Genomic DNA, 55,363 nt, shown 5'->3' with positions numbered 1-55,363 from the left:
TCGCCCGCGAGGGCGCGATCCCCGCCGGGCTGCCCTGGCAGGAGCCCGACGAGGAGTTCGGCGCCACCGGCCGCACCGACCTGCACCGCACCATCGATACCGAGGGCCGCACCGGCGACCGCCGCGAGGACTTCGACGAGGTGTACGGGGACTGGGAGGCGCTGCGCGAGTCCGCCGCCCCCGGCATGGTCCCGTCCAGGATCGACGCGGACGTGCGGGCCGCGCTCGGGCAGGCCGCCGACGACCCGACGAAGCTCACCGACGAACAGGCACTCGTCCTGTTCCACGCCGAGGGCGAGGCGCTGGACGAACTGTGCCGGATCGCGGACACCCTGCGCCGCGACGTGGTCGGCGACGACATCACGTACATCGTCACCAGGAACATCAACTTCACCAACGTCTGCTACACCGGCTGCCGCTTCTGCGCCTTCGCCCAGCGGCGCACCGACGCCGACGCGTACAGCCTCTCCCTGGACCAGGTCGCCGACCGGGCCGCGCAGGCGTGGGACGTCGGCGCGGTCGAGGTCTGCATGCAGGGCGGCATCCACCCGGACCTGCCCGGCACCGCCTACTTCGACATCGCGCGGGCGGTGAAGGAACGCGTGCCCGGCATGCACGTGCACGCCTTCTCGCCCATGGAGGTCGTCAACGGCGCCACCCGCACCGGCCTGTCCATCCGCGACTGGCTGACCGCCGCGAAGGAGGCCGGGCTCGACTCGATCCCCGGCACGGCGGCCGAGATCCTGGACGACGAGGTCCGCTGGGTCCTCACCAAGGGCAAGCTGCCGACGGCGACCTGGCTGGAGGTCATCCGGACCGCCCACGAGGTGGGCCTGCGCTCCTCGTCCACGATGATGTACGGGCACGTCGACCAGCCCCGGCACTGGCTCGGCCACCTGCGGACCCTGGCCCGGCTCCAGCAGGAGACCGGCGGCTTCACGGAGTTCGTCACGCTCCCGTTCATCCACACCAACGCCCCGATCTACCTGGCGGGCATCGCCCGGCCCGGCCCGACCGACCGCGACAACCGGGCCGTCACCGCCATGGCCCGGCTGCTGCTCCACCCGCACATCACCAACATCCAGACCAGCTGGGTCAAGCTCGGTACGCAGGGCGCGGCCGAGATGCTGCGCTCGGGCGCCAACGACCTGGGCGGCACGCTGATGGAGGAGACCATCTCCCGCATGGCCGGGTCGAGTTACGGCTCGTACCGGTCGGTCCGGGACCTCGTCGCCATCGCCGAACTGGCCGGCCGCCCGGCGAAGCCGCGCACGACGCTGTACGGGGAGGTCCCGCAGGAACGGCAGCGGGCGGCGGAGGCGTCCGACGGGCACCTTCCGGAGCTGCTGCCGCTGCTGCCGGACTGAGCCCGGCCCCGGCGGGTCCGGGCGGGGGTTCCTCAGCCGGGGGAGCCCGGGTTCCCGAGGTCGGCGGCGAGAGCGGCGAGGGCCTGCTTGCTCCTGCCCCAGTCGACCAGCTGGCCGGGAATCTCCGCCTTCGCCCGGACGGCCGAGGCGTGGCCGCCGCTCCGGGTGACGGTCACCGTGAGCACTCCGCCGAAGGTCCTGGCGTCGGACGGGATGTCGGCGGTCAGCGTGCAGCCGTCCTCGTGCTGCTCCACCGAGCGGATGCCCTGGCCGTGCAGGGCCAGGGAACACAGCACGGCGACGAGCGCCCGGCCCACCGGCTGCTCAAGCTCCGCCTCGTACGACTTGCCGGTGCGGAAACGGAGCTTCCGGCCCAGCCCGCGGCCGTGCTCGGCGCCCCTGAGCATCGGCCGGCCCACGAGCGGGACCGCCGAGGCGGCCCGGGACAGGAACTCCTCGGCGCTCATCGGCAGTCGGGTCCGGGACGCGCTCGCGGTGATCGCGTCCCGGACGGCGGGGACCCGGACGAGCACCTCGTAGCGGTGCTCGTCGGGCCAGCCGTCCCCCGGTCCGGTTGCGCCGGTGTCCGGTTCCATCGGTGTCGGCATCGGTGTGGTCGCCTCGCCCTCGTGCCGGAGACATGGTCGGGTGGTCAAGCACTGTTCCGACCGGATACCCGGCGATGCCGGAACCATGACCGTACCGCCGAAGGAAACCGGACCGGGGGCGGCGTTCAGGCGGTGACGGGCCGGACGGGGGGTGCGTGCAGCCGTCCGGTACGGGCGAGCGCGGCGACCGCGGCCGCGCACGCGGCCCCGGTCACGGCGAGCGCGGCCCACACGAGCCAGGGCGCGTGGGCGCGGGTGGCGTCCCAGAGCGCACCGAGGGCGAGGTTGCCGAGGGTGACGCCGAGGCCGGAAACGGTGTTGTAGAAACCGTAGTGGGTGGCGACCAGCCGGTTCCCGGACAGGGCGACGACGGTGTCCATCTCGAAGGGGTAGACCACCGCCCCGGCGGCGGCGAGCACGGCCACGGACACGGCGAGGGCCGTGAGGGAGCCGATCGCGGACCGGGCGGGGGCGAGGGCCAGGGGCACGAACGCCGCACCCATCGCGGCGAGTCCGACGGCCAGCGCCCGGTGGGGCGTGAAGCGCCGCCCGGCCCAGCCGGTCAGCCGCAGCTGTCCGGCCACCGCCACCGCGGCCGAGATGACGAACAGTCCGCTCGTCGCCTTCGTGCCGTCCGCGCCGAGAGCGGCGTCGGCGGCCAGCGGCAGCACCAGGTAGATCTGGAAGGTCAGCACGTAGGAGCCGATCATCGCCGCGGAGAACAGCAGGAACGGCCGGTTGGCGGCGACCTGCCGCCACTGGCTCCACACGGTCGGCGCGCCCCCGTCCCCGGCCGCCGCCCGGTGGGGGCCGGTGGCGCGGCGGTCGGGGAGCGCACGGGCCTGGAGCACGCTGAGGGCGGCGAAGACGACGGCGGCCGCGGTGCACACGGCGCGGAAGTCGGCGGCCAGCAGCGCGAGTCCGACCAGCGGCCCGAGGAGCATGCCCGCCTGGTAGTGGACGTTGAACAGGGCGAACGCGTCCACCCGGCGGTCGCCCGCCTCGGCGGCGAGGTAGGCGCGCACGGCCGGGTTGAACAGGGCCCCGGCGAACCCGGTCGCCGCCGACGCCACGATCAGGGCGGGGAGGCCGTCGACCCGGCCCAGGAGGGCGAACCCGCCGGTGCGCAGGACGCACCCGGCCAGGATCGGGGTCTTGTAGCCGAGGCGGTCGGCGATGGTGCCGCCGATGAGGAACATGCCCTGCTGGGAGAGGTTGCGCACGCCGAGGACCAGGCCGACCGCCCACGCCGCCATCCCCAGCCCCTCCGAGAGGTGGGCGGCGAGGTAGGGCATGAGCATGTAGAAGGCCAGGTTGATGGCGAACTGGTTCACCATCAGCAGGCGCGCGGCCGGGCCGAAGGAACGGGTCTGGGCCAGGATCTTCCTCATCGGGCCGCTCCCGCCGGGCTCAGGTCCTCCCGGCCGGTGGCGCCGGGGCGGGTCCGGGCCACGGCCCGGCAGCGGCTCCAGCGCGTGACCACCGTCCGGGCGGGGTCGGTGATCTCGTCCGGGTCGTCGGGCGGCTCGTGGCCGAGGAGCTGGTGGGCGCGGCAGTAGTCGTCGTCGAAGACGGTGGAGACGTAGCGGTGCGGGCCGTCGGGGAAGACGGCGGCGATGCGCTGTTCGGCGGGGGAGGTACGGGCGAGCCAGCGGGCGACCAGGGCGACCGCGCCGACGCTCCAGCCCCCGGTGGCGTACCAGGTGCGGGCCAGGGCGCGGGCGGCCCAGACGGCCTCGGGGGCGGCGACCCAGTGGACCTCGTCGAACAGGTCGTGGGCGACGTTGCGCGGGTGGATGGACGAGCCCAGTCCGCGCATCAGCCGGGGCCCGGCGGGCTGGCCGAAGATGGTCGAGGCGCAGGTGTCCACGGCGACCACCCGCAGCGCGGGGAAGAAGGTGCGCAGCACGCGGCCGATGCCCGCGGAGTGACCGCCGGTGCCGACCGCGACGACCAGGGTGTCGATCCGGCCGAGCTGGGCGACCAGTTCGTGCGCGAGGGGCCGGTAGGCGGCCGCGTTGTCGGGGTTGTGGTACTGGTCGGGGCACCACGCTCCCGGGCAGTGGGCGAGCAGCTCGGCCACCTTCTCGCGGCGGGCCTGCTGCCAGCCCCCTTCCGGGTGCGGCGTGGTGACCGTGTGGACCTCGACGCCGTAGGCGCGCAGCAACCCGGCGACCTGGGGCTCCATCCCGGGGTCGGTGACCAGCGAGACGGGATGGCCGTAGGTGATGCCGGCCAGGGCCAGGCCGAGGCCGAGGGTGCCGGAGGTGGACTCGACAATCCGGGCGCCGGGCGGCAGCACCCCGCGTTCCCGGGCGGCGGCCACCATGTACAGGGCGGTGCGGTCCTTGATGCCGCCCGGGTTGTGGCCCTCCAGCTTGGCCCAGAAGCCGCGCCCGGCGGAGGCGAACGGCTCGCCCACCCACAGCACGGGCGTGTCGCCCACCAGGGCGGACGGATGGGCGGCCGCCCGCGCCGAGGCGGCGAGCAGCCGGGCGGGGGAGACGGGGGAGGGGGAGGAGACGGGGGAAGCGGGTGCGGGGTCGAGGACGTGGTTCGGTGCGTGAGGGTTCATCGTGACGGTTCTCCCACCGCCGACGGCGGCCAACGGCCGCAGCGGCACGGCGAGAAGCCGGTGCGGTACGGCGGACGGCCGGAGCGGCGGTGTACGGGTGAGGGGGACATGGCACGGTGCGCCGCCGTCCCGGCACCCGAGGCGGACGCCTCGCGCACCGGCGCGACGGGCCCGGTCAGTTCCGCCAGACCTGCAACGCCGCCCGCCGCCCGCAGCCGGGCCGGGGCACCTCGTCCGCCCGGACCGGCGGGGCGCGCCCCGCGGCCACGAACACCACCGCCCCGACGCACAGCGGTTCCTGCTGGGGTGTCAGCTCCTTGTCCCAGCCCGGCTGCGCCCACGTCGGCTCGTCGAGCCCGGCGCACGGCTGAGGGCCGCGATGCTCCCCGCCGCAGGGGCCCGGTACGTCGGGGGCGTGCGAGGCGTGCGCGGGGGCGTCCGTCACGGCGAGGAGGTCGGTCCGGCCGGAGCCGGCGACCAGCGGGCCGTGGGCGCAGGCCACCACGTGGATCAGCGCGACGAGCACCAGGGCGAGCCACGGCCACCGGGCCGCGGCCCGACGTGACCCGGGCTCCGCGCTGATCCTCACTCACGTAACGTATCCGCACCGCTACATAAAGTTCCTGTCGGTGGTGCGTCGCGTCGTGCCGTGCCGCTCCTGGCGCGGCGCTCAGTTGTCGAACCAGACGACGAGGCGGACGTTGTCGGGGCCGTGGCGCCTGGCGAGGGTGCGCATCACCGTCCACACGTCGCCCCACTGGCCGTCGGGCACCGCCTGGCGCCGGCTGAGGCGTGCGATGCGGAAGAGCCGGTCGCCGTCGAGCCATTCGGTGCCCTCGGGCCAGTGCTCGCCCGCCCACATGGCGGTCCGCACATCGGTCCCGATGAGTTCGGCCAGGCGCTCCGACGAGGTGCCGCAGCCCTTCCAGACCCACTGGCCGTCGGGCCCGCGACGGTACTCGAACGCCGAGGGGTGCGGCTCCAGCCCCGCCGGCTCGTCCCAGTCCACCGCGTCCAGCTCCGCCCAGCTGATCCACGACGGGCTGTGGTAGCCGGCGCCCTCGTCCGCGAAGGCCCGGGCGACCGCCCGCGAGGCGTCGCCGGGGAACCCCCGCCCCGCCGCCAGCGGTTCGAACGAACCGTCCCGCACCCCGAAGAGACAGCCGAAGGAGAAGTAGTTCCGGCCCGTGAAGAAATGGTCCAGGTCTCCGACGGGGTGCCAGCGGACATCGGGTCCGTCGTCGTCGGGCTCGGAGGTGTCGTAGCAGTCGTCCCTGACCTCGATGTAGCCGTGGATGTCCGTTCCCATGGCGGGAATCCTGGCGGAGGGGCCCGTGCGCCGCGAACGAATTCGGGGCGGGGCACGCCGTTCCGGAGGCCCGGTTACGCCGTTCCGGGGCCGTCCGGGGGCAGGAAGTCGCCCTCGTACGGGACTCCGGTGAGTGCGGCGTCGACCCGCTCCCGGATGTAGCCGCCGGTCATCGGGCAGTCGAGGGCCCGGTCGGTGCGGCAGCGGAGCATGTGGTCGAGGACCGCCACCGCGCGGTTCAGCTTCTCGATCCGCCGGAGCATCGCGTCCCGCTGCCCGGCGATGAGCGCGAGGCGGTCCGTGGCCCTCTCGCTGCCGACGACGGCACCCGTCTCCGCGAGCGTCAGCATCCCGTCGTCGTGCCAGAGCTGGACGTAGGCGAGCCGGGCGAGGTCCTCGCGGCTGTAGTACCGGACGCGGCCCCGGCGCGCGCTGTGCCGGACGAGCCCGCGCTCCTCGTAGAACCTCAGGGTGGGGACGGTGAGCCCGAACGCGGCGGCGACCTCGCCGATCGAGTACAGGTCCTCCATCGGACACCTTCCGCCGCCCCGGCCGCACTTGCGCTCAAGCTTACTTGAGCGTGAACGCTGAAGGGGTCGTCCACCTCTGGAAGGTCCCCGTGCCCGTGCCCGTTCCCCCGCCCGCCGTCCGGACCCCCGGCGCACCCGCCCCGGCCCCGCCGCGCCCCTCCCGCGAACCGTCCGCCACCGCCTCGGCCGTGCTCCTCGTGACCGGCTTCGTCCTGCTGAGCCTGAACACCCGGGTGGCGTTCGGGCAGCTCGGCCCGCTCGCGCCCGTGGCCGGTCTCGGGACCGGGGCCGTCACCCTGCTCGGCCTGCTGCCGCCGCTCTGCATGGGGGCCTTCGCCCCGTTCGTCCCGCTGGTGCGGCGGCGGCTCGGCGAGGAGCGCGGCCTGTTCGCGGCGAGCGCCCTGCTGCTCGCCGGGGCGGTCGTGCGCATGCTGGGAATGCCCGGCCTCCTCGTCGGCACGGCACTGGTCGGTGTGGCCACGGCCGTGGTGAACGTACTGATACCGGTGTTCGTGCGCAGCCGGTTCGCCCCGCGCCGGGTCGGCGTCATGATGGGCGTCCACGCCCTGTCGATGGGGGCCGGTTCGGCGCTCGTCGCGGCGCTGATGGTGCCGGTGTGGCGGGCGGGCGGGCACGCGTGGGAGCCCGCCATCGGCGTCGCCGTGATCCCCGCCGCCCTCGCGGCCCTCGGCATCGCCCCCCAACTGCGGTACGGGAAAAGGGGCGTGGAGCCGGAACGGAGCCGGGGGCGGGACCGGGTACGCGTACTCGGCAGTGGCGACAGGGGTCTCGCCTGGAGCCTGATCGCCTTCTTCGGCCTGCAGACCCTGCTCTTCTACACCACCCTCGCCTGGCTGCCCGCGATCCTCGTGGCCTCCGGGGTCGCCGAGGGGACGGCCGGGACGATGCAGTCGCTGTTCATCGTCGGCGTCGCGGTCGGCGGCTTCCTCACACCGGTCCTGGCCGCGGCCCGCACCGACCAGCGCCCCCACCTCCTCGCGGTGCTCCTGGTCTGCGCGTCCGGGTACGCGGGCCTGCTCGTCGCGCCCGCGGCCGCCCCCGCGCTCTGGTCGTTCGTGCTCGGCGCGGGCCTCGGCGGCGGTCAGGCGGTGGCCGGGGTCCTGTACGTGAAACGGGGCCGGGACCACGACCACGTCGCCGCGCTGTCCACGGCGGCGCAGACGGGCGGCTACCTGCTCGCCGCCGCCGGGCCGGTCGCCGCGGCCGCGCTGCACACCGCCACGGGCGGCTGGACCGTGCCCCTGCTCGTCCTCACGGGCGTGCTGCTGCCGAGCGCCGCTGCGAGCCTGCGCGCGGGCCACGACCGGCCGGCGCGGAACTGACCCGGCCCGCGCGTCCGGTCCGTGACCGGGCGGAAGTGGCCGCTGGCAGACTGGGGGCATGTCCCCGACCGGTCCGCGCCGTCTGTCCCTCCAGGAGATCGTCGACGGGCACCGACGTGCCGCCTTCGTCGGCCGGGAGGACGAACTCGCCCTGTTCCGCGCCAACTTCGAGGTACCCCCGGAGGACCCGCGGCACCGCTTCGTGTTCCACGTCAGGGGGAACGCGGGGGTCGGCAAGACGTCCCTCGTACGCGAATGGGAGCGGGCCGCCCGGGAGTCGGGCGCGCTGACCGCGTGGGTCGACGACGCGGCCGAGTCGATACCCGAGGTACTGGCCTCGGTGGCCGCGCAGTTCGCCGGACAGGGGCACCCGCTCAAGGCGCTGGACCGGCTGCTCACCACGTACCGGCGGCAGCTCCACGAGGCGGCCGCCGCCCCCGCCGACGGAGAGCCCTCCCCGGGCGCCCTGGCCGCCTCGCAGGCCGGGCTGATGGTGGCCGGGACGATCCCCGTGCTGGGGGCACTGGCCGGCGGCCTCGACCCGGCGACGGTGGCCCGGGGCGCGGGCGGGCTGCGCGCGGTCTTCGGCGGGCGGGCCCGGCAGGAGGAGGAGGCGAGGCTGTCGGCGGAACCGGTACAGGTCCTCACCCCCGTGTTCGTCGCCGAACTGGAGCGGGTCGCGGACACCGTCCCCTGGGTGACGCTGTTCCTGGACACCTACGAGCGCACCGCCCCGGTGCTCGACGGCTGGCTGACCGACCTGCTCACCCCGCACCGCCACGGGAACCTCCCCGCGAACCTCGTCCTCACCCTCGCCGGGCAGCGCCGCCTCGATCCCGTGCGCTGGTCCGGGTACGGCCGGCTGCTGGCGGACGTGCCGCTGGCCCCGTTCACCGAGCGGGAGTCGCGCCGGCTCCTCACCGGCAGGGGGGTGCTGGACGAAACCGTCGTGCGGGAGGTGCTGCGGCTCTCCGGCGGGCTGCCGGTCCTGGTGTCCACGCTCGCCACGAACCCGGGCGCGTTCGAGGACGCGAACGCGACGGCCGTCGAACGGTTCCTCGCGGCGGAGGGCGACCCCGGGCGGCGCGCGGCGGCCCTGGCGTGCGCCCTGCCCCGGCGGCTGGACGAGGACCTGGTCGCCGTGGCGGCACCGGACGCCGCGCCCGGCCTTCACGGCTGGCTGAACGAACTGCCGTTCGTCGCCGGGCGGTACACCGGCCGGGCCAGGTACCACGACGTGGTCCGCGCCCCGATGCTCCGGCTGGAGCGCACCGCCTCGCCCCGCCGCTGGGCCGAGGCGCACGAGCGGCTGGCCGGGGCCTTCGCCGACCGCCGGGACCGGGCGGCCGAGGGCGTGGCCCCGGACCGGCTCTGGACCGAGGAGCCCTGGCGCGAGGCGGCCCTCGACGCGCTGTACCACCGGCTCTGCGCCCACCCGCGCTCCGCGCTCCCCGACGCCCTGCGCGCCGGGATCGACGTCTGCGGGCAGGACCCGGTGGCCGCCCGGCACTGGGCGCGCACCCTCGCGGAGGCGGGCGAGGACGCCGACAGCGCCGTACTGCGCGACTGGGGGCGGGACCTGCTGACCGCGCTGACCGACCACGGGCCGCGCGTCGCCGCCGCCCTCGGACTGCTGCTGACCCGCGCCGAACTGGCCGACACCGACCGGGCGGCCGCCCTCGTGGTGCGGGCCTGGGACCACTACCGGGCCGGCGAGGCCGAGGCGGCGCTGTCCGACCACGGGCGGGCCGTCGCGATGGACCCGCGCAACGCCCGGGCGTTCCAGGGGCGGGCCGTCGTGCTGCGGGCGCTCGGCCGGTACGGGGAGGCCCTGGCCGACCTGGACCGGGCCGAGGAGATCGCGCCCGACTGGGCCCGGTCGGTGCGGGAGCGGGGCGAGACCTACCGGCGGATGGGGCGGCTGGAGGAGGCCCTGGCGGTGCTGGACCGGGCGCACGCCCTGGACCCGGCCGACGCCGTCCCGCTCGGCAGCCGGGGCCTGGTGCGGCACCGGCTCGGCCGGCACGAGGAGGCGCTCGACGACTTCGACCGGGCGATCGCCCTGCGGCCGGAGTACCGCTGGGCGCTCGTCCGCCGCGCCCGGGTCCGCTCCGTCCTGGGCGACCCGGTGGGCGCCCTCGCCGACCTGGACCGGGCCGAGGAACTGGTACCGGGACGGGCCGGAACGGCGGGGGAGCGGGGCGAGGTGTACCGGGCGACGGGGCGTCACGAGGAGGCCGTCGCCGAGTACGGCCGGGCGCTCGCCCTGGACCCGGACTACGCCTGGGCGCTGGGCAGCCGGGCGCTGGCGTACGAACAGCTGGGCCGCGTCCCGGACGCGCTGGCCGACCTGGACCGGGCGCTGGAGATCGACCCGCAGTACGCGTGGGCGCGCGAGCAGCGGAACCGGCTGACCGGCTGAACGGCCGACCGGTCGAACGCCCGGGGAGGGGCCCGGCCCGCGTCCACCGGTCAAAAACGACCTGCGGGACGTCCGTCCACATACCCACGCGTACCCGTTTGCGGTCTCCCGACTCACCGTTCCCGTTCGATTACAGTGCTGCGAAGTCGCGTCGGGCCGACGGGGAAGAGGGGCGCGGTGACCACAGGAACCACGGCTGTCTGGGGCCGGGCCGAGCAGCAGGACTTCCGCAGCCGGGTACGCGGCGCGCTGCTGTGCGGGGCGGTCGGCGACGCGCTCGGGGCCGGGGTCGGCGACCTCACGCTGGAGGAGATCCGGGCGGACCACGGCGTCGAGGCCGTCACCGACCTCGTGCCCGTGCACGGCGTGCGCGGCACCGTCACCGCCATCACCCAGCTCACCCTGTTCACCGTCGACGGTCTCATCCGGGCCCAGGTCCGCCGCGACATCGGAGCCTGGCACCCGCCCACCGACGTGCACCGCGCCCATCTGCGCTGGCTGGCCACGCAGCACGACTGGGGGCCCGACGAGCGCCGCGCGGAGGACGGCTGGCTCGCCCGGCAGGAATGGCTGTACGTCCGCCGGAACCCCGCCCGGGAATGCCTCACCGGCTTCGGCGACGCCACCATGGGCACGCTCGACCAACCCCGGAACCCCACCGCCCGGGACTCGGCGGCCCTCACCCGGTCCGCGCCGTTCGGGCTGCTCGTCGGCTGGGAGCCCGAACTCGTCCTCCAGCTCGCCGTCGAGTGCGCCGCCCAGACCCACGGCCACCCCGTCGCCCTGCTCTCCGCGGGGGCCTTCGCCGTCATGATGCACGCGCTGACCCGGGGCGAGACCCTGGACGGCGCCGTCCAGCACGCGCTGGCCCTGCTCGCCGAGAAGCCCGGCCACGAACCGGTCTCCGAGGCGCTGAAGCAGGCCCTCGGCACCGTGCGCCAGGGCATTCCGGGCCCGGCCCTGATCGAGTCGCTGGGCGACACGGACTCGGCCGAGGAGGTGCTCGCCGTCGCCGTGTACTGCGCGCTGGTCAGCGAGGACGTACGGCACGGGCTGCGGCTGGCCGTCAACCACGGCGGCCCGTCCGCCGCCACCGGGGCCCTGTGCGGGGCGCTCCTGGGCGCGCTGCACGGCGAGACCGCGCTGCCGCCCGCCTGGCTCGTCGAACTGGAGGGCCGGGCCACCCTGCTGGAGCTCGCCGACGACTTCGCCATGGAGATGACCCAGGGCCCGGCCCTGCACAACCCCTCCGCCGCCGCCCCCGGCTGGCTGGCCCGCTACCCGCGCGGCTGAGGCCCGTACGGGAGGCGGGGACGGGGAGAGGGACCGGGGTGCGGACGTGGATGCCGCCGCGGCCGCACCCCTCCTCCCTAGCGCATCACTTCACCTGCGTTGACCAGCAGGGACTGTCCGGTGATCGCCCGCGCCCGGTCCGACGCCAGGAACACGGCGGCCTCCGCCACATCGCCGTCCGTGGCCGGTTCGGGCAGGGCCATGCGCTCGGTGAGCCCGCTCAGCACCTCGGCCTCGCTCATTCCCCCGGCGCGCGCCGTGGACCGTACGTACGCCTGCACCGGCGGGCCCCACATCCAGCCCGGCAGCACCGTGTTGACCCGGATGCGGTGCGGGCCGAACTCCCGCGCCATGGAGTACATCGCCGAGGTGAGCGCCCCCTTCGACGCCGCGTACGCCGCCTGCCGCACCCGGGACGGCGCGGCCACCGAGGACTGCGTACCGATGATCACCACCGAGCCGCCCCGCTCCTTGAGGCCGGGCAGACAGGCGCGGGTCATCCGCAGCGTGCCGAGCAGATTGACGTCGAGCACCGACCGCCAGGCGTCGAGGTCGGCGTCCTCGACCCCGCCGAAATGGCGGTCCAGGGCGGCGACGTGTACCACCGCGTCGAGCCGCCCGAACCGTTCCAGCGCCAGCGCGGCGAGCGCTCCGCACTGCGCCTCGTCCGTGATGTCGGTGGCCAGATGGGCGGTGTGCCGGCCCCCGGGGTCGATCCGCGCGGCCGACCCGGCGAGCTGCGCGGCGGTGCGCGCGCCGAGCACCGCGTCCCCGCCCTCCCGCACGACCGCCGCGGCGACCCGGTGCCCGAGCCCGGGCCCCACACCGGACACGACGACGGTCTTCCCCGCGAGCGACATCGACGGCCTCCGGACAGTGGTGGTTCCGCACCCTGGCAGTTTTTCTGACGGTGCGTCAGAGTAGGGCGTCGTGGCCGAGTACGGAAGGGGAACGGCATGAGCGACGAGACGCGGAGCGCCGTCTACGGCGAACTGGCCGCGCTGGGGCCGTACGGGGTCCGCCCCGGCCACGCGCTGATCACCCTGGTCGAACCGCACCCGGGCCACGAGCGCGCGTACAACCGCTGGTACGAGGACGACCACTACTACGCGGGCGCGATGGCGATGCCCTGGATGTTCGCCGGGCGCCGCTGGGTGGCCACCCGTGAACTGCGGGAACTGCGCTATCCGGAACGGTCCGCGGTCGCGGAGCCGGTCGGGGCCGGCTGCTACCTGTCCACGTACTGGGTGACGGAGGGGCGCTACGACGACCACATGAGGTGGACCGTCGGCATCAACAAGCGGCTCGACCGGGACGACCGCGTCCACCGGGACCGCACCCATGTGTTCACCTCGTTCCAGCACCACGAGGCGACGGTCTACCGGGACGGCGCCGAGGGGCCCCGGGACTTCCACGCCCTGGACCACCCCTACCGCGGGCTGGTCCTCGAAGTGATCGACGCCGAAGGCCCCGGGCAGCGGGCCGAGTTGCTCGAATGGCTGCGCTCGCGGCATCTGCCGGAGCGGCTGGAGGGCTCCCCGGCGGCGATGGTGACCGTCTTCCGCCCGACACCGCTGCCCGGCGACCGGATGGCCTACGTGAAGCAGGTGGAGGGCGTCGACACCCGGCTGACCCTGCTGTGGTTCCTCCAGGAGGAGCCGGGGGAGTGCTGGGCCGGGCACTTCACGGGGCTCGACACGATCGTCGCGGAATCCGGCCGGGGGCGGGTGGAGCTGGTGGCGCCGTTCATCCCGACGGTGCCGGGAACCGATCTGTACGTCGACCGGCTGCGCTGAGCGACACGCACCGCAGGGCGGGTGTCGAGCCCCCTCGGCCAGGACGGCGGACCAGTCGAGAGGGCTGACGACGACACCGGAAAGGCGCTGCGGTGCGAACGCGCGAATTCATCGGTCAGGCGTCGACGGCACCCTTGCCGACATCACGCACGAATGCGTTCCACGCGGCGGGTACGAATGTGATCGAAGGGCCTTCGGGGGCCTTCGAGTCGCGTACGTCAATTGCCCGCACGAGAGGGGACTTGACTTCGACGCAGGCGCCGTTGCCCCCGGAATACGAGGACTTCGTCCACTTGTCCGTAGCACCCTGACGAATGGCCATGTTCACTCCGGTTCAAAGAGTCGCGTGGATGACACCAACGGCGTTCCGCCGGTGTTCCGTTTGGCGTGATCGACGCTACTCGTCAAGCCACTTGGGCGAGGGGGGCGTTCACTCGACCGGGTGGTATGTGTTCTGCTTATCTTCCGCTACGGGTGAGCGGCGGTGTATTCTCCCGCCGCCCCTCCCGTAACATCACTTCATTTTCCGCATTACGGACTTCACGGGGCGTTCGGGCTGTCCGGAATTCATGTACCGGAGGGCCCGGCGTGTTTCTCTTCCGCTCTCTTCGGTTCTCTTCCGCACGGCTTGTTCGCGTCGGACCGTGCGGCTCGCGCTGCCGGGCCGTGCGGATCGGGTGTATGCCGACGGAGACGTGTCCCGGTCACACGCCGGGGAGTTCGGTGTACTTCTTCGCAATTTCGGTGATGAAGTGCCGGGTCTGTTCCACATTCAACGCCTGTGCGCGCAGGTGCTCGTACATGACGCTGTACCGCTGGACGTCGTTCGCCTTCTCCAGATAGAGGTCGCTGGTGACGCCCTCGATGTAGACGACGCTGGAGTCCGCGGCGTCCGGGAATTCCAGAATGGCGTACTGCCCGTTGATGCCGGGGTGTGCGCCCATCTCGAACGGCAGCACCTGCACGGTCACGTGCGGCAGCCGGGACAGCTCGACCAGTTGCTCCAGCTGCTCGATCATCACCTGCTTGCTGCCGACCAGCCGGCGCAGCGCGGACTCGTCGATCACCGCCCACAGCCGCAGCGGGTGTTCCAGGTCGGTGATCCGGTCCTGGCGGCGGGCCCGGACGCTGACGCGCTTGTCGATGTCGCTCGGCGGGGCCTCCGGCAGCGCGCCGTTGATCAGTGCCTCGGCGTAGCTCCGGGTCTGCAACAGGCCCGGGACCACCTGGGGTTCGTACACCCGCAGCGACTCCGCGTCGGTCTCCAGACCGATGTAGACGCTGTACGGGATGTCGCCGAAGGCGTGCCACCAGCCCTGCTGGCGGGAGTCCTTGGCCATCTGCATCAGCGAGTCGACGATGCGGTGGTCCGCGACCTCGTACACCCCGCAGAGATCGCGGACGTCGCGCTGGCTGATGGAACGGCGGCCGTTCTCCAGGCGGCTGATCTTCGACTGCGATACCAGCAGTCGCTCCGCCACCTCCTCGGCCGTCATGCCCTTGAGCTCGCGCAGTCGGCGCAATTCCTGGCCCAATCGGCGTCGCCTGACGGTGGGATTGACGTTGGACGGCACGGAAACGGCACCTCCGGCTATGTAGCTGTGCGTATCTACTGCTGAGCAGATTGCCACCACTTGCCCCGGCCGCGCTGGGAAATGGACACACGCGCGCGCGGGGCAGCCGATGTCTCGGCTGCCCCGCGCTCGGTGCGGCTCCCGAACCGGGTCTTGGGGACGGCGGTGCGGCGGTATTCGATTGGTGCCGTGGGTACGGCGACGCCGTGGTGCGGTGGTGCGGTGGCGTCATGTGCTGCGGTGCTGCGGTGTGCTGCGGTGCGGGCGCGCCGGCGCGGTCCTAGTGGGCCGCGGTGTGCGCCATGCTGCCGCGGCGGGACTGCGACTGCACTTGCGGTTGCAACGGGACTCCGGCCGCCTGGTTGCGGCGCGGCTGTGCGACCGCCCCGTTCTGGACGTCCATCACGGCGTGCGCCACGAGGCCGCCCATCGGGTCGTGCCTGATCAGGTCCCGGAGCCGGGAGCGCGATGAACGCCCCTCGTTCCCGGGGTACAGGTGCTTGCCGAGTCCGACCGCGTGGGCCAGCGCGGCGAGCGCCGCGGTCCGCGGGTCCGGCGGTACACCGGTGCGGATCGCACTGTCCAGCCTGGCTCTGATGTCCCGGCTGATTGCCGTGTCCGTCGCCTGGTAGCGAGTCGTCGGCAGCACTCCGCACATCTGGCCCGCCACGGCATGCACCATGCCGCACCGCTCCAGATGAGCGAGGTAGATCTGACGCAGCCCCAGTCGGGGCCCGCCGATCCAGTGGACCGCCCGAACCGGGCTGCCGCGTCGGCGCAGCAGTTCCAGTGCGGAGTCCAGAGTCGGATCTCCTGTCGGCCGTGGCATCACCACGGCGATACGATCCCCGTCAGGGGCTATCCGTCCTGCCAGAGCCAGCTCCACTAGCTGAGCCCCGGCGAGGCCGAGGTCGAGCGACTGCGGCTGCGCTGTGGTACCCGTGGTCGGGTCCAGAGCGAGCAGCAGAAGCTCCTCCGGAATTGTTCTGCGGCTCCTGCCCATCCATGCCTCCCCGCGTGGATGAATGACAGGGTGACCCCTCTCACATTGGTCTGTCGAGAGTGCCTGGGTGCTTTGTATGGGAACCAGTAGGTATGTCGTTCTCGTCTTGCAGCCGGGCCGGTGGTTCACACAGGACACTGGTAGATGGTTTCGGACAGCGCGGGGGTGTCCCCCGTGCCGCATGTAGGAGGCATCGGTGGCGGGCGAGTCCCCCGACAAGTCGGAGCAGCAGAAGTCGTCGGGAACGGCTCGGAGCGAAAGCGATCCGCGGCTTGCCGTCTTCCGCGAACCGTCCGCGAAGGACGCGACCGCGGGAGGAACGGACACGGCGACGACCGTGTTCCGCGCGGGAGAGCTCGCCGGGGCCGACGACGAGGGTGAGGGCGCCGGGGGCGCCAACGGGTCCGACGGCGTCAAGGCGGACACGGCCACGGCCGTCTTCCGTACGCAGCCGGTCGAGGACGTCGAGGACGACACCGAGGAGCCCGAGGGCTCCGAGGGCCCTGAGAGCGCCGCGGACGCCGACGGGGCGGAGGATGCCGGAAAGGGCGACGGAGGCCGGGAGGGGGCCTCTGGGGCCTCTGGAGGCGTGGACGCGGACGGGGCCGGGGCCGCGGACGAGGACGGAGCCGCCGACACGGCTGCTTCCGACGCGGATGAGCCCGGTTCCGACGCCGAGGCGGCTGCTTCCGACGCCGACGCGGTGAAGGAGCCCGCGGAGGACGGTACGGCGGAGAAGGCGGCGGCGGAAACCGTCCCGGAGGCCGCCGAGGAGCCGGAGACCCCGCGTGAGGAGTCCGGGCCGAAGGACGGCGCCGAGGGGGAGCCGGCGAAGGGCGACGCCCCGAAGCCTGCCGAGACCGGGTCCGGGGCCGAGGCTGAGGCCAAGGCCGATTCGGACGCGCCGGAGGCGGACGCGGACGCCGACGGGGCCGTGAATGACGCGGATGACGTGGATGACGTGGATGCGGACGCGGCGAAGGCCGACCCGTCCGAGTCCGCCGACGCCGACGACGTGAAGACCGAGAAGGGTGAGAAGGCCGCGGCTGCTGCCGACCCCAAGCCCGACGCGGACGCCGACGCCGGATCGGACAAGGACGCCAAGGGCGCCGAGAAGGCCGACGAGGACGCCAGGAGCGCCGAGGGCGACAAGGATGGCGACGACGGCGACAAGAGCGGGATCGACCAGCCGACGGCCATCTTCAGGGCGCCCGCCGCGGCCCGGGTCGACCAGCCGACGACCGCGCTGAAGGTCATTTCGCCCGACTCGAAGCAGGCGTCGACGCCCGCTTCGGAGCCCGAGTCCTCCGCCGAGCGGACCAGCAAGTTCGTCCCCCTGCGCCGGGACGACGTACGGCCCGCGCCGGCGGCGCCGCACGGGGCCGGGGCGCCCGCCCCGGCCGCGGCGCCCCCCGCCTCGCTGAGCACCGCCGAGCGGACCACGCAGCAGCCGATGCCGCCGAAGCCGCCGCTCGACCTGCTGGCCGAGCTGACGAACACGCCTCCGCCGCCGGAGACGCCGGTCCGCACCGCCGTCCGCAGGGTCAAGATCTGGACCCCGCTGGTGCTGCTCCTGCTGATCGTCTTTGCGATCGCGCAGATGATGCGCCCGCTCCCGGACCCCGAGATCCAGATGTCGGCGAAGGACACGTACACCTTCAAGGGCGACAAGCCGTCCCTGCCGTGGCCCAACGAGGGCCAGGGCTACATGGCGGCGACCGGGCTGGGCCCGGTGGGCTCGTTCGGTGAGCAGAAGGCCGTGCCGATCGGCAGCGTGGCCAAGGCGATGACCGCGTACATCGTGCTCAAGGACCACCCGCTGAAGAAGGGCGAGAAGGGTCCCAAGATCAAGGTCGACGCCAAGGGGGAGTCGGACGGCAGGCTGGACGCCGAGGGCGAGTCGACGCTCAACACCGTCAAGGAGGGCGACACGCTCACCGAGTACGAGGCGCTCGCCGCGATCATGATCCCCTCCGCCAACAACATCGCGCGGCTGCTGGCGCGCTGGGACGCGGGCTCCGAGGAGGCGTTCGTCAAGAAGATGAACGAGACCGCCAAGGAACTCGGCATGAAGAACACCACCTACACCGATCCGTCCGGGCTCAACGCGACCACGGTCAGCTCGGCCGAGGACCAGGTGAAGCTCGGTGAGAAGCTGGTGGAGATCCCGGCGCTGATGGACATCACGAAGCTGCCGTCGTGGACCGACCCGTCGGGCAAGAACTGGCGCAACTACAACACCCTCGTGCCCTACAACGGTGCGCTCGGCATCAAGACCGGCTCCACCAGCAAGGCGGGCGGGAACCTGCTCTTCGCCGCCCACAAGATGGTCGGCGACACCGACCAGCTGATCGTCGGCGCCGTGCTGGGCCAGCACCAGCCGCCCATCATCGACACGGTCAACGCGGTCAGCAAGGAAGTGATGACCGCGACGCAGGACCTGCTGGAGAACGCCAAGGTCGTGAAGAAGGGCGACGTCGTCGGCACCGTCTCGGACGGGATGGGCGGCAGCGTTCCGGTCGTCGCGACCAAGGACGTGTCCGCCGTCGGCTGGGCCGGGCTCACCGTCCGGATAGAGCTGACCGACGACGGCAAGAAGATCCCGCACGCGGCGGCGGCCGGCACCCACGTCGGCACGCTCACCGTGGGCGAGGGGAGAAGCCAGGTCAAGGTGGCCGTCGCGTTGCAGGGCGACCTCGTGGAACCGTCGTTCGGGGCCAAGCTGACCCGCATCGGCTGATCCGGACCGGCTGCCCCTGAGCGCCCGACCGGCCCGAAACACTGTGCCCCGCGACGCAAGAAAGCGTCGCGGGGCACAGTCGTCCGGCCGCGGCCCCGCTCGGGCCCGAGCGGGGCCGACAAGGAGCTCCTGGGCTTACGGCCGCAAGGACTCACGCCCGGAGGACTCACGAGCCCCGGCCGTCACGGGCACTCGGGGGCCACGCCGTTCGACGGGCCGCCGTACGCGGAGCCGAGCCGGACCTCGCCCGCCTTCTTCACGGTCAGCCGGGTGAACTCGCCGTCCTCGGCCAGGCAGCCGTGGTCCGCCCACAGCCACGGCGAGTACGCCACCCGCACGGTCACCGAGCCGGGCTTCGGCATGTTCACCACGAGGCTGGCGCCGTCGGAGTCCACCACCGAGCCGGGCCCGCTCACCAGCGGGGTCGCGTCCTTCACCCGGTAGATCTTCCAGTTGTCGTCCTCCCACACGCGCTCCAGGTAGTCGGGCTCGCTCGACACCAGGGCGTGCTCCAGCTCGGCGGGGCCGTCCGGCTTGCCGTTGACGAGCACGACGAAGCCCACGGCCCACTGGGAGAGCCAGGCGCGGTAGGAGGCGGAGGAGAAGGTGCCCGGGGGCACGTCGGTCCCGCCGTGCCCGTCGTAGAACAGCCGCCCGCGTTCGACGTCGGCCTGCCGGTTCCAGCCGCGGGCCATGTTCACGTAGGGGGCGAGGACGGCCGCTTCCCGGTGGTCGCGGGCCGGGACCACCTCGACCCGGGTGCGTTCGCTGCCCAGCTTGCGGAGTTCGGCGACCACGCCCTCGGTCTTGACGGCGTAGTCGGGCACCTTCGTGTTGGTGACGATGTCGGCGATCGTCTTGCCGGACAGCCAGAGCAGCGAGAGGACCAGGGCGACGGCGCAGCCCACCCGTTGGCGCCGGGGCGTGAACCAGGTGAACGACAGCCGTTCCGGGGGCGCGTCCGCCTCGCCCCGCTCGCGGCCGTTGAGCAGGACGGCGAGCAGCGTCACGGGGGCCGCCAGCTCGGTGAGCCGCTCGACGTTCGTCCCGATCGGCGAGGCGATCAGGTAGCAGAGCACCACGCCGAGCGCGTACACCGCCGCCCCGAACCGCACCACCCGCCAGGCGCGCGGCGCCGTCAGCACGATCACCGCGCACAGGATCACCGGCGGCCAGATCCGGTTGAACGCCATGGGCTGCTCGCCCTCGAACGGGAACAGCAGGGTGGTCAGCGCGACCACGACGACCGGCGGCACGACGAGCGAGGCGGCCTTCCCCCACTCGCGGCACAGCAGATGAGCCGCGCCGACCACGAGCAGGAACAGCCCGGAGACGGGGCTCCCCATGGTGGAGAGCGCCGCGCAGACGACCGCGACCACCAGGCGCCGCCCGCTGACGACCGCGAGCACGGCACCCAGCGCGAAGGCCGTGCCCAGCATGAACGTCGACCGCCCCGACACCACCTGGCACCACAGCGAGAACGCCACCACGAGCGAGGGCCACAGGGGCCTGCGCAGCCCGCTGCGCTCGACGAGCGCGGCGGCCAGCCAGGACGACGCGAGCCCGGACAGCAGGGTCACGGGCACCACACCGAGAACCGCCATCACATAGGGCGAGATCACGCTGTAGTTCACGGTGTGCAGTCCGCCGTACCAGAAGAGGTTGTAGGCGGAGCCGGGGTACATCTTCGCGAACTCCGCCCAGGCCTCCTGGGCCGCGAGGTCGCCGCCGCCGGTCGCGAAGACCGCCCACCAGACTCCGTAGAGCGGCAGGACGCAGAGGGTGACCAGGAGCGGCATCGGAAGCCGCCCGAGCCGCCCCCGGCGCGCGTTCGCGGGGTCGTGTGCGCGTCGCGGGAAGGGGCGACGTGGGGACAGCTCGGCAGAGGTCACTGCGGCGTTCCGTTCCGGTCGGGTGGACGAGTTCTGTGGGGTAGACGCTAACGGCTGGGTTCCGGTGGCCGGCGGGGACTGTGAAGTCCGCGACGGCCCCGCCCGGCCGCGGCCCCGCCGGGAGCCGTTCCCGAGCCGCCCCGGGCCGTTTCCGTCGGACCACGACGGTTCGGCGGGGACCGAAGCGTTCCGGGCCTAGCGTCGGCCCATGACCGCAACGAAGCACGCCCCCGACGCCCCCGACGTACCGGATGCCCCCGACGCCCCCGACGAGGTTCCGGTGACGGACGACCGCGACCCCGCACAGGTCGTGACGGAGATGGTCGACCACGTCCTGGCCCTCGCCGCGACCTGGACCGCGTGGGACGGCCGCCCCGTTCCCGCCGACGACCGGCTCCACACCCCGCACAAGGCGATCCGCCGCGTCGCCGACCACCTGATCGACCACCTCGCGGAGATGGAGGCCCGGCTCGTCGGCGAGGAGACGCTGCCCGACCACTGGCACGCCTCGGCGATCACCACCGCGGCCGACCTCGCGCCGTTCACCGGGGCCGACCTCGACGAGGCGCGCAGCCGGCTCACCCGGCTGGCCAGGATCTGGGCGAACCGCCTGGACGCCCTGGCGCCCGGCCGGCTCGACCGGTCGCCCGGAACGGGGTGGACCTTCCGCCAACTCGCCTTCCACGTGGCGGAGTCGGTCTACTACGCGGACCGCGTGGGCGCGCTGCCGACGGCCGGCACGTCCGGTCCCGCCCCCGACGGGACGGCGGAACGGTGACGTCCGCGACGAGCGCACGCACCGGTGCGGAGGGGCACGGGGACGACGTCCCGCACCCTTGACCGGTGAAGAAGAACACGACCGGCTGCCCGGACACCGCCTCCTCGCCGGTGTCCGCGGCACGGGCCGGGGACACCGAGGCCGTGGCGGACCTGCTCCGGGCGGGCGCCGACCCCGACGCGTGCGACGGGAACGGGACCCCCGCGCTGTGCCTGGCGATCGGGGCGTACGCCGCTGACGTCGTCCGCCTGCTCGTCGAGCACGGCGCCGACCCCGCACGGACCGGCCCGGACGGGGTGGCCCCGTTGCGCAAGGCCGTCGACTCGGGCTCGCCCGCGGTGGTCGAGGCCCTCCTGCGCGACGCCGCCCACCGGCGCCGTCACCGCGAGGCCGAACTGACGGAGGCGCGGGACCTCGCCGGGCACTGGTACGGGACGGGCGTCGAGGCGGAACTACGACGCCGTACGGGTGACGGCGCCCCGCGCACCCGTACCCGGGTCGAGGACGACGGATTCACCGGGGCCGACGAGTACGCCCTGGGCGGGGCGACCGCGCGCGACGGGCACGCGGCGATCCTGACGCACCTGGAGGCGATGCTCGGCGTCCGGACCCCCTTCGGGGAACTGCTGGACCGGGCGATGGCCCACCCCGGCCGGCAGCACGTCGTCCGGACCAGCTCCACCCTGCTGCTGTCCCACCGCCGTGACCGGGAGACCTGGGACGCCGCGGTGGCCCTGTGCACCGGCCCGGACCCGGTGCACCGGCTGTTCGGCGCCGAGGTGCTGCGGCTGACCCACCTGTTCGACGAGAGCGAGGAGGACCGGTTCGCCGGCCCCGCGCTGGAACTCTTCCTCGACCGGTCGGCCCGGGAACGGGACGGCGCCGTGCTCGCCGAGGTGCTGACCGGCCTCGCCGAACACGTCGACCCGCGCGGCGACGCGGCCCTGCTGCCCCACGCCGGCCACCCCGACCGCCGCGTGCGGCATGCCGTGGCCTTCGGCTTCGACAGCGGGGTGCCGGACTTCGCCCCCGCCGTCCGGAAGGCGCTGCTGGACCTGATGGCGGACCCGGACGCGGACGTACGACAGGGCGCCTGCCGCACGGTGGCCGACGGCAGGGACCGCGCACCCGAACTCGCCGACGCCATGGCCGCCCTGCTGGACGACGTGAGCCGGCCGGTCCGGGTCGCCGCCGTCCACGGCCTCGCCCGCCACGACGACGAACGCTGCGTGGCGGGAGCCCGCCGCCTCCCGCCCGCACCGCCCGGAACCCCGTACGAGCACGACCTCGACGAGGTCTGGCGCTACGAACTGCGCCGCGACGCCCGCTGAGGCCCGGCCCGGGGCGCGGGGCGGGCGTGCAGACGGTACGCCCGCCCGATCTCGCCCAGGTACTGCCCCGGCTCGAAGCGGACCTCCTCGATCACCCCGCCGCCGGGCCCCGGGCACATGAGCCCGCTCCAGACGACCGTCCCGCCGCGCAGCCCCACCCGGACACGCAGCCCCGGGGCCCCGTCCCCGAGGTGCTCCCGGTACGCCACGTCCACGCCGCGAACGGCATCCGTCGGGTGGAGCGGACCGCCGGGTCGCAGCAGCTCCCCCGGAGGCAGCCCCCTGGCCCCGCTGTCGCTGCGCGCGATCAGGTCGAGACCGTCGACGAAGAGGTACGTGTGCACGGCGGAACACACGGGCGGCCCCGGACAGACATCGACGAACAACGAACTGATCCGCCTGCGGCCGTGACGGTGAACACGGCTCCGGTGCCTGGACCGTTCGCCCCGAAGCGCCCCCGGTGGCCTACGCGACATCGGCCCTTCGCTGCATCATGCGCCGATGGTAGTCCGGCCGATTCCCCGGCCTCGCGGGATTCCGCCCGCCCGAAGCACCCGTCCGAGTCCCCACCTCGCTGACCCACCTCGCTGACCCACCTCGCCGTTTCGCCGTCAGGGGCCGGGGAGCTCCTCGATCCGTTCGCGGTTGAGCAGGTACAGGGGAAGGTGCGGCAGGCCCGGGGTAGGGGGAACCCGCGGTCGAAGGCGAGGCCCGTGACCGCCATCGGCACACAGGCCACCTCCCCGGGCACGGACGCCTTCATGGAGCCGTGCTCGGAGGAGCAGGTCTGCAGGGTGTCGATTCGGTGAGCGGATGGGGTGACCGGGGAGGCGGTCGGCCAGATCGCGGCAGGGAAGGGGCAGGTGTCGTCGGCTGAGTGACGACAGGTGTCATCACATTTTCAACACTTCCGGGTCCTCGCATTCCGGGCAAGCCGTACGGTGGCCCTTCACACGTCGCACCATCCCGTGGGGGATTCCATGTCGTACCCGCCTCAGCCCGGCCAGCAGCCCCACCCGCAGTGGCAGCAGCAGCCGGGACAGTACCCACCGCAGCCGGGCCCGGGTTGGGGCGGACCGGTCCCGCCGCCGAAGAAGTCCCGCACCGGGCTCATCGTCACCCTGTCCGTCATCGGGGGCCTGGTCGTCCTCGGTGGATGCGGCGCCCTGGTGGCCGGCATAGCGAGCGTCGGTTCGACGACCGAGAACAGCGCCACAGGACACTCGCCTGCCGGGAAGACGCCTGAGAAGGGCACCCCTGCGGAGGCGGACAAGGCGGAGAAGCCGGTCGAGAAGGAGAAGGCCGCCGAAAAGGGGCCGGAGGCGGACGTGAAGGTCACCGGGTGCACGGTGAACTCGTCGACTACGTGGCCGGCCGCGGACGTGGAGATCGTGAACCACTCCGACGAGAAGGCGAACTACATCGTGTCCGTGGAGTTCGTGAACGGTGAGGGCACGCGTCTGGGCGAGGGGATGGCTGCGACGAACAACCTGGCACCGGGGCAGAAGGCGGTGGAGACGGCACAGGGGTTGTCGAATACGTCGGGCAAGGTGGAGTGCAAGGTGACGAAGGTGACCCGGTACCCGTCGGGCGGGTGACGGCGCCCTGGCCCGGGCATGTGCGGCGCCCCGTCACCGTGGTGGTGGCGGGGCGTCTGTGCTGCGTCGTCACGAGGTGCCGACCGTCACGACGCCGGCGTGGTGTGTGACCGCTCAAGGTCGCCTGCGTCCACCGTCGTCGATGTCGACCGTTGATGTCAGCCTGGGAAGCTCAGTTGTTCTCTGCCGGGTTGCCCGCTTGAGCCGTGACGGAACCAGGCAAGCGCGCTGTTGCCCGCCGAGACGCCAGCCTGGTTTTGAGTGTTCCCCGTGGTTCCCCGCACTGAACGCTTGCCGTCCCGTCGGTCAGCTTGATCAGGCCTGGCCGAGTACCTCATCGGCGCTGCAGGGCTCCGTGCGCGGCTGCTTGTTGAGCTTGTGGCGCGCGATGGAGGATTGCCGGTAGACCTCCTTGCGGGCCCGCATGATGTTGCCCAGAGGCGCGTGCTCGGCGGTGACCCGCCAGGGCGTGAAGGACAGCGCGTCCATCTTCTCCAGGTTTTCCGGGCCGGAGATGTCCTGCTGCGGCAGTCGCAGCTTGGCCACGGTTACGGGCGGCGAGAGCTGCTCGGGCCACTCCACTGTGGTGTCCTCCACCGGCATGCGCTCCAGGTCGGTGCAGAGCTGAACCTGGATGTCGAAGGCGTAGGGCCGTTCCTGGAGCTCGGCCACCAGGGCCGGTCGGAAGACCTCCGCCGCCGAGGTCGGGTCGATGTCGCGCCGGACCACGGCAGCGGCGAAGGACGGATCGGGGGTGATGCGCACCTTGGCAATGTAGTCCCCGTGCCTGACCGCGCCCATCGTCCAGTAGCTCGACAGCAGTACGTTTGCCGGAGAGATCTTCGACAGGCGCAGGAAGGCCAGGAACTCGTCCCACGCCCAGTTGTCCTGGTCCAGCGTTCCCTTACCGGTCACGAACTCGGTGAAGAAACGATGCGCTCCGGGTCGGCCCTGGGAGAAGTAGGCCGGCGCGTTCAGGAACAATTCCTGGATGAACAGGTAGTGCTCGACTGTGTTGCAGAAGAAGATCGGCCCGTTGATGTTGGCGTAGTCGAAGGTGCCCGTGTCCGGTTCGTCTTCCAGCAGGGTCGGGCCGGGGATGTCGAAGATCTTCAGTGCCAGTCCGGTGGCGGCGCCCAGTCGCGCGTCGGCTCCGGCATGAGGCGAGCCGTTGGAGAAGCGGATGAGCGCATCGTGAGTTCCCGGAGTCGCGTAGATGCCCTGGGCGTACGCGGGCGGAAGCCCGTCCAGGATCTCCACTTCCCCACGGACCAGCCCGTAGCCCTTGGCATGGGCGTCGCGGAGAGCCCGGCCGGTGCCACCGGCCTTGACCGACTCGGAGATGTAGCTCTCGGTCTTCTCGATCACCGTCTGCAGGTTGCGGTCGAAGTTCGGGTCATCGTCTTCGACATCAGGTGTGTAGCGGACGAACTGTGCTGCCATGACTGCGACCTTTCCTCGGAGACCGTGGTGGGACCTCGGGGGCAGGAATTGCCGTCAGTCCTCCAGTTCGGCAAGCCAGCGCAGGGCACGCAGACCCGGCACGAAGCAGTACTCGCCGCCCCGGGTGACCACGAAGCTCGGCAGATTCTGCAGACGGCGCCGGACCGGCCTCTCCGGGATGGTGACGCTGCCGGTTCCGCCGTGATGCCCGGCCACCGGGTCCTTCTCGCCGGGATATCCGATGAAGTTGCCGTCGTTGACCCACTCGGCCTTGATGAACTCGAACTGTCGTTCCAGGTGGGCCCCCAGGAAGACTCCGACCAGGCCCCGGTCGGCGCCGTCGTCCTCCAGTACGCCCTCGGGCAGCGGCGGGCCGTAGGTGGTGCCGCGGCGGATGAGCCGGTGCATCCGCGCGTCGCCGATGATGGTGGAATCTCGGGGGTTGACGCGCCGGACGTGCGCACCGGCCGGGCACCGGAGACCGCGATCATCGTTCTCCCGGTACAGGAAATTGTTGACGCGATGCGGATCGGCCGCCAGCTCCGGATCATCGTGCTCCGGCGCCAGCGTAAGCGGCGCCCCGCTGGGCCAGCGCCCGACCATCTTCGCCGCCAGGAGTGCCTCCTCCTCGGCACCGGAGCTGTTCGCGCGCAGGTACTGCCGCCAGGCCGCCACCTTGGTGTGGACCTTGCGAACGGCCGCGTAGGTCCCGTTGCGCCCCAGCACATCGGGGCTGGGCATCGGCGGCAGATTGCCGGTTTCATCGGGGTAGCCGAGGATGAACTCGCCCGCCTTGATCGGGGCTTCCTGCGGGTTCGAGCCGGGCAGCCCGACGCCCTCGATGTTCGGCTGGCTGATGCCGTCGCGGAATCCAAAGGTGGTTCGCCCGGTCGGGAGCTGATGAACATCCTGCTGCCAGATGACCTGGACACCGGGCGTGTCCTCGTAGGCGACGCGGGCCCGCTCCAGCTCCTTGTCCAGCTGCGCCGCATCGGAGGAGAGAGCGCTCAACGCGATATGAACATCGCCCGTTCCAAACGGTGCCTCCCAGTGGGCCGGGGCGCTCTCGCCCACGTCGCCGATCAGCTCCGCCCGAGCGGCCATGCCCTCACGAAACGCCTGCGGAAAGCTGTCCAGCGACTCCTGGGGCACTCCCAGGGCACTCAGTCCCTGGTAGGTGAGCCCCACAGCCACCCAGGCATCCTGGCCCGGGTCCACGCTGGGCAGACCGCTCGCCGTCACCGGAAGCAGCCGTTGCAGGAGGGCGCGCCCGGCGTGGCGGTCATCGACCCGCAGGAAGACGAACTTTCCCTCGTACGGCACGGGCCGTGGACGTAGTGCCCCGCTTTGGACGTCGTCGATCTCGACGCGCACGCCGACTGCGCGGCTGCCTTCTGTCGTGTTCATGCTCGCTTGTGCCTCCATATCGGCCTTTGCGCGGGCAGACCTGCAGAGGCCGACCAGCGCCCGGCGCCGTCCACCGACGCTGGGCCAGCTCTGAGGGTTGGTTGCGTCCGACTGCTAGACCGCGGCTTCCTCCAGCAGCTTCTGGAAGGCTGGCGTGCTCACCAGCTCCGCGTTGGCGGGATTATCCAGCATTGCCCGGAATTCGGCGGTGTCCAGCACCGCCTGGAACGCGTCGTCCACGCGCTGGTCCTTGTAGATCTGCTGAACGGTCAGATCGGGATAGGCGCTCACGAAGACTCCCGCGGGCTCCTGGTGGGCGAGGAACCAGTCCTTGACCCCTGGATCTTTGATGCCGGGGAACCCTTCGCTGTGCGAGAAGACCTTGTCGAAGCGGGCCCCGACCACCGTCTTGGCGAAGTCGTCGATGTAGGTGTCCCACGAGCCGTCGAAGACGCTGGCGAACATGAACCTGGTGTCGTTGTCGAAAATGACGTGCCGTGCATCGTGCAGCGTGCCGATCTGGCGCAGCGCGGCATGGACGTTCTCGTCATTCGCCGCGTCACCGAGCCGGGTGAGATCCTCACGCAACGCATCGGCCTCGCCCGGCTTGATCTTGGTGAAAACGGTGAACTCGTTACTGACCCCATCCGTCATGCCCGGGTGCTCAGGGTGAGCCGGCTGGGTTGCATCTGTCGCAGCCATCGCGAGGTCCTCCTGTCACAGATCGATGCGAGGGTTGCCAAGCGCCCGGACATGGGGCGCCATCGCCCCCACACATCAATCCTCACTGCGGATGCACTGCCTCGCATCCCGGGCCCTGGGCATTGTGGTCACCTGGGGCGGATTCTCGGGAAGCTCCGGCACTGCGGGGTCCAGCCAGGCCGGTGCGGCAGGGCAACGCCGGGGTACTCGCGTGTCCCGAGAAACTCCCGAGGACAGATCCGGCCGAGCGCAGGAGGATGGAACTGGTGTGACGTGCCGAGTACGTCGTCGTCGCCATTCTCGGGCAGCCACTTGCGGGCGGCCGTGAAGACAGCGGCGCAGCCGATCACACAACAGCCCGGTGCGCGGCCCAGGCGCCGGGGCATCGGTTGCGCCAAGCCCTGCTCCACTGGATCGCCCCCTGATCCCCACCTGGAGGCAACCATGGGCGCAGTTCTCGGTGACGTGCTGGGTTTTGCGGCCGGCGTCGCGATCAGCCCGCTCCCGATCATCGCCATCATCCTCATACTCGCCACGCCTCGGGGACGTCTCAACGGCCCCCTCTTCACCGTCGGCTGGATCCTGGGACTCGCGGCACTGGGCGCGGTGATGTTGGCAATCGCCTCCCCCACAGGTGCCTCCGCGCACAATCATCCGGCTACGTGGGTGGGAGCCCTCAAGCTCGCTCTTGGCGTATTCCTCGTCGTCTTCGGCGCCCGGCAATGGCACCGGCGCCCAAAGGATCCCTCACAGGCCCAGCTGCCGAAGTGGATGGGTGCGATCGACCGCCTCACGCCGGTCAAGGTCTTCGGACTCGGACTGGCGCTGGCCGCGCTCAACGCCAAGAACGCCCCGCTGACCGTCGCCGCGGCCGCCTCCATTGGCTCAGCCGGGCTGCCGGTCGGGCAGCAGATCGCATCGCTGGCCGTCTTCGTCCTGATCGCCACCCTCGGCCTGCTGGCCCCACTGGGAGTCTTCCTGCTCGGGGGAGAGCGAGCGAAGACCACACTCGGCAACTGGAAAGACTGGGCAGCTCAGCACAACGTCGCCGTGATGGCGGTCCTGTTCTTCGTCCTGGGGCTGAAACTGCTCGGTGACGGCATCGGCATCCTCGCCTCCTGACAGTGGCGCGGTAGAACTGTCCACAGGTCATCAAGGCCCGCGCACGCCGCGGGCGCGCATGCGGGCGAGGAGGGAACCCGCTGCGACTGGGCGGTCATGCGAAGCAATGCGAGAACCACTGCCGCAACGGCGTGTTGCCATAACTTGGGAAGTCGCACCTATATATTGTCGGGCGAGCCGAATTTATCTTGCAAAAAGAAGCGAATAGAAGTAATCGCCTGCCGGCTTGACGGTGAATTAGTGGAGTTGGAATGATGCATGGAGAGCCGCGCGATCCGAGCCCGAACGCTAGGCGCGGCCTACCTGAAATTCACTCTGTTCTGCGAACCGCCGCGGCCGCGGCGGCGGGTGGAACATTAGTCATCTGGTGGCCGGCGTTCACATTCGGCGCCTATGGCGACATCTTCTTCGACAGTGCGATGGCTCTCTGGGCTGTGGCCACAGCCGTACTGCTCTCGGGCCTGGCGCTACGCAGGAGAGTTGCCGTGCCCTGGAGCAGTTGGATCGCACTTCTATTGCCGTCCCTCTGGATTATTCTGGGCATTACGGCACCAAGAAGCGGCGGTTTCCACTACCTTCATTACTTCGAGGTGGTGATTACCCTGGTGGGTGCTCCGTATCTGACCTGGCTGCTGTCGAAAATTCTGCTGTCCGACTATGATGAACTTCCTGCAGCTCAGCGTTTCATGGCCGTTGGCATCACGGTGGCGATCGGTATCATTGCCTTCCTGCTCGGCAAATATAACGACCTGTTCCTTACGTGTGCAGACTTTAACGTGAGCGGCAATAATGTGCCGCCCGGCTGCGCTCAAGGTCCGCCTTTCCGCCTGCGCTGAATACTCGGTAAATGATGGTGGTCGTTCACCGGCCGCGATGGTCGATCCGGAAGCGGCGCCCTTCTGGCGCTTTCGCTGAAGACCACGAATTCAGCGAAAGGCCCCACGGTCCCCGACTCCACGGTTCCGTGGCCCCTCACAAGTAGGTGAGGGGCCGCGTTGCGCTCGTTGTCAGCCCACCACTCTCCCCAGCTCCCATCCCGTCCGCCGTCGACCCACACACCGTGGAGCGGGCGTGGTTCAGGGGGCCAAGGTGGAGCACGCCACTGTACGAACGACCCTGACGCCCTGGGCCGCGACTGCTCGGCTCTGCCTGGGTCGATGGCGGACGGGATGGGAGCCCCCAACGCACGCCGCAATGAGCCCGCCGCCGTCCTCTTCAACAACCACGCGGGCAACCTGTGGATGCGCTTCACGACCCGCCTCCGCCGCGAGATCGCCGCCCGCGCCGGCCTTTCCCGGCGAGAGCTGAAGGAGTCGGCCCGGCTCTCGTACGGCAAGGTCGCCGAGTTTCAAAAGCGCGGTTCCCTGCACTTCCAAGCAGTGATCCGCATCGACGGCCCGGAAGGCCCCGAGACGCCGCCGTCCTGGGCCACGGTCACGCTCCTCACCGACGCGATCCACGCAGCTGCCTCGCGCAGCTACACATCGGTGTCCGTCCCGGCCGCCGCCGACCAACCGGCCCGAACCTTCCGCTGGGGCACCCAACTCGACGTACGCCCGGTCAAAGCCTTCGGCGACGGCTCCGACATCACCGAACAGGCCGTCGCCTCCTACGTTGCCGAGTACGCCACCAAGACCGCCGAGAACACTGGCACCCTGGACCGCCGCATCGGCGAACTCTCCGAACTCGACCGTCACCAGGTCCCCGACCACACCCGACACCTGATCGAAGCATGTAAGCACCTGGACCCGCTCTCCCCGGACCGGCGCCTGTGGGCCTGGGCCCACGTGCTCGGCTTTCGAGGCCACTCCAGGTTCAAGTCCCGCCGCTACTCGACCACCCTCGGCGAACTCCGCCAGGCCCGCGCTGACTTCCGCGTCGCCCAAGAACGCGAAGCCCTCGGCACGCCCGACTTCGAACCGGACTTCGTCCTCGTCCTGGCCGACTGGCAATACGCCGGCCACGGCCACACCCCTGGCGAACCCGCCCTCGCCGCCACCATCGCCCGCGGCCTCCAACTCAACCGCGACACCGCCCGCGAAGCCCTGAAAGACCAACTCATCATGGAAGGAGCCGCAGCACTACCACCGCCACCGCAGAGCTGCTGACCGTGTCCGAGGTCATGACGCGGCCCAAGCTCGGACGCTCCAAGGTCTACGACCTGATCCGCTCCCGCTGCCTGGTCTCGATCAAGATTCCCGTGCCCACTCGTTCGGCCAAGCTCTCCGAGTGGCTGCCGTATTGGCTGGACAACGTCATCAAGCCGCGCCGGAAGCTCAGCACGTACGACAAGTACGAGGCACACGTCCGGCTCCACCTGTCGCCGATGCTCGGTGCGAAGAGGCTCGAATCCCTGAGCGTCGCCGATGTGCGCCGTTTCCTCGTCCGACTGGAGAACCAGACCACTGCCGCGACGGCCAAAGAGTCGCACCGCGTGCTGCGCTCGGCGCTCCCGCCCGCGTGCAGTGAGGAGCTGATCACGCGCAACGTGGCCAAGCTCGTCGAACCGCCCCGCGCCGACGCACGCGAGCTGCACCCCTGGACGCTGGACGAGACGCTCGACTTCCTCGCCGCGTCGCGGAAAGACCCGCTCTACGCGGCCTTCGTGCCGGCCATCGCCATGGGGCTCCGCCGGGGTGAGATCGTCGGACTGCGCTGGTCGGACCTCGACCTGGACAACCGCGTCCTCCACGTCCGCCAGCAGACCCGGCGCCGTCGGGGCGTCCTGCACGACGACGATCCCAAGAGCCGCCGTCGCCGGGTAGTCCCGCTGCCCGCCCTCTGCATCGCGCTGCTGCGCTGGCACCGGATGCGGCAGGCAGCTGCTCGTGCCAAGGCGGGGGAGCGGTGGCAGGAGTCCGGCTACGTCTTCACCACCCGCACCGGCCGCCAGGTCGAGCCGCGGAACGTCTACCGCTCCTTCACCCGCGTCGCCGAGTCCGCCGACCTCCGGGTGATCCGGCTGCACGACGCCCGACACGGCACCGCCACCCTCCTCACGGCGGCCGGAGTCGCGCCCCGTGTCGTGATGGAGATCCTTGGGCACTCCCAAATCAGCATCACCATGGACGTCTACACGCACGTCGTGCAGGACACGCAGCGCGAGGCCATGAGCCACATGGACCGGCTGCTCAGGAGGCGTCCCGGTCGTCAGTGATCGCCGCCGTTGATGTCAGATCTGGATGTCAGAAGGGGTCCACCTCCGAAAATCCGGAGGTGGACCCCTTCTGAACTGGTGCCCCCGGCAGGATTCGAACCTGCGACACCCGCTTTAGGAGCGAGGTGAGATGATTTGGGGCCTGACCTGCGGGAAGTTGACTTCGGCGTCTGTCGGCCCAGCCCTCCGCGATCAGCCGCCGTTCCCCGTGAGTCCCCGTCCTATCTGGCGCGGTTGTGGCACGGGCCTTCGCTCCTACTCTTCGACGAAGTCGTCCGCCACTGCACGAATGAAGGCTGCAAGATCATCTCTCTGCGGAGGGGTTCGTGTGGGGTGTCGTGCAGCGTAGACCGAGTAGTAGCGCTCGACTTGCGTGCGGAGTTTATCTTCGTGCGCTTCTGAGGCGACCAGAGCCAAGGCCACCTGACCAGAGGCCCCATGCGCTCGGAGGGGACGGCCCTTGCCGTCATAGCCTTCGCAGAATTCGTCCGCAGACTCGATCAGCTCGTCGGCCAGGGATGAGTCGTGAAGGATGAACATGCGGCCGTCTTCGTCGAATAGCAGGACAGGCTCTACTAGGTCGGTCATCGTCGGTCTTCAGGGAGGGAATCTTCTGAGATCCGATTGAACTGTCGTGCGGTGGCAGTGGATTCGGTGTGCAAGGAGGCTTGATGCTCTTCAATCGTGGCTCCCAGCTCCGCAGGTGTAGGCCAAGGGGCGCGGCGGTGGATCATGCGGTGGCAGTTCGCACAGATGAGGGCGAGGTCGCTGAGCTTGGTTCGGCCCTCCCCTGCTACGTGGAGCGGGAGAACGTGATGGCACTCGATATACCCGGCACCACGGTCCCCGTAGACCCTCTCGAAGTTGAAGCCGCACGCCTCACAAGCGAGTTGTCCGCCGCGCTGAAGAACAGAAGTGACCTTCTTCTTGCGCAGAGCCTTGTTCCGCTCACGTGCCCTGTGCCGACGCATGAGCAATCGACCTTCCGGCGCGCTGTAGTCGTCGCTGAAATCCTCGTCCTCAGGCGGCACGAAGGCCTGCAGTTCGCCCCTGGCGATGCCCTGCCGGATGAGCCGTGCAGCCTCGGCCATCTCCTCCGGCCGGCTAAGGAAGTCGTGCAGCACCGCAACATCCAGAACTCCCCCGTTGGTGGGCTTTCCCTGGTACCCCGGGTGCCGGGTGGCGATGTCGAATGTCTTGCGAGCAACGCCGTTGGAGTTGCGGAACTTTTCGTTGCGCTCCGCTTCAGGATGGATGGGAAGCAGCTGGAGCAGGGTAGATAGCTCCGCTACTCGGCTGTCCTGGGCATCCAGCCCCTTCCAGCTGTTCTCCATCACCAGGTGGCAAGCGAGGATGATCTCGTCGCGAGCCCAGTCCGGGTTCTTGATGGCCTTGACCTGGAAGCCCATCCGCTTGAGCCATGCCACGGCATGGTCCTTGCCTCCGCTGAACTCGACTGGCGTAAGAGCCCTCCCCTGGTCCCACTTGTGTGCTACCCCGGCGACTGCCTTGGAGTCGTACTCTCGGCCCTCGTGCACCAAGGTGTAAGACCGCGCCGCTCCGAAGCCGTACTTCGCCAGGAAGACGTCACGTCCCAGCTCATCGTGCTCAGCCAAGGCTTTGAGCACGGACTCACGTGTGATCGCTCCTCTACGCATGGCGGAAGCGTACGACTGTGTACTGACAGCACCGAACGAAAGATGGACAAGTGCCCCACTGAGTGAGGCGCCACTAGCTAGGGTTGCGGCATGGCAGACAGTCAGAGTGTCACAGCAGCAGCGGCCGAGTCCGACGAAGATCCACAGGAAAGCCTTGTCGAGGCGGATTCAGATGTTCTGGATCCTGAAACCGACGAGGTCGACAACTCGCCCGTTCGGGCAGATGATGCCCTGCGGTACTTCGGGGCAGACTTCGACGTCGACGGCCTGGTTAAGCGGCTCAATAACGACACTTTCATAATCCCTACCTTCGAACCACTTGCCGAAGATGACATTGCAGGTTTCGAAGGCTTCCAGAGAGGGCTCGTCTGGAAGAAAAAGCAGATGGATCGATTTATCGAGTCCATTTTGCTTGGTTACCCAGTGCCAGGAATTTTCCTCGTAGAGCTAGCTGATCGGCGATACCTCGTCCTAGATGGTCAGCAGCGTCTCACAACCCTCCAAGCATTTAAGCGGGGAACGTATCGGTCCGTTAGGGGGCTGAGTAAATTTGCTCTTCGATATGTGGGTGATGATTTTAAAGGGCACACCTATGAGAATCTGGAGCCCACCCAGCAGCGTATCTTCGACAACACCTTCATTCAGGCAACTATTGTCGTTCCCAAGGGGGCGGAAGGGAAGCGTGGAGTATATTCTCTCTTCGAGAGGATCAATAGTGGTGGCACGAACCTGAAGCCACAGCAAATCCGGGTCGCCTTGTACGCCGGTGAAACTGTGAATTTCGTTAGGGATCTGAACCAGGATCCAAACTGGAGGACCTTGTTTGGGCCGCAGAATCGCGACCTCAAGGACCATGAGCTGATTCTGAGGGCTATTTCTCTGATGCCGACAGCGCGTGGCATTCAGGTATTTCGGCCCCCCATGGCACGCTTCTTGAACGACTACCTAGAAGTGAACCAGGATCAACTTCCGGCGGATGCTGAGGCGATCCGGTCCCGTTTCACTAAGGCAACTGCACTGCTCAATGAAGCCCGAGGAGTGCGGGCCCTCAAGATTCGCGGTACTCAGGTGAACGCGGCACACACGGATGCAGTGCTGGTAGGGTTGATGTCTGCATTTGAACAGCGCGCCGATATTTCCGCCGAGGATGTTTCGGCGGCGCTAACGACTCTCCTGGAAAACGATAGGTACCAGTACGCCATCTCGGAAAGTACCTCACATGCGGAACAAGTTAGTGCCCGCATCAAGCTCGCGACCAGGGCGTTCCGGGGGGAATCTCTTGCCGACGAACAAGAATAGTGCCCGGGTTGAGATATTGAAACTAAAGACCGACCTGGATTCCTCGTATAAGAGGTACAGGGAGGGCCTGTTGTCGGTTGATATTCCGCTTCAGGAGGATATGCATAAATATATGTGCATTCGCCTGTCGGGGTACATGGAGCAGCTGATTTTTCAGGCTGTCTGTGGATATATTTCTAGCACTACTGCTGGCGCTGCGCGGAGTTTCGCTCTGTCATCCTTCAGTAAGGCGCCGAATCTTACTCCCGAAGCTCTAGAAAGGGTCGTGGGTAGGTTCGGGGATGCCTGGAAGGCTGAAATTGTCTCGTTTCTGGATACCGACGAGCGCCGAAATTCATTGGGCAACTTGCTGGCGGTCCGCAACAAGACCGCCCATGGGGAGAACTATCGAGGCGGACAACTGAACGTCGCTACGTACAAGCGACTTGTTGATGATCTTCACTCGTGGGTGCTGTTGCGGATGCTGGCCTAGGCTTCAGGACAACCCTCAACTCACCCCAGTTCCCATCCCGTCCGCCTTCGACCCACACACCGTGGAGCGGTCGTGGTTCAGGGCGTCAAGGTGGAGCGCGCCACTGTACGAACGACCTTGACGCCCTGGGCCGCGACTGCTCGGCTCTGCCTGGGTCGAAGGTGGTCGGGATGGGAGCCCCACGACGCTCGCCACGCTCCGGCCGGCACTCGCGGACGGCGCTCCGTCCATCCCGGAGTCTGAGCGCCCCCGCCGGAGGCATGTCCTGACCTTTCTTTGCCCTCCCGCCTCGTCCCCCGATCTTTTCCGTCTGCTCGTTTTCCGGGTTCCGGGCTGGGCGGCGGTGTCGGGCTGGTCCTGGGGGGGGCGTGGCGGTGCTGCTGTCCGTGTGGGGTGTGGTGTTCCGGTGGGGCCGTGGCGCTCGGGGTGGTTCCGGTGGCGGTGTGGTCGTCCTCGGTCCGGCGGGATGGAGGGTGGTGCAAAGCGTGTGGCGGGTAACCCTGCGGCAACTTACTGGTGGCGCGGGGCCGGGGGCCGGGCGGAGCGTGCCGGAGGCAGGAGCGGCGCCCGAGTCCCCGAGCCCGCGCCGGCCCGCGTGGCGGGCCGGTGGGGTGTTATCCGTAGCGACGGCTGAATGCCGATTGCCTCGCCCGCGCCGGATGTCCGAAAAGACAAGAGCCACCAGGCCCGAAGAAGCAGATCTCCAAGCCCTCGGAGGCCCGGCCGGTGCGCGCAAGGGTCCCCCGCGGGGTGGTGCTGCTGGCTGTCGTGAACTCTCACCGGGTAGGGGCTCGGGTCTTTCGTCGTGGGTGCCCTCATTCCCGATGGTTCCGGATGCAGCGGTCTGCCGCACAGCAAGGAGGAACCCCCTTGCCCTTCCCCCTCTCCCCGCCCGAAGGGTGGGGCTTGATGAGGTAGAGAAACCTGTAACAACTCCAATGGCGAGATTCGACGTCTTGGCAGCCAGGGGCGCCCGTGATGCCCTGGGCTCCTAAACGAGGGAGGACGGATGGCTCTGCCGCAAGGAGACTTGATCTCGAACCGGCCGGGAGACGCGATACGACATAAGCTCGCAGAGCTGGAACCCAACAGGATGAAACGGCAGTTCGCGCGCTGGTCGTCGGACCGAGAACTGCGCAGTTGGGCACTTGGCCTGGTTGGCGAGCGAACAACTGGGCGCCGGTTGAACTCCCTTCGAGGTCAAGGCTGGTGCGTCCTGCACTCCATCCAATGGCCCAGCAAGTCTGACATCGACCACTTGGCCATCGGCCCTTCTGGAGTCTTCACCGTCAACTCGAAGTTCCATAAGGGTAAGAATGTTTGGTACGGAGATCACGCCATCACCGTCAACCGAGCCCCCACCAAGCACATCGTCATCAGTGAACACGAGGCACGGCGTACGGCACGCACCCTGTCGACGCATTGTGGATTCTCAGTGTCCGTTCGTCCTGTCGTTGCGGTCGTGGGTGCCACGACACTCACGGTGAAGAACGCTGCGGCTCCAGTCCTCGTGGTAGACGGGGCAAAGGTGCACACCCTTCTGTCTGGGCTGGCTCCTGCACTTTCCACAGATCAGATCGAGCGCATCTTCAACGTTGCCCGACGACACGAAACCTGGTTGCAACAATGAGTGGTTGCTACGCGTCGAAGTCGTACTCAAGGATGTAGGACGCGGCATCGAGGGTCATCTCGTTGATTTCAACGGGGCGGCCCTTGTCAGCGAATGCTGTACGACAGATCAGCATAACGGGAGTACCCGTCGAGAGCTCCAGTTCGCTCGCCTCGGACGTTGAAGGCATGCGCGAGCGAATCTCCTCCCGGAAGTGGACGGGCTTGGATCCCAACTCGGCAAGTCGCGCGTACGTGCCCCCGGGGCCAGTGTCTTCTTGAGTGATTGCAGACCCTGCTACCAGAGACGCGGGAAGGTACGAGGTAGCCAACAGGATCGGCTTGCCATCTAGGACGAAGCGGCGACGGCGTACGCACACAGCTGCCCCTGGCTCCACCTCTAGGACTCCAGCAACGCGGTCCGGAGCCGGCTCCTCTGTCACGTTCACCTTGTCCACCACGAGGGTGCGGTCCTCCGTGTCCGCCGACCAGATTGAGCGGCCTTCACCCCACTGCGACTGGGCCAGACGCTTGATTCCTTGGCGCCGTAGCGGACGGAACGAGCGCACGAACACCCCTGCGCCCTTTCGGGACTCGGTAAGACCCTCGCTCTGCAAGACGCCAAGAGCCTGGCGGGCGGTCATCCTGGCCACGTCGTAGGTAGCCATCAGGTCATTCTCGCCTGGCAGCCGATCACCTGGACCGTAGCGACCGGCCTGAATAGCATCCCGCAGCTCATCGGCGATCCGTTGGTACTTCGGCTGCCGCTGGGCGCCTTGGGTGGCCATGAGTTCTCTCTCCTTCGCTTCTCTAGACAGCCTAGAGCCTTTGTTCCGACCGCGGTCGATCTAGTTCCACCCGCGGATGGAACCTCGACGCGCTCACACTCTCGGCACACCCTGAGGAACTTCTCTAGAGATCTGTTGACATCTCTAGAGAAGGTGGCTTCACTGGAGATGTCTAGAGAGGCTGCCGAGCGGCGGCGGCCTCCTGAACAAGGGATGCGCTCATGTCGTCTTTCAAGATCGATGTTTCGACCGCTGTCGTGTTCGTGGCGACGCCTCCGACGCCGAAGCTGGTGAGCAAGCAGACCGGGGAGGTCGCGGTGGACCGGGAGACCGGTGCCCAGCTCGCGACGGTGGGCCTGCTGATCTCGGACGAGGGGGAGGGCAACCTCTACCAGGTGACGGTGCCGAGCACGGGTGTCCCGGAGAACCTGGCCCCGGGCACCCCAGTGACGGTGATCGGGCTGAAGGCGCGGGACTGGGAGAACACGTTCAACGGCCAGACCCGGCACGGCATCAGCTTCCGCGCGGTGGCCGTCACCCCGCTGGGGGCCTGACCATGTCGGATGTCGCCACGGTGATCGAGCTGGCCGGGGCCTTATCGGCTGCGGGCGGGCTCGGCTACGCGAAGGTTCGCGCGCCTCGCGTGTTCTGGTCGCTGGCCGGCCTGCCGGTGGCCCGGGTCCGCTTCGCGGCCACGTACCACTCGACGATGGACGTGTGCGGGCTGACGGTCCAGCCGTCCCGCCTGCGGGCGTTCATGGTCCGCAACGTGGCCCGCCGCCAGGACGTCCAGCCGGTCCCGCCGAAGGTCCGCAAGGTCCGCGGCTCCTCCACCGGAATGCGCGCCACCCTCCGGCTGCCCGCCGGCCTGGAGCCCGCCGACGTCGCCGCCGCCTCCGAACGGCTCCGCCACGCCTGGGGCGTCCACTCCGTCCACGTCGTCGAGACCAAGCCCGGGTTCGTCGAACTGCGCATGACCGGCTACGACGTGCTGCGCCGGGTGAGGATGCCGCGCCGCCTGCCCCGCAAGCTGGCCCCTGGTCCGTTGGTGGTGCCGGTGGCGTTGCGGGAGGACGGGACCGCGTTCGTCCGCAACTACACCAAGATCCCGCACTCCCTGACCCTGGGCGCGAATCAGTCGGGCAAGTCGATGTACCAGCGCAACCTGATCGCCGGGCTGGCGAAACTCCCGGTGGGCCTGGTCGGGATCGACTGCAAACGCGGGGTCGAACAGCGCGGGTATGCGCCCCGGCTCTCCGCCCTGGCCGTCACCCCCGACGAAGCCTCACAGCTCCTGGAGGTACTGGTGAGGGAGATGGAGGAGCGCTTCGACGCCCTGAGCGAGCACGGGGTCTCCGATCTGTGGGCCCTGCCCGCGAAGGTGCGCCCGGTGCCGCTGGTGGTGCTGGTGGACGAGGTGGCGGAGCTGTTCCTCACCGCGGCGAAGAAGGATGAGGAGCGCCGCGACCGGATGGTGATGCACATGATCCGTCTGGCGCAGATGGCCCGTGCGGTCGGGATCTACCTGGAGGTCTGCGGGCAGCGCTTCGGCTCCGAACTCGGCAAGGGCGCCACCATGCTCCGTGCCCAGCTCACCGGCCGTGTCGTGCACCGGGTCAACGACAAGCAGACCGCCGACATGGGCCTGGGCGACATCGCCCCGGACGCGGTTCTCGCCGTCACGACGATTCCGCCGGACCGCCCCGGCGTGGCGGTGGCCGGTGACGCCTCCGGCGGCTGGTCCCGCATCCGCACCCCCGAACTGACCGCGGCCGACGCCGCAGCGATCTGCCGCGCGTACGCGCACCTCACTCCCGCGGTTGCGGCCCTGGCCCCGTTCCGCCCGGCCGTCCCCGTCGCCACGGCCGCGGCCGGTGCGTCGCCGCTGGTCAAGCCGCGGCCGGTCACCGAATAACGCCCCCTCGCACCCCCGGTCGGCGCGGCCGTCTCGCGCCAGGTCCCTACCCCGCCCATGCCCGAAACCCGAAGGAATCATCACCATGGTCGCCAAGAGGGCCCCCACCATCCGCCTCGACGCCGTGCTCGTCCAGGCCGTCATCGCCGGTGCCCTGTCCTTCTCCCACCTGCACGATCTGGCCCTGGCGGCCGGGCAGGACGGCTGGAAGGCATGGGCCTACCCGATCAGCGTGGACCTCCTGCTGGTCGCCGCCTGGCGCCGCATGCGCACCCACGCCGGCAACCGCCCGGCCTGGGTCTGGTTCGTGATCGCCCTGGCCGCCTCCCTGGGCGCGAACATCGCCACCGCCGGACTCCTCGACCTCGACCACGTCCCGGCCTGGCTGCGCATCCTCGTTGCCGGATGGCCCGCCCTGGCCTTCCTCGGCGGCACCCTCCTGGCCCACGCCCCCGCCCCCGCCGAAGCACCGGCCGACCCCGAACCCGCCCCCGCCCCCGCCGAAGCACCGGCCGACCCCGAACCCGCCCGCGAACAGCCGCCGTTGACCGCCCCGGAACCGGAGCCGGTCCCGGAGATCACGGTGGAACGGGCACCCGAACCCGAGCCCGACCCCGAACCGGCCCCGCAGCTCCCGCCCGCACCCGAGCCCGCCCCGGCCCCGGCCCCCGCTCCGGCTCCGGTCATGGCGGTGCCTCCGGCCCTGCTGGATCACGCCCGGAAGATCGCGGACACCCACCACGCCACGACCGGCAACCCGATCGACTCGGCCGCCCTGCGCGCCCGCCTCGGGGTTCCCGGCCCGCTCGCCGACGCCATCACCGCCCAACTCGCCTGACAGGAGAACCACATGCGACCGTCCATCCGCGCCGCGCTCGAACGCTCCGCCGAACTCACCCGCAACAACCGCCTCGTTGACGGCATGAAGCTGGGCGAGGCCGCGATCAGCCAGGCCACCGCCGACGAACACCCCGAGATCGACCAGTGGCTCACCGACCACGCCGACGACTTCACCAGCCGGAACGACTGACCGTCATGCCGCGCCCGAACCGCTTCACCAACGTGATCCGCATAGGCCCGGTCCAGGTCGGCACCCACTACGACGGCCGGGGCCGCACCAAGCACACCGCCGCCTGCACCGCCCCCGGCTGCAACTTCTCCGCCGACTACCACAGCCGTGCCGCCGCCGAACTCGCCGCCCGCACCCACCGCTGCAACCCCTGAAAGGAGCACGACATGTTCAGCCCGAAGTACCCGGCCCCGGACACCGCACCGACCCCGGAAACGTCCCTCGTTCAGCCGCCCGCCGTCCTGGCCCACCCGGCCTGCGACTGCAACCACACCCCCGCTCCGATGCCCGCCCCGGCCCCGGCACCCTTGCCGGTCTCCCGGCCCGGCGTGCGGCTCACCCCCGGCGCGCTGGTCGCCGCAGTCGCCGGCGGGACCGCTGTGGTCCTCGTCGTCGGCGCGGTCCTGGTCTCGATGCTCCTCGCGGTCGCCGTCACCGCCGTATCCGTCGCCCTCTGCGCGATCGTCCTGCGCTCCCTGCTCAACAGCCAGAACAAGGGCCGGTGACCACCATGGAACTGACCGCCATAGCCGCCGCGTTACCCGCTCTCGGATGGGCCCTGCACGGCAGCCTGCTCGCCCGTCGGCTCTCCACCGCCCGCCGTGATCCGCTCACCGGACTCCACACCCGGGCAGGCTGGACCACCCACGCCGAACGCATCATCGCCCGCTCCCCGCACGCCATGGCCCTGCTCGTGGACCTGGACGACTTCAAGGCCATCAACGACACCCACGGCCACGCCGCCGGAGACGCGGTGATCGCCGCGACCGCCTCACGTCTCGCCGCCTGGTGCGGCCAGCACGGCACCGCGGCCCGGCTGGGAGGCGACGAGTTCGCCGCGATCGTCGCCGACCCCGCCGCCACCTCCGGGCCCCGCACGCTCACCAAAGCCTTGCACCACCCGGTGATCCACGACGACCGCCTCATACCGGTCTCCGCGTCGGTCGGCTTCTGCCACCTGACGGATCTGCCTGTACGCACCCTCACCGAGGCACTCGCCGCCGCCGATGCCGCCATGTACGCGGCCAAGGGCCACGGCCGCCGCAACAGCACACCCCGATGAAAGGACCCTCTGACATGGACTTCTTCACCGCAGACAAGACCTACATGTGGCGCCCCGACGGCTATAAGGCGCCCGAACAGTGGCGCTACTTCAAGTGCGCCGCCGTCACCGAAACTCCGGGAACGGCCGTCCGCATCGCCTTCGGCTTCATCACCACCGGAAGCCTCACCAACACCTGGACGCCCACCGGCCTCGGCGAGGACCACTGGGCCAACGGATGGATCGCCCTGCCCGACGACTCCCAGCAGTAACCAGCCCCCGGGGCGGCCTCGGTCGCCAAACTTCCGCCGCCCCGGGCGCCTCACCCATCCCAGATCCAACGGACCCGAAAGGGAGACACCATCATGCCCCAGAACACCGCGCCCCGGCCGATCTGCAGCCACTGCGACGGCTTTCCCACCGTCGCCGTCACCACCGGCCACACCACCCCCGCCGGTCACCGCGAGACGATCCCCGCCGACTGCCCCGTCTGCCAGGGCACCGGCCACACCGCCCCCGCCCGCACCTACACCCGCGTCGGGGCGTGAGCGCCGTGGCCCTCCTCGACTGGAGCGACAAGAAGCACTTCGACCCCACCGGCGACAAGCCCTGCGTCCTGTGCGACAAGCCCACCCCGCTGCGCTCCGACCGCGGCAAGCCCGTCCACAAGGTCTGCGCCGAAGAGTGGATCGACGCCCACACCCCGAAGGAGAACGGCCGGTGATCGCCGCCCCGCGCACCGGGCTGCGCGTTCTCGACCTGTTCTGCTGCCAGGGCGGCGCCGGCATGGGCTACCGCCTCGCCGGGTTCGACGTGACCGGCATCGACCTCGCCCCGCAGCCCCGCAACCCCCTGCCCTTCATCCAGGCAGATGCCATTGGCTTCGTCCGGGCCCACGGCCATGAGTTCGACTTCATCCACGCATCCCCGCCCTGCCAGCGCTACAGCCGCGCCCAGAAGATCCAGCACCGCGAACACCCCGACCTCATCGCCCCCACCCGCGCAGCCCTCGAAGCAACCGGCCGCCCCTGGGTGATCGAGAACGTCGAAGAAGCCGCCCGGGAACTCCGTAACCCGGTGACCCTGTGCGCCGCCGCGTTCGGGATGCGCACCTACCGCCACCGCCTCTTCGAGACCGGCGGCGGCTTCACCTTCACCCCGCCCCCGCACCCCGCCCACCAGGCCCCGCTCACCAAGATGGGCCGCCCCCGCGCGAATGGGCACTTCGCCCACTACGTCGGGAACTTCTCCGGTGTCGCCGAGGCCCGCACCGACATGGGCGTGCCCTGGATGAACCGCGACGGCATCCGCGAGTGCATCCCCCCGGCCTACACCCGGCACATCGCCACCGCGTTCCTCGCCTCCCGCCTGGAGGTGGCCGCGTGAGTGACGCCGCCACCGCGGCGGGCCTGGACCCGGCCACCCTCGCCGATGTGCTGAGGGTGGCCGGGGCCACCGGCTACGACCGCTGGGAAGAACAGATCCGCCGCACCGGAGGATGCGCCCAGCCCATCCACCTCACCGGCGCCACCAAGACCATCGACCGTGCCACCGGCACCCTTCTGCACCACTACACCACCGACACCGAACCCGGCGGACGCCTCCGCGTCGCCTGCGGCAACCGCCGCGCCTCCCGCTGCCCCGCCTGCGCCTGGACCTACGCCGGCGACACCTACCACCTCATCCGCGCCGGCCTCACCGGCGACCCCGCCAAAGGCACCCCCCACACCGTCCGCGACCACCCCCGCGTCTTCGCCACCCTCACCGCCCCGTCCTTCGGCCCCGTCCACAACCGCCCCGGCAACCGGCCCTGCCGCTGCGGCACCCACCACCCCGACAACGCCCCCGAACTCGGCACCCCCCTCGACCCGACCACCTACGACTACGCCGGCGCCGTGCTCTGGAACAACCACGCCTCCGACCTGTGGCGCTACTTCACGATCTACCTCCGCCGAGAGATCGCCCGCCGCGCCGGCCTCACCCAGAAGGACGCCCGCGAACAGTCCCGGCTCTCCTTCGGGAAGGTCGCCGAGTACCAGAAGCGCGGGGCCGTGCACTTCCACGCCGTGATCCGCTTCGACGGACCCGGCGGGCCGGACACCCCGCCCCCGGCCTGGGCCACCCACGCCCTCCTCGAAGACGCCATCCGCGCCGCCGCGGCCCGGGTCGAACTCGCCGTCCCCGCGAACGAGGAAGCCGGACTCCCCGGCTGGGTCCTGCGCTGGGGCACCCAGCTCGACGTCCAGCCCATCGGCGCCTTCGGCAACGGCGAAGACCTCACCGAACAGGCCGTCGCCTCCTACGTCGCCAAGTACGCCACCAAGGCCGCCGAGACCACCGGCACCGTCGACCACCGCATCGGCAACAAGGAAGCCCTGACCCTCCTCGACGTCCCCGAGCACCCGCGGCGGCTGATCGAAGCGTGCCTGGACCTCCACCACGCCTACCCCGACCGCAAACTCCGCGACTGGGCCCACATGCTCGGCTTCCGCGGCCACTTCTCCACCAAATCCCGCGCCTACTCCACCACCCTCGGCGCCCTCCGCCAGGTCCGCGCCGACTACCGCGCCGCCCAACAACGCGAAGCCCTCGGCCTGCCCGACCCCGACGACCACCCCGAGGCCACCACCCTCACCCTCGCCCACTGGACCTACGCCGGACACGGCCACACCCCCGGCGAATCCTGGCTCGCCGCCAACATCCACCGCGACATCCAGCACAACCGCGAAACCGCCCGCGAACACCGCACCGAACTCGAAGCACTCGACACCATGGGGGAGTGGTGAGCATGGAACGTCTGCTCAGCGTCGATCAGGTGGCCGAACTCCTCGGCACCACCGTCCGGTTTCCCCGGCGACTGATCGAGGAACGCCGGATCACCTTCGTCAAGGTCGGTCGCCACGTCCGCATCCCCGAGACCGCCGTGACGGCCTTCATCACAGCCAACACCGTGGAGCCGGTGACGATCCGGCGGGCTGGACTGCGGAGGGCTGCCTGATGGCCAACAAGAAAGGCAACCGCCGGCGCTTCGGGTCGGTCCGACAACTGCGATCCGGTCGCTGGCAGGCTCGATACCGCGACCCTGCGACGGGGCAGCTCCGCAGCGCCGAGCAGACCTACGCGACCAAGACGGACGCCGAAGTCGCGCTGACGCATATCGAGGCGGACATCTCGCGCGGCCAGTGGGAAGACCCAGACAAGGGAGCCGTGTCCTTCACCGAGTACGCCGATGCCTGGCTGCGGGACCGCAAGCTGGCCGACCGCAGCAGGGAGCGGAACGAAGCAGTGATCCGGCTGCACATCACTCCGACATTCGGTTCGGGATCTCTGGCCGACGTCACCACGTCCCGCGTCCGGGCCTGGCGTGGCCGGCTGCTGGCTGCCGGAGTGGGCGAGCCGACTGTCGTCAAGGCGTACCAGGTCCTCCGCGCCATCATGAACACGGCCCTCGATGACGAGCTGATCCGCCGTAACCCGTGCCGGATCAAGGGCGCCGACCGCTATGACGTGCCCGAGCGGCCGGTGTTGACCGTGGCGGAGGTGTACGCCGTTGCTGATGCGATCGCTCCCCGATACCGGCTGCTCGTCCTGCTCGCAGCCTTCACCACGCTGCGCTTCGGTGAGCTGGCCTCTCTGCGGCGCCGCGACATCGACACCACGGGGCGCGTGGTCCTGGTGCAGCGTGCCCAAGCAGAGATGCAGGATGGCAGGCTCTTCGACAAGGCCCCGAAGTCGGCGGCTGGTGTCCGCCCCGTCGCCTTCCCGGACGAGATCCTGGCCGATGTCATCGAGCACCTGGAGCTCTACGCGGGTGCCGGTCGTGACGGCCACGTCTTTCTCGGTCCCCAGGGCGGGCAGCTGCGACGCAGCAACTTCCGGGACGACTGGATCAAGGCGCGCAAGGGGGCGGGCATCGCCGCCGATGTCCATTTCCATGATCTGCGGCACACGGGGAACAACCTGGTCGCTGCCACGGCGAGCACGCGTGAGCTGATGACGCGCATGGGGCACAGCACTGCCCGCGCCGCGCTGATCTACCAGCACATGACGGCTGACCGGGACCGTGCCATCGCTGATCGACTGGGAGCCATGATCCGCCAGCGCCAGGGGGACGTGGACTCCTAGCGGACTTTGTGGCACGTGCGTGGCACGGCCGCGATCACGGCAAAGGGCCAGTTCGAGAGGATCAAGCCTCTGAACTGGCCCTTAGTGCTGTGCCCCCGGCAGGATTCGAACCTGCGACACCCGCTTTAGGAGAGCGGTGCTCTATCCCCTGAGCTACGAAGGCGGGGCTGTCGGGCGAGGTGCGGTGCCTCTGCGGTGGTGCAGGTGGCGGGACGTACCGATGACCGACCAGGGACAGCGTAGCGGATCCGTGCCGGGGAGGGGCTTTCATGGTGGGGCGGCCGGGCGGGGGGCGGGGTGGGGGGCTTCGGGTGGGGGGCCGGGTGGGGATGTTTCGGGGAGTGAGGCAACCCGGGGGCGGTGGGGCGCATGTTTACAAGGGAGGGGCTCGCGAGGGCAGTTGGGGGTGGGCGTACCGTTCTGAATGATCAGCAAACGCCGTTGTTCAGTACGAACGGGGGGAATTCGGCATGCCTTGCCGCGCGGGAGCGTCCGGGGCGCCGTCCATGCGGTCGCCGGTCCGTGGGCAACCGTGACCCTCGGCGAACGGCTGTGTGGCCGTGGGAGGCGGGCGGTGCCCCCGGTGATGTCCCCGGTTGCTGAACCGGTTGTTCCGCTGTCTCGAAGGATCCCTCAAGGAACCCCAAGGACCCCCCATGAAACACCCCTTCGTCCCCCTGCTGGCCGCCGTCGTCTGTGCCGCGGCCGTCATAGGCATGATCGTGAGCGGAGGTGACCCGGGAACGCCCCGGGGCTTCCACCGTCACAAGGACGGGACCCTCACGATCGATCCCCGGCACCGTCCGGACGCGCCGTCCTTCATGGGGACCGGGGTCGACGGCAGGCCGATGAGCCTCTCCGACCACGCGGGGAAGACGGTGGTGATCAACGCGTGGGCCTCCGGGTGCGGGCCCTGCCGCAAGCAGGTCTCGATGCTGGAGCGGTACCGGAAGAAGGCGGAGGGGCAGGGCGTCGTCGTCCTGGGGCTGAACCGGGACAGTTCCCCCAGCGTGGCCCGCGCCTTCGTCGAGGGGCACGACATGTCGTACCCCAGCCTCCTCGACCCCGCAGGGAAGCACCTCCTCACGTTGCCCAAGGGGCTGCTGAGCACGCAAGGGGTGCCTGTCACCCTCGTCATCGACCCACGTGGCCGGATCGCCTCGACGGCCTCCGAGGCCATCGGTGAGGAGCGTCTGGCGGATCTCGTCGCCGCCGCGGTGCGGGTGTCGTCGCCGTCGCCGTCCGTGTCCCCCTCCGTGTCTTCGTCCGCAGGCTGAATCCACCGGTTGAATCCGCCGGTCGAATTCGTCGGACGAAGAGGTCAGGGGCGGGTGATGCGGACCCGGTAGTTCCCGTCGCTGTCCTCGTCGATCACGGATATGCGTATCCCCTTGGCCCGGTCGGTGAAGGTCTCGCCGGGCCGGAAGGGGGCGTCGGACAGTTCGGTGTGCACATTGGGCAGGCGGGTGCAGCCGGTGCTGTCCTCGGTGCTGTCCGCGACGGACACCGGGCCCTGCCCGGTGTCCACGTCCGAGCTCACCTTGTAGATCAGCACGCCCGGCCGGCAGATCGCGTGGTCGTTGCCCGCCTGCGTCCGTACCTCCACCGCGTACCCGGACTCGTTGCCCAGCGGTACGAACGCCAGCTTCGTGCCGCCCCGGGGGGCCAGCGGGCGGAGCACGTGTTCGCTGGTGCCGGCTTTCGCGGCGCAGCTGACCTGGGAGTTGTCCAGCCAGCCGAGCTTCCACTTGTGCCAGCCCAGCAGATCGTTGTCGGCCCCCCAGTCCTCGGACATGATGTCCCAGTGCCCGACCGCGCCGCCGCCCTCCATCGTGTACAGGTCGGGCAGGCCGAAGACGTGGCCGTTCTCGTGCGGCAGGACGCGGTAGCCGGTCTTCTCGAACGATCCCGAGCCGTCGTCCTGGCGGCTGTAGATGAAGGACGTGTTGGCGAGCGGGACCCCGTCCGCGCGCGGGGCGTCGTCGTTGCCGGAGAAGGTCACGGACAGGACGGTGTCCAGGGCGGAGGGCCCGGCGTTCGGGGTGACCAGGACGTTGACCAGGTCGTACGAGGCGAAGTCCACCTTCGGATCGGCGGCGGCGGCGATGTCCTGGACGAGGTGGCGGTAACCCGGTTCGTACGGTGAGCCGCGATCCACTCCGTATTCCGAGAACGGCAGTGGCATCCGCAGCCAGGACTTCACGGGGGTTTCCGGGACGTAGGTGAGCCGTCCGTACGAGCTGGTCCGGAACCATTGGGTGGTCTGCGGGAAGAATTCGGCGTACCGGTCCATCGCCGGTCCGGTGCCCGGTGCGTCCGGGAAGTCGATCATCAGGTTGAGGGCGCGGACCTTGCCGGTGGAGCGGGCGTAGCCCTCCGGCGTCGGTATGCCCTCCGACATCTGCACGCCCATGGCCGCGGATATCCGGCACGGGGCTATGCCCGCCGAACGGGCGGTGGCCACCGGGCCGGCGGAGGCCCGGCCGGCTATCGGGAGGGTGTTGCTGGCGGTGGCCATTGCGGCTATGACCAGGGCCGTTGCCGAGCCGAGCGCGAGCGGGCGGCGATGCCTGCGTATCCGGTGGCGTGGTTTTTGCATAGAGGCGCCTCGGGGTCCGCGGCAGTCGGCCGACCCTGACTGCGCTCTGCGCATCAGCCTGTGTCGGGTGCTGCGGGGTCGCTCGTTGAGTGCGCCGTTCGGCTGGTTTCCCGATTCTTCGGGGTGACCCACATCACATTCCGGTGTGGAAATAACCGGGGAGTCCTTCCCCGTTTGCATCGGTGTCCCCGCGAAACGGGGAGGCGGTCCCCGGTTACGGCGAGGGGTCGTCCAGGGGGACAGAATGAGAACGAGAACGAAGGCCGGGAGAGTGAGGACAACCGTCGTGGACACCGTCGCCCGTACCGCCGCCGGAACGGCGCAGCCCCGGACGCCCCGTCCGCGGGCCGACGCGCTGCGCAACCGGGAGCGGATCGTGACGGCCGCGCGCGAGATGCTCGTGGAGTTCGGGCCGGACGTGCCGCTCGACGAGATCGCCAGGCGCGCCGGTGTCGGCAACGCCACGCTCTACCGGAACTTCCCCGACCGGGCCGCGCTGACGCACGAGGTCGTGCTCGCCGTCACCTCCCGGACCACCGACCGCGCGGAGGAGGCGGCGGCCGAGGAGGCCGACCCCTTCGCCGCGCTCAGCCGTTTCGTGCACGCCGCTGCCGACGAACGGATCGGGGCACTGTGCCCGATGCTGTCCGGCAGCTTCGACAAGGACCACCCCGAACTGCTCGCCGCGCGCCGCCGCCTCGAAGAGGCCGTCGAGGGGCTCGTGGCGCGCGCCATGTCCGCGGGGCGTCTGCGCACCGACATCGCCGTCGGTGACGTCATGGTCGCCCTCTCCCAGCTCACCCGGCCGCTGCCCGGCACCGGCTGCCTGAACATCGACCGGTTCACCCACCGCCATCTACAGCTGTTCCTGGACGGACTGGAGGCCCCGGCCCGGTCCGAACTGCCGGGAACGGCAGCGACCTTGGAGGATCTGCGGCGCCGGGCGTGACGTCCGCGCCGGGCCCCGACGGGGGTCCGGCGGCGCGTCCGCCACGCCATACCGACCACCTCTCTCCCGCTCCGCCTCCTTCTCCCTTCCTCCTTCTTCCCTTTTCTCGTCAACCGTCCGGCTGTGATCGGTAGTTGACCGCCCGGCCCGTTCGACGACCTCTTGTCCACGACTCACCGGTTCACGACTTCTCGCGCCCCGTGCGCCCTTAGGTGGATACACCCATGTCAAAAACAGCCGATCTCCGACTTCCCGACCCCAGCCGCTGGAAGGCGCTGGCGTTCATAGCCCTCGCTCAGTTGATGGTCGTGCTCGACGCCACGATCGTGAACATCGCGCTCCCGCACGCCCAGACGGACCTCGGCATCTCCGATGCCAACAAGCAGTGGGTCATCACGGCCTACGCCCTCGCCTTCGGCGGGCTGCTGCTGTTCGGCGGGCGGATCGCCGACCTCTGGGGCCGCAAGCGGACCTTCGTGGTCGGGCTGATCGGCTTCGCGCTGGCGTCCGCGCTCGGTGGCGCGGCGCAGAACCAGGCCATGCTCTTCGGCTCCCGCGCCCTCCAGGGCGTCTTCGGCGCGCTGCTCGCCCCGGCGGCCCTGTCGCTGCTCGCCGTGATGTTCACCGATGCCAAGGAGCGCGCCAAGGCGTTCGGCATCTACGGTGCGATCGCCGGTGGCGGTGGCGCCGTCGGTCTGATCCTCGGCGGCTTCCTGACCCAGGTGCTGGACTGGCGCTGGACGTTCTTCGTCAACATCCCGTTCGCCGCCGTGGCGGCCGCGGGCGCGTACTTCGTGATCCGGGAGCCGGCCGGCAGCCGCAACCGCTCGTCGCTCGACGTGCCGGGCGTCGTCCTGTCCGCGCTGGGTCTGGTCTCGCTGGTGTACGGGTTCACCCGCGCCGAGTCCGCCGGCTGGGCGGACGGGCTGACCATCGGCATGTTCGTCGCGTCCGGCGTGCTGCTGCTGGCGTTCGTCGCGACCGAGGCCCGGGTCAAGTCGCCGCTGCTGCCGCTGCGCGTCGTGCTCGACCGCAACCGCGGCGGCGTCTACCTCTCGCTGGGCCTCGCCATCATCGCGATGTTCGGGCTGTTCCTCTTCCTGACGTACTACCTCCAGGTCGTGAAGGGCTACTCGCCGATCAGGACGGGCTTCGCCTTCCTTCCGATGATCGCGGGCATGATCACGGGGTCCACGCAGATCGGCGCCCGGCTGATGACCCGGGTCCCGGCGCGCAAGCTCATGGGCCCCGGCTTCCTCGCCGCCGCCGTCGGCATGCTGCTGCTGACGCAGCTGGAGATCGACTCCTCCTACGTCGGCCTCATCCTGCCCGCGCAGCTCCTGCTGGGGCTGGGCATGGGCACGGCCTTCATGCCCGCGATGTCGCTCGCCACGCACGGCGTCGAGCCGAGGGACTCGGGCGTGGCCTCCGCGATGGTCAACACCTCGCAGCAGGTGGGCGGCGCGATCGGTACGGCGCTGCTGAACACCATCGCCGCGTCGGCCGCGACGGCGTACGCCGGATCCCACGCCGCGCTCGGCGCCACCGACCCGGAACTGCTGAAGCTCCAGTCGATGGTGCACGGCTTCACCGGCGCCATCTGGTGGGCCGTCGGCATCCTGCTGGTGGCCGCCACGATCGCGGTGACCTTCGTCAACGCCGGCCGTCCCACCGCGGCCCCGGCGTCCGGCGGCGGCGCCGGGTCGGGTGACGCCGAGGGCGTCGAGGACGAGTTCAGGATGCCGGTCGTCGCCCACTGACCGAGGGCGCCCACCGGCCGGGGGAGCGGTGGTGCGAAAGCGGCCGTGCCCCGGTTTCCGGTCCCGATCCTCGATCGGGCGGGAAGCCGGGGCACGGCTGTTCCGTTCCGACGGGCCGGGCGCTCGTCGTCGCGGGCAGAGGGATCGGACCGGCGGGTGGAAGGTTCCGACAGGCGGCCAGGGGGCTCAGCGCAGCCACGGCAGGTCCGCGTCCGGGCCCTCCGGCTGGAGCCCGGAGGCGACGACCTGCATGATCTCGCCCAGCGAGCGCACCTGCTCGGGGGTGAGCCGGTCGAACATCGCCTGACGCACGGCGCTGACATGGCCCGGGGCGGACCGGCGCAGCATCTCGTAGCCCTCGTCCGTGAGGACCGCGTTCTGGCCGCGCTTGTCCGACGGGCAGTCCTCGCGGCGCACCCAGCCGCTCTTCTCCAGCCGGGCGACGGCGTGCGAGAGCCGGGAGCGGGTGATCTTGGCGTTCCGGGCCAGCTCGGTCATCCGCAGGCGGTGGCGGGGGGCCTGGGAGAGCTGGACGAGCAGCCCGTAGTAGATGTGCGGCATGCCGGCGTCGCGTTGCAGCTGGCGGTCGAGGTGATCCTCCAGGAGCGTGGTGGCGTGGAGGTACGCACGCCAGACGCGCTGCTCTTCGTCGGAGAGCCAGCGGGGCTCGCCGGGGGATGCCGTGGTCATGTACTCCACTGTACGACCTTTTCTTGAAAGTTGAACTAGATAGAGCTAAGGTCTCGGAAGTAGGAAGCTTGAACTTTAAAGAATGCTTCCTCTCGAATGGACCACTAGAAGACTTACCTTGATCAGCAGCGGATGGGGAGTGCCATGACTGTCACCGCGGAACGCATGCCCGCCCTCTACCTCTCCCACGGGGCCCCGCCGCTGGCCGACGACCCGGTCTGGCCCGGTGAGCTGGCCGCATGGTCCGCCGGGCTGCCCCGCCCCAGGGCGATCCTGATGGTCTCCGCCCACTGGGAGGAGGCTCCGCTCGCTCTCGGCGCGACGGAGACCGTCCCGCTCGTCCACGACTTCTGGGGCTTCCCCGAGCACTACTACCGGGTGCGGTACGCCGCTCCCGGCGCCCCGGAACTCGCGGAGAACGTGCGCAAGCTGCTGCGCGGCGCCGGTACGCCGGTCCAGGACATCCCGGACCGGGGGCTCGACCACGGGGCGTACGTACCGCTGGTGGAGATGTTCCCCGAGGCCGACGTCCCGGTGCTCCAGATCTCCATGCCGACGCTGGACCCGCAGAAGCTGATGGACATCGGGCGCAGGCTCGCGCCGCTGCGCGACGAGGGCGTCCTGATCGTGGGCAGCGGGTTCTTCACCCACAACCTGGCCGCCCTGCGGCACGCGGACGGCGTCCCCGGCTGGTCGGTGGAGTTCGACGACTGGGGAAACCGGGCGCTCCGGGCGCAGGACGTCGACGCCCTGCTGGACTTCGAGCACAAGTCCCCGGCGGGTCGGCTGGCCCACCCGCGCACCGAGCACTTCGCGCCGCTCTTCGTGACGCTCGGCGCCGCGGAGGGCGAGCTGGACCGGGGCCGCAGCGTCATCGACGGGTTCTGGATGGGGCTCGCGAAGCGGTCGGTGCAGTTCGGCTGAGTGCCGCTCGCGCCGGGGCGGGGCGGCTGCCGGACCGGTGGCCGCGGCCGGTCACAGCGCCGGCGGGTTGAGTTCGATCGAGCGGAGCGCGGCGGCGAGGGCCGTCGCGTCCCCGACGTCCAGCGCGGTGTCGGTGAACTTGATGGTGTGGTCGTCGCCGTGCGCCGCCGCCCGCGCGAACAGCTCGTCGGCGGAGGCGTCCGCCGGCTCGTACGGGGCGGCCTCGGCGGGGCCGTACGCGGCGGTGACCGCGGCGCTCGCCGCCCACGCGGCCGCCAGGCTCGACGCCCACAGCGCGCGGGGGAGTGCGGGCAGGGCGCGCAGAACGGCATTGGGCGCGGTCGCGGCGTGCACCAGCATGATCGGCTCGCCGTGCCCGTGCGTGGCGAAGCGGTGGGTCGCGGCCCGCACCAGCTCCTCCAGGCGGGACCGCGCCCCGTCCGGGTCGTCGGCGGGCGGCTGCGGCCACACCGGGAAGGCGGTGAGCTGCGCCAGCCGGTCCCGCATGCCCCCGCTCTGCTCGGGCACCGGAGGTACGGCGTCCAGCGCGGCGGCGGCGTCCGGCGCGGGCGCCAGCGGCGTCAGGGCGGGCAGCGGCTGGTGGCGGGCGGCCCAGTAGCCGAGGCCGTGGGCGAGTTCGGCGACGCGGGGCGCGGTCGCCTCGCCGACGAGCAGGGTGCGCACGGAGTGGCCGACCCGGATCACGGGGTGCGTGGCGCCCGCCGCGATGCCGGGAAGCAGTCGCGGCCACCACTCGGCGAGGACGTCCCGCCAGGGGCGCTCGGCGGTCTCGCGCCCGAAGTACTCCGTCCAGTCCGCGATCCGGCGCGGGTCGCCCAGGGCCTCGCGCCAGTTCTCCCCGGTCACCCGGGACGAGGTGTCCGGCATGTCCTCCAGCTTGTGGCCGTAGTGGTCCAGCCAGCGGTGGACGGCCGGTGCCTGCCCGTGCCGGACCAGTGCCTCGACGGCCATGGGGGCGTGGTTGCTCAGCCAGCCGTTCCGCTCGGGGCCCGAGGCGTGCAGGCGCTCCAGCGCCTCGTCGAGCGTGCCGGTGGTGTCGTCGGCCGCAGTGGTCGTGCCGGTGGGGATGGGAGCGGGGGTCGCGTCCGTGCTCGTCGTGTCGTCCATGCGGGGGACGCTAGGCGCGGATCCTGCCCGGAGTAACGGACCGCGGACCCGTCGTGGCCGGTCAATGGGTCCTAGACCGGTGGTCCGAGGTGCGGGGCGGGGGCCGGCCGGGGTGCGGGTCGGGGTGCGGGACGGGGTCGACAAGCCGGACATCCCGAGCAACCCGAACGGGGCGTCGGCCGTCTTCGGGGTGGGAACGCAATCGCGGCGGCCGCCGTTCGGGTGTGAGAGGGGACAACGGATGTGAGTGCGGTCTCACGTACGTAATGGCCATGGATGTCCATGAGCGTCCGTGAGCGTCACTGAATCGTCCCCGATGCCCGGCCTGACCTGCGCTTCTGCCCGGCTTTTCGACCCTCGCGCGCCCTTGCGGCGGCACAGGGTACTGCATGATCACGAAAAAGAGTGCCCCGCGTGGGAATTCTGTCCGGATTCCAGTCGTTGTTTCCATCGGATGCAGGGCACCCGGAAGGGTGTCGCGACCTACTCAGCAAGGGAGCACGCATGGCAACCCGTGCCGTCGCCCGTCGTTCGTCCGCCACCGGTGGGACCAGCCGGGCAAGCAGTGTTCGCGCCGCGGGCGGAGAGATCGCCGATCGCGACCTGGTCGGCATGTACCTGGACGAGATCGCGCGTACGCCGCTGCTCGACGCCGCGAAGGAGGTCGAGCTGTCCCAGGCCGTCGAGGCGGGTGTCTACGCCCGCCAGATACTCGACGGCGCGGTGGACAGCGAAGCCGGCGGAGCCACGCGCGAGGAGCTGGAGGCGCTGGTCGTCGAGGGCGAGCGCGCCAAGGACGTGTTCATCCGCTCCAACCTCAGGCTCGTCGTTGCCGTCGCCCGCCGCTACCCGCGGGCCGGGCTCCCCCTGCTCGACCTGATCCAGGAGGGCAACGCCGGACTGGTGCGCGCGGTCGAGAAGTTCGACTACGCCAAGGGCTTCAAGTTCTCCACGTACGCGACGTGGTGGATCCGTCAGGCCATCACCCGTTCCATAGCCGACCAGTCCCGTACGATCCGGCTCCCCGTCCACCTGGTGGAGGAGCTCGGCCGGATACGCCGGGTGCAGCGCGAGTTCAACCGTGAGCACGGGCGCGAGCCGGAGCACACGGAGATAGCCGCCGAGCTGGACTCCACGCCGGAGCGCGTGGGCGATGTCCTGGACTGGGCCCGCGACCCGGTCAGCCTCAACATGTCCGTGGACGACGAGGGCGAGACGCAGTTCGGCGACCTGCTGGAGGACACCTCCGCGGTGTCGCCCGAGCAGTCGGTGCTGACGCTGCTGCGCAGCGAGGAGCTGGAGGACCTGATCGGCAAGCTCGACAACCGCACCGCGTCGATCATCCGC

55 protein-coding genes, 1 tRNA gene and 1 pseudogene (2 of these 57 only partly in view) are annotated in these 55,363 nt (G+C 70.4%); 35 read left to right on the top strand and 22 right to left on the bottom strand.

What is annotated here, in order from left to right:
* Positions 1-1,367: the 3' portion of a bifunctional FO biosynthesis protein CofGH gene (locus ACFYW1_RS10325; protein WP_388989869.1), read on the top strand. It extends 1,216 nt beyond the left edge of the window; 1,367 of the gene's 2,583 nt are visible here — the last part of the coding sequence; its start codon lies off the left edge, out of view; it ends in the stop codon at positions 1,365-1,367.
* Between the two features lie 32 nt (positions 1,368-1,399).
* Here ACFYW1_RS10325 and ACFYW1_RS10320 read toward each other — a convergent pair whose 3' ends face one another.
* The 6 genes from ACFYW1_RS10320 to ACFYW1_RS10295 all read right to left on the bottom strand — a co-directional run bounded on the left by ACFYW1_RS10320 (position 1,400) and on the right by ACFYW1_RS10295 (position 6,389).
* Complete coding sequence (locus tag ACFYW1_RS10320) at positions 1,400-1,975, bottom strand: hypothetical protein (RefSeq protein ID WP_388989867.1); 576 nt, start codon at positions 1,973-1,975, stop codon at positions 1,400-1,402.
* A 125-nt stretch (positions 1,976-2,100) separates the two neighbouring features.
* Positions 2,101-3,366, bottom strand: a complete 1,266-nt coding sequence (locus ACFYW1_RS10315) for an MFS transporter (protein WP_388989865.1) — start codon at positions 3,364-3,366, stop codon at positions 2,101-2,103.
* Positions 3,363-4,550: a PLP-dependent cysteine synthase family protein gene (locus tag ACFYW1_RS10310; protein ID WP_388989863.1), complete on the bottom strand. Its 1,188-nt coding sequence runs from the start codon at positions 4,548-4,550 to the stop codon at positions 3,363-3,365. The genes ACFYW1_RS10315 and ACFYW1_RS10310 overlap by 4 nt, the downstream gene beginning before the upstream one ends.
* A gap of 175 nt (positions 4,551-4,725) precedes the next feature.
* The gene (locus tag ACFYW1_RS10305) at positions 4,726-5,139 is read right to left on the bottom strand and encodes a hypothetical protein (RefSeq protein WP_388989861.1); all 414 of its coding nucleotides are present in this window, start codon (positions 5,137-5,139) and stop codon (positions 4,726-4,728) included.
* An 81-nt stretch (positions 5,140-5,220) separates the two neighbouring features.
* Complete coding sequence (locus ACFYW1_RS10300) at positions 5,221-5,859, bottom strand: hypothetical protein (protein ID WP_388989859.1); 639 nt, start codon at positions 5,857-5,859, stop codon at positions 5,221-5,223.
* 74 nt (positions 5,860-5,933) lie between these two features.
* Entirely contained in the window at positions 5,934-6,389 is a 456-nt protein-coding gene (locus ACFYW1_RS10295; protein ID WP_388989857.1) for a MerR family transcriptional regulator, read from the bottom strand.
* 50 nt (positions 6,390-6,439) lie between these two features.
* On the opposite strand from ACFYW1_RS10295, the gene ACFYW1_RS10290 reads away from it, so the two are divergent.
* From ACFYW1_RS10290 to ACFYW1_RS10280, 3 genes are all read left to right on the top strand, one after another.
* Positions 6,440-7,732: an MFS transporter gene (locus ACFYW1_RS10290; protein WP_388989855.1), complete on the top strand. Its 1,293-nt coding sequence runs from the start codon at positions 6,440-6,442 to the stop codon at positions 7,730-7,732.
* Between the two features lie 58 nt (positions 7,733-7,790).
* Complete coding sequence (locus ACFYW1_RS10285) at positions 7,791-10,154, top strand: tetratricopeptide repeat protein (protein WP_388989853.1); 2,364 nt, start codon at positions 7,791-7,793, stop codon at positions 10,152-10,154.
* A gap of 177 nt (positions 10,155-10,331) precedes the next feature.
* A complete protein-coding gene (locus ACFYW1_RS10280; protein ID WP_388989851.1) occupies positions 10,332-11,447 on the top strand; it encodes an ADP-ribosylglycohydrolase family protein in 1,116 nt (371 codons plus the stop codon).
* Between the two features lie 77 nt (positions 11,448-11,524).
* Here ACFYW1_RS10280 and ACFYW1_RS10275 read toward each other — a convergent pair whose 3' ends face one another.
* Entirely contained in the window at positions 11,525-12,307 is a 783-nt protein-coding gene (locus tag ACFYW1_RS10275) for an SDR family oxidoreductase (RefSeq protein WP_388989849.1), read from the bottom strand.
* Between the two features lie 96 nt (positions 12,308-12,403).
* On the opposite strand from ACFYW1_RS10275, the gene ACFYW1_RS10270 reads away from it, so the two are divergent.
* Positions 12,404-13,243 (top strand): hypothetical protein, encoded by an 840-nt coding sequence (locus ACFYW1_RS10270; protein ID WP_388989847.1) that lies wholly within the window; start codon positions 12,404-12,406, stop codon positions 13,241-13,243.
* A gap of 115 nt (positions 13,244-13,358) precedes the next feature.
* Here ACFYW1_RS10270 and ACFYW1_RS10265 read toward each other — a convergent pair whose 3' ends face one another.
* The 3 genes from ACFYW1_RS10265 to ACFYW1_RS10255 form a co-directional block, all read right to left on the bottom strand.
* Positions 13,359-13,565: a DUF397 domain-containing protein gene (locus ACFYW1_RS10265; RefSeq protein WP_388989845.1), complete on the bottom strand. Its 207-nt coding sequence runs from the start codon at positions 13,563-13,565 to the stop codon at positions 13,359-13,361.
* Positions 13,566-13,947: 382 nt separating this feature from the next.
* The gene (locus ACFYW1_RS10260) at positions 13,948-14,817 is read right to left on the bottom strand and encodes a helix-turn-helix domain-containing protein (protein WP_388989843.1); all 870 of its coding nucleotides are present in this window, start codon (positions 14,815-14,817) and stop codon (positions 13,948-13,950) included.
* Between the two features lie 280 nt (positions 14,818-15,097).
* The gene (locus ACFYW1_RS10255; RefSeq protein WP_148836626.1) at positions 15,098-15,820 is read right to left on the bottom strand and encodes a GPP34 family phosphoprotein; all 723 of its coding nucleotides are present in this window, start codon (positions 15,818-15,820) and stop codon (positions 15,098-15,100) included.
* Positions 15,821-16,016: 196 nt separating this feature from the next.
* Here ACFYW1_RS10255 and ACFYW1_RS10250 point away from each other — a divergent pair, with 196 nt between their 5' ends.
* Positions 16,017-18,560 carry a D-alanyl-D-alanine carboxypeptidase family protein gene (locus ACFYW1_RS10250; protein WP_388989840.1) on the top strand — a complete coding sequence of 848 codons (2,544 nt, stop codon included), beginning with the start codon at positions 16,017-16,019 and terminating at the stop codon, positions 18,558-18,560.
* 182 nt (positions 18,561-18,742) lie between these two features.
* On the opposite strand, the gene ACFYW1_RS10245 is transcribed toward ACFYW1_RS10250, so the two are convergent.
* On the bottom strand, positions 18,743-20,359 hold the full coding sequence (locus ACFYW1_RS10245) for a hypothetical protein (RefSeq protein WP_388989838.1): 1,617 nt from the start codon (positions 20,357-20,359) through the stop codon (positions 18,743-18,745).
* Between the two features lie 412 nt (positions 20,360-20,771).
* Between ACFYW1_RS10245 and ACFYW1_RS10240 the strand changes: the two genes are divergently transcribed.
* Positions 20,772-21,230, top strand: coding sequence for a hypothetical protein (locus tag ACFYW1_RS10240; RefSeq protein WP_388990178.1), 459 nt, complete (start codon positions 20,772-20,774; stop codon positions 21,228-21,230).
* 65 nt (positions 21,231-21,295) lie between these two features.
* Entirely contained in the window at positions 21,296-22,561 is a 1,266-nt protein-coding gene (locus ACFYW1_RS10235; RefSeq protein WP_388989836.1) for an ankyrin repeat domain-containing protein, read from the top strand.
* On the opposite strand, the gene ACFYW1_RS10230 is transcribed toward ACFYW1_RS10235, so the two are convergent.
* Entirely contained in the window at positions 22,534-22,905 is a 372-nt protein-coding gene (locus ACFYW1_RS10230; RefSeq protein ID WP_388989834.1) for a hypothetical protein, read from the bottom strand. The two genes, ACFYW1_RS10235 and ACFYW1_RS10230, sit on opposite strands and share 28 nt — an antisense overlap.
* Before the next feature lie 636 nt (positions 22,906-23,541).
* On the opposite strand from ACFYW1_RS10230, the gene ACFYW1_RS10225 reads away from it, so the two are divergent.
* Positions 23,542-24,159 (top strand): FxLYD domain-containing protein, encoded by a 618-nt coding sequence (locus ACFYW1_RS10225; RefSeq protein WP_388989832.1) that lies wholly within the window; start codon positions 23,542-23,544, stop codon positions 24,157-24,159.
* Between the two features lie 315 nt (positions 24,160-24,474).
* Here the strand turns inward: ACFYW1_RS10225 and ACFYW1_RS10220 are convergent, their stop codons facing one another.
* The 3 genes from ACFYW1_RS10220 to ACFYW1_RS10210 form a co-directional block, all read right to left on the bottom strand.
* Complete coding sequence (locus ACFYW1_RS10220) at positions 24,475-25,602, bottom strand: catalase family protein (protein ID WP_388989830.1); 1,128 nt, start codon at positions 25,600-25,602, stop codon at positions 24,475-24,477.
* A 54-nt stretch (positions 25,603-25,656) separates the two neighbouring features.
* A complete protein-coding gene (locus ACFYW1_RS10215) occupies positions 25,657-26,976 on the bottom strand; it encodes a Dyp-type peroxidase (RefSeq protein ID WP_388989828.1) in 1,320 nt (439 codons plus the stop codon).
* A 147-nt stretch (positions 26,977-27,123) separates the two neighbouring features.
* The gene (locus ACFYW1_RS10210; RefSeq protein WP_388989826.1) at positions 27,124-27,711 is read right to left on the bottom strand and encodes a hypothetical protein; all 588 of its coding nucleotides are present in this window, start codon (positions 27,709-27,711) and stop codon (positions 27,124-27,126) included.
* A gap of 444 nt (positions 27,712-28,155) precedes the next feature.
* On the opposite strand from ACFYW1_RS10210, the gene ACFYW1_RS10205 reads away from it, so the two are divergent.
* From ACFYW1_RS10205 to xerC, 4 genes and pseudogenes are all read left to right on the top strand, one after another.
* On the top strand, positions 28,156-28,833 hold the full coding sequence (locus ACFYW1_RS10205) for a GAP family protein (RefSeq protein WP_388989824.1): 678 nt from the start codon (positions 28,156-28,158) through the stop codon (positions 28,831-28,833).
* A gap of 251 nt (positions 28,834-29,084) precedes the next feature.
* Complete coding sequence (locus ACFYW1_RS10200; protein WP_388989822.1) at positions 29,085-29,669, top strand: hypothetical protein; 585 nt, start codon at positions 29,085-29,087, stop codon at positions 29,667-29,669.
* Between the two features lie 366 nt (positions 29,670-30,035).
* A pseudogene (locus ACFYW1_RS10195) lies at positions 30,036-30,941 on the top strand (replication initiator); the annotation flags it as partial.
* A 14-nt stretch (positions 30,942-30,955) separates the two neighbouring features.
* Positions 30,956-31,990, top strand: coding sequence for a tyrosine recombinase XerC (xerC, locus tag ACFYW1_RS10190; RefSeq protein ID WP_388989820.1), 1,035 nt, complete (start codon positions 30,956-30,958; stop codon positions 31,988-31,990).
* A gap of 255 nt (positions 31,991-32,245) precedes the next feature.
* Here xerC and ACFYW1_RS10185 read toward each other — a convergent pair whose 3' ends face one another.
* Both ACFYW1_RS10185 and ACFYW1_RS10180 read right to left on the bottom strand, forming a co-directional pair.
* A complete protein-coding gene (locus tag ACFYW1_RS10185) occupies positions 32,246-32,578 on the bottom strand; it encodes a hypothetical protein (RefSeq protein ID WP_388989818.1) in 333 nt (110 codons plus the stop codon).
* On the bottom strand, positions 32,575-33,417 hold the full coding sequence (locus ACFYW1_RS10180; RefSeq protein WP_388989816.1) for an HNH endonuclease: 843 nt from the start codon (positions 33,415-33,417) through the stop codon (positions 32,575-32,577). Before ACFYW1_RS10180 ends, ACFYW1_RS10185 begins: the two co-directional genes overlap by 4 nt.
* Positions 33,418-33,738: 321 nt before the next feature.
* Here ACFYW1_RS10180 and ACFYW1_RS10175 point away from each other — a divergent pair, with 321 nt between their 5' ends.
* The 3 genes from ACFYW1_RS10175 (at position 33,739) to ACFYW1_RS10165 (ending at position 37,049) form a co-directional block, all read left to right on the top strand.
* Positions 33,739-34,947 (top strand): DUF262 domain-containing protein, encoded by a 1,209-nt coding sequence (locus ACFYW1_RS10175; protein ID WP_388989814.1) that lies wholly within the window; start codon positions 33,739-33,741, stop codon positions 34,945-34,947.
* Complete coding sequence (locus ACFYW1_RS10170) at positions 34,868-35,419, top strand: HEPN domain-containing protein (protein ID WP_388989812.1); 552 nt, start codon at positions 34,868-34,870, stop codon at positions 35,417-35,419. Before ACFYW1_RS10175 ends, ACFYW1_RS10170 begins: the two co-directional genes overlap by 80 nt.
* A 1,009-nt stretch (positions 35,420-36,428) precedes the next feature.
* The gene (locus tag ACFYW1_RS10165; RefSeq protein WP_388989810.1) at positions 36,429-37,049 is read left to right on the top strand and encodes a nuclease-related domain-containing protein; all 621 of its coding nucleotides are present in this window, start codon (positions 36,429-36,431) and stop codon (positions 37,047-37,049) included.
* A gap of 7 nt (positions 37,050-37,056) precedes the next feature.
* On the opposite strand, the gene ACFYW1_RS10160 is transcribed toward ACFYW1_RS10165, so the two are convergent.
* Positions 37,057-37,815, bottom strand: a complete 759-nt coding sequence (locus ACFYW1_RS10160; protein WP_388989808.1) for a GntR family transcriptional regulator — start codon at positions 37,813-37,815, stop codon at positions 37,057-37,059.
* Between the two features lie 221 nt (positions 37,816-38,036).
* Here ACFYW1_RS10160 and ACFYW1_RS10155 point away from each other — a divergent pair, with 221 nt between their 5' ends.
* The 14 genes from ACFYW1_RS10155 to ACFYW1_RS10090 all read left to right on the top strand — a co-directional run bounded on the left by ACFYW1_RS10155 (position 38,037) and on the right by ACFYW1_RS10090 (position 45,966).
* Positions 38,037-38,369, top strand: a complete 333-nt coding sequence (locus tag ACFYW1_RS10155) for a hypothetical protein (RefSeq protein ID WP_376447492.1) — start codon at positions 38,037-38,039, stop codon at positions 38,367-38,369.
* A gap of 2 nt (positions 38,370-38,371) precedes the next feature.
* A complete protein-coding gene (locus ACFYW1_RS10150; RefSeq protein WP_388989805.1) occupies positions 38,372-39,730 on the top strand; it encodes an FtsK/SpoIIIE domain-containing protein in 1,359 nt (452 codons plus the stop codon).
* A gap of 85 nt (positions 39,731-39,815) precedes the next feature.
* A complete protein-coding gene (locus tag ACFYW1_RS10145) occupies positions 39,816-40,568 on the top strand; it encodes a DUF2637 domain-containing protein (RefSeq protein WP_388989803.1) in 753 nt (250 codons plus the stop codon).
* Between the two features lie 12 nt (positions 40,569-40,580).
* Positions 40,581-40,760: a hypothetical protein gene (locus ACFYW1_RS10140; protein ID WP_388989801.1), complete on the top strand. Its 180-nt coding sequence runs from the start codon at positions 40,581-40,583 to the stop codon at positions 40,758-40,760.
* Positions 40,761-40,765: 5 nt separating this feature from the next.
* Positions 40,766-40,954 (top strand): mobile element transfer protein, encoded by a 189-nt coding sequence (locus ACFYW1_RS10135; protein ID WP_388989799.1) that lies wholly within the window; start codon positions 40,766-40,768, stop codon positions 40,952-40,954.
* A gap of 12 nt (positions 40,955-40,966) precedes the next feature.
* Positions 40,967-41,305, top strand: a complete 339-nt coding sequence (locus ACFYW1_RS10130) for a SpdD protein (RefSeq protein WP_388989797.1) — start codon at positions 40,967-40,969, stop codon at positions 41,303-41,305.
* A 5-nt stretch (positions 41,306-41,310) separates the two neighbouring features.
* Positions 41,311-41,862, top strand: coding sequence for a GGDEF domain-containing protein (locus ACFYW1_RS10125; protein WP_388990176.1), 552 nt, complete (start codon positions 41,311-41,313; stop codon positions 41,860-41,862).
* Positions 41,863-41,876: 14 nt separating this feature from the next.
* Positions 41,877-42,113 (top strand): hypothetical protein, encoded by a 237-nt coding sequence (locus tag ACFYW1_RS10120; RefSeq protein WP_388989795.1) that lies wholly within the window; start codon positions 41,877-41,879, stop codon positions 42,111-42,113.
* Positions 42,114-42,206: 93 nt separating this feature from the next.
* Complete coding sequence (locus tag ACFYW1_RS10115) at positions 42,207-42,389, top strand: hypothetical protein (RefSeq protein ID WP_388989793.1); 183 nt, start codon at positions 42,207-42,209, stop codon at positions 42,387-42,389.
* A complete protein-coding gene (locus ACFYW1_RS10110; RefSeq protein WP_388990201.1) occupies positions 42,386-42,565 on the top strand; it encodes a hypothetical protein in 180 nt (59 codons plus the stop codon). The genes ACFYW1_RS10115 and ACFYW1_RS10110 overlap by 4 nt, the downstream gene beginning before the upstream one ends.
* A gap of 62 nt (positions 42,566-42,627) precedes the next feature.
* Positions 42,628-43,227, top strand: a complete 600-nt coding sequence (locus ACFYW1_RS10105) for an SAM-dependent methyltransferase (protein ID WP_388990174.1) — start codon at positions 42,628-42,630, stop codon at positions 43,225-43,227.
* Complete coding sequence (gene repSA, locus ACFYW1_RS10100) at positions 43,224-44,627, top strand: replication initiator protein RepSA (RefSeq protein WP_388989791.1); 1,404 nt, start codon at positions 43,224-43,226, stop codon at positions 44,625-44,627. The genes ACFYW1_RS10105 and repSA overlap by 4 nt, the downstream gene beginning before the upstream one ends.
* Positions 44,628-44,629: 2 nt before the next feature.
* Entirely contained in the window at positions 44,630-44,839 is a 210-nt protein-coding gene (locus tag ACFYW1_RS10095) for an excisionase family DNA-binding protein (RefSeq protein ID WP_376038435.1), read from the top strand.
* The gene (locus ACFYW1_RS10090) at positions 44,839-45,966 is read left to right on the top strand and encodes a tyrosine-type recombinase/integrase (RefSeq protein ID WP_388989788.1); all 1,128 of its coding nucleotides are present in this window, start codon (positions 44,839-44,841) and stop codon (positions 45,964-45,966) included. Before ACFYW1_RS10095 ends, ACFYW1_RS10090 begins: the two co-directional genes overlap by 1 nt.
* A 90-nt stretch (positions 45,967-46,056) precedes the next feature.
* On the opposite strand, the gene ACFYW1_RS10085 is transcribed toward ACFYW1_RS10090, so the two are convergent.
* Positions 46,057-46,129 (bottom strand) — tRNA-Arg (locus ACFYW1_RS10085).
* A 493-nt stretch (positions 46,130-46,622) separates the two neighbouring features.
* Here ACFYW1_RS10085 and ACFYW1_RS10080 point away from each other — a divergent pair.
* Positions 46,623-47,243, top strand: coding sequence for a TlpA family protein disulfide reductase (locus ACFYW1_RS10080; protein ID WP_388989786.1), 621 nt, complete (start codon positions 46,623-46,625; stop codon positions 47,241-47,243).
* A gap of 44 nt (positions 47,244-47,287) precedes the next feature.
* Here ACFYW1_RS10080 and ACFYW1_RS10075 read toward each other — a convergent pair whose 3' ends face one another.
* Positions 47,288-48,565: a M6 family metalloprotease domain-containing protein gene (locus ACFYW1_RS10075; protein ID WP_388989784.1), complete on the bottom strand. Its 1,278-nt coding sequence runs from the start codon at positions 48,563-48,565 to the stop codon at positions 47,288-47,290.
* A 244-nt stretch (positions 48,566-48,809) separates the two neighbouring features.
* Here ACFYW1_RS10075 and ACFYW1_RS10070 point away from each other — a divergent pair, with 244 nt between their 5' ends.
* Complete coding sequence (locus tag ACFYW1_RS10070; RefSeq protein ID WP_388989782.1) at positions 48,810-49,514, top strand: TetR/AcrR family transcriptional regulator; 705 nt, start codon at positions 48,810-48,812, stop codon at positions 49,512-49,514.
* Between the two features lie 224 nt (positions 49,515-49,738).
* Positions 49,739-51,274 carry an MFS transporter gene (locus ACFYW1_RS10065; protein WP_388989780.1) on the top strand — a complete coding sequence of 512 codons (1,536 nt, stop codon included), beginning with the start codon at positions 49,739-49,741 and terminating at the stop codon, positions 51,272-51,274.
* Positions 51,275-51,460: 186 nt separating this feature from the next.
* Here ACFYW1_RS10065 and ACFYW1_RS10060 read toward each other — a convergent pair whose 3' ends face one another.
* Complete coding sequence (locus tag ACFYW1_RS10060) at positions 51,461-51,973, bottom strand: MarR family winged helix-turn-helix transcriptional regulator (RefSeq protein ID WP_388989778.1); 513 nt, start codon at positions 51,971-51,973, stop codon at positions 51,461-51,463.
* A gap of 135 nt (positions 51,974-52,108) precedes the next feature.
* On the opposite strand from ACFYW1_RS10060, the gene ACFYW1_RS10055 reads away from it, so the two are divergent.
* Positions 52,109-52,888, top strand: coding sequence for a dioxygenase (locus tag ACFYW1_RS10055; RefSeq protein WP_388989776.1), 780 nt, complete (start codon positions 52,109-52,111; stop codon positions 52,886-52,888).
* A 51-nt stretch (positions 52,889-52,939) separates the two neighbouring features.
* Here the strand turns inward: ACFYW1_RS10055 and ACFYW1_RS10050 are convergent, their stop codons facing one another.
* Entirely contained in the window at positions 52,940-54,016 is a 1,077-nt protein-coding gene (locus ACFYW1_RS10050) for a questin oxidase family protein (protein WP_388989774.1), read from the bottom strand.
* 504 nt (positions 54,017-54,520) lie between these two features.
* Between ACFYW1_RS10050 and ACFYW1_RS10045 the strand changes: the two genes are divergently transcribed.
* Positions 54,521-55,363, top strand: the 5' portion of a protein-coding gene (locus ACFYW1_RS10045) for an RNA polymerase sigma factor RpoD/SigA (RefSeq protein ID WP_388989772.1). Its footprint extends 156 nt past the window's final position; only the first 843 of its 999 coding nucleotides appear in the window; it begins with the start codon at positions 54,521-54,523; the stop codon falls past the right edge of the window.

This window comes from Streptomyces sp. NPDC002669 (assembly GCF_042889165.1).
Taxonomy (GTDB): Bacteria; Actinomycetota; Actinomycetes; order Streptomycetales; family Streptomycetaceae; genus Streptomyces.
Note: the sequence above shows the minus strand (reverse complement) of the source record. Positions and strands in the feature narration are given on the sequence as shown.

Excerpts from the sequence above, each read along its gene's own strand:
- ACFYW1_RS10320 (WP_388989867.1), bottom strand. The coding sequence starts at position 1,975 with ATGCCGACACCGATGGAACCGGACACCGGCGCAACCGGACCGGGGGAC.
- ACFYW1_RS10315 (WP_388989865.1), bottom strand. The coding sequence starts at position 3,366 with ATGAGGAAGATCCTGGCCCAGACCCGTTCCTTCGGCCCGGCCGCGCGC.
- ACFYW1_RS10310 (WP_388989863.1), bottom strand. The coding sequence starts at position 4,550 with ATGAACCCTCACGCACCGAACCACGTCCTCGACCCCGCACCCGCTTCC.
- ACFYW1_RS10300 (WP_388989859.1), bottom strand. The coding sequence starts at position 5,859 with ATGGGAACGGACATCCACGGCTACATCGAGGTCAGGGACGACTGCTAC.
- ACFYW1_RS10295 (WP_388989857.1), bottom strand. The coding sequence starts at position 6,389 with ATGGAGGACCTGTACTCGATCGGCGAGGTCGCCGCCGCGTTCGGGCTC.
- ACFYW1_RS10285 (WP_388989853.1), top strand. The coding sequence starts at position 7,791 with ATGTCCCCGACCGGTCCGCGCCGTCTGTCCCTCCAGGAGATCGTCGAC.
- ACFYW1_RS10275 (WP_388989849.1), bottom strand. The coding sequence starts at position 12,307 with ATGTCGCTCGCGGGGAAGACCGTCGTCGTGTCCGGTGTGGGGCCCGGG.
- ACFYW1_RS10270 (WP_388989847.1), top strand. The coding sequence starts at position 12,404 with ATGAGCGACGAGACGCGGAGCGCCGTCTACGGCGAACTGGCCGCGCTG.
- ACFYW1_RS10265 (WP_388989845.1), bottom strand. The coding sequence starts at position 13,565 with ATGGCCATTCGTCAGGGTGCTACGGACAAGTGGACGAAGTCCTCGTAT.
- ACFYW1_RS10255 (WP_148836626.1), bottom strand. The coding sequence starts at position 15,820 with ATGGGCAGGAGCCGCAGAACAATTCCGGAGGAGCTTCTGCTGCTCGCT.
- ACFYW1_RS10245 (WP_388989838.1), bottom strand. The coding sequence starts at position 20,359 with ATGCCGCTCCTGGTCACCCTCTGCGTCCTGCCGCTCTACGGAGTCTGG.
- ACFYW1_RS10240 (WP_388990178.1), top strand. The coding sequence starts at position 20,772 with ATGGTCGACCACGTCCTGGCCCTCGCCGCGACCTGGACCGCGTGGGAC.
- ACFYW1_RS10225 (WP_388989832.1), top strand. The coding sequence starts at position 23,542 with ATGTCGTACCCGCCTCAGCCCGGCCAGCAGCCCCACCCGCAGTGGCAG.
- ACFYW1_RS10220 (WP_388989830.1), bottom strand. The coding sequence starts at position 25,602 with ATGGCAGCACAGTTCGTCCGCTACACACCTGATGTCGAAGACGATGAC.
- ACFYW1_RS10210 (WP_388989826.1), bottom strand. The coding sequence starts at position 27,711 with ATGGCTGCGACAGATGCAACCCAGCCGGCTCACCCTGAGCACCCGGGC.
- ACFYW1_RS10205 (WP_388989824.1), top strand. The coding sequence starts at position 28,156 with ATGGGCGCAGTTCTCGGTGACGTGCTGGGTTTTGCGGCCGGCGTCGCG.
- ACFYW1_RS10200 (WP_388989822.1), top strand. The coding sequence starts at position 29,085 with ATGATGCATGGAGAGCCGCGCGATCCGAGCCCGAACGCTAGGCGCGGC.
- xerC (WP_388989820.1), top strand. The coding sequence starts at position 30,956 with ATGACGCGGCCCAAGCTCGGACGCTCCAAGGTCTACGACCTGATCCGC.
- ACFYW1_RS10185 (WP_388989818.1), bottom strand. The coding sequence starts at position 32,578 with ATGACCGACCTAGTAGAGCCTGTCCTGCTATTCGACGAAGACGGCCGC.
- ACFYW1_RS10175 (WP_388989814.1), top strand. The coding sequence starts at position 33,739 with ATGGCAGACAGTCAGAGTGTCACAGCAGCAGCGGCCGAGTCCGACGAA.
- ACFYW1_RS10170 (WP_388989812.1), top strand. The coding sequence starts at position 34,868 with ATGCGGAACAAGTTAGTGCCCGCATCAAGCTCGCGACCAGGGCGTTCC.
- ACFYW1_RS10165 (WP_388989810.1), top strand. The coding sequence starts at position 36,429 with ATGGCTCTGCCGCAAGGAGACTTGATCTCGAACCGGCCGGGAGACGCG.
- ACFYW1_RS10160 (WP_388989808.1), bottom strand. The coding sequence starts at position 37,815 with ATGGCCACCCAAGGCGCCCAGCGGCAGCCGAAGTACCAACGGATCGCC.
- ACFYW1_RS10155 (WP_376447492.1), top strand. The coding sequence starts at position 38,037 with ATGTCGTCTTTCAAGATCGATGTTTCGACCGCTGTCGTGTTCGTGGCG.
- ACFYW1_RS10150 (WP_388989805.1), top strand. The coding sequence starts at position 38,372 with ATGTCGGATGTCGCCACGGTGATCGAGCTGGCCGGGGCCTTATCGGCT.
- ACFYW1_RS10145 (WP_388989803.1), top strand. The coding sequence starts at position 39,816 with ATGGTCGCCAAGAGGGCCCCCACCATCCGCCTCGACGCCGTGCTCGTC.
- ACFYW1_RS10140 (WP_388989801.1), top strand. The coding sequence starts at position 40,581 with ATGCGACCGTCCATCCGCGCCGCGCTCGAACGCTCCGCCGAACTCACC.
- ACFYW1_RS10135 (WP_388989799.1), top strand. The coding sequence starts at position 40,766 with ATGCCGCGCCCGAACCGCTTCACCAACGTGATCCGCATAGGCCCGGTC.
- ACFYW1_RS10130 (WP_388989797.1), top strand. The coding sequence starts at position 40,967 with ATGTTCAGCCCGAAGTACCCGGCCCCGGACACCGCACCGACCCCGGAA.
- ACFYW1_RS10125 (WP_388990176.1), top strand. The coding sequence starts at position 41,311 with ATGGAACTGACCGCCATAGCCGCCGCGTTACCCGCTCTCGGATGGGCC.
- ACFYW1_RS10120 (WP_388989795.1), top strand. The coding sequence starts at position 41,877 with ATGGACTTCTTCACCGCAGACAAGACCTACATGTGGCGCCCCGACGGC.
- ACFYW1_RS10115 (WP_388989793.1), top strand. The coding sequence starts at position 42,207 with ATGCCCCAGAACACCGCGCCCCGGCCGATCTGCAGCCACTGCGACGGC.
- ACFYW1_RS10105 (WP_388990174.1), top strand. The coding sequence starts at position 42,628 with ATGGGCTACCGCCTCGCCGGGTTCGACGTGACCGGCATCGACCTCGCC.
- ACFYW1_RS10095 (WP_376038435.1), top strand. The coding sequence starts at position 44,630 with ATGGAACGTCTGCTCAGCGTCGATCAGGTGGCCGAACTCCTCGGCACC.
- ACFYW1_RS10090 (WP_388989788.1), top strand. The coding sequence starts at position 44,839 with ATGGCCAACAAGAAAGGCAACCGCCGGCGCTTCGGGTCGGTCCGACAA.
- ACFYW1_RS10080 (WP_388989786.1), top strand. The coding sequence starts at position 46,623 with ATGAAACACCCCTTCGTCCCCCTGCTGGCCGCCGTCGTCTGTGCCGCG.
- ACFYW1_RS10075 (WP_388989784.1), bottom strand. The coding sequence starts at position 48,565 with ATGCAAAAACCACGCCACCGGATACGCAGGCATCGCCGCCCGCTCGCG.
- ACFYW1_RS10070 (WP_388989782.1), top strand. The coding sequence starts at position 48,810 with ATGAGAACGAGAACGAAGGCCGGGAGAGTGAGGACAACCGTCGTGGAC.
- ACFYW1_RS10065 (WP_388989780.1), top strand. The coding sequence starts at position 49,739 with ATGTCAAAAACAGCCGATCTCCGACTTCCCGACCCCAGCCGCTGGAAG.
- ACFYW1_RS10055 (WP_388989776.1), top strand. The coding sequence starts at position 52,109 with ATGACTGTCACCGCGGAACGCATGCCCGCCCTCTACCTCTCCCACGGG.
- ACFYW1_RS10050 (WP_388989774.1), bottom strand. The coding sequence starts at position 54,016 with ATGGACGACACGACGAGCACGGACGCGACCCCCGCTCCCATCCCCACC.